The sequence below is a fragment of the Polynucleobacter wuianus genome (assembly GCF_001659725.1).
Taxonomy (GTDB): domain Bacteria; phylum Pseudomonadota; class Gammaproteobacteria; order Burkholderiales; family Burkholderiaceae; genus Polynucleobacter; species Polynucleobacter wuianus.
Map to the genome: position 1 here is coordinate 169,743 of NZ_CP015922.1, position 56,702 is coordinate 226,444.

Annotated in this window: 55 protein-coding genes and 2 pseudogenes (2 of these 57 cut by a window edge); 33 read left to right on the plus strand and 24 right to left on the minus strand. The window is 45.8% G+C overall.

Features of this window, described 5'->3' with window-relative positions:
- From A8O14_RS00930 to lpxC, 5 genes are all read left to right on the plus strand, one after another.
- On the plus strand, positions 1 to 204 hold the 3' end of the coding sequence (locus A8O14_RS00930; protein WP_228385087.1) for a cell division protein FtsQ/DivIB. 642 nt of this gene lie to the left of the window's left edge; 204 of the gene's 846 nt are visible here — the last part of the coding sequence; its start codon lies off the left edge, out of view; the stop codon is at positions 202 to 204.
- 10 nt (positions 205 to 214) lie between these two features.
- Positions 215 to 1,444, plus strand: a complete 1,230-nt coding sequence (ftsA, locus tag A8O14_RS00935) for a cell division protein FtsA (protein ID WP_068947792.1) — start codon at positions 215 to 217, stop codon at positions 1,442 to 1,444.
- 49 nt (positions 1,445 to 1,493) lie between these two features.
- Complete coding sequence (gene ftsZ / locus A8O14_RS00940) at positions 1,494 to 2,834, plus strand: cell division protein FtsZ (RefSeq protein ID WP_068947793.1); 1,341 nt, start codon at positions 1,494 to 1,496, stop codon at positions 2,832 to 2,834.
- 112 nt (positions 2,835 to 2,946) lie between these two features.
- Positions 2,947 to 3,447 (plus strand): peroxiredoxin, encoded by a 501-nt coding sequence (locus A8O14_RS00945; RefSeq protein ID WP_068947794.1) that lies wholly within the window; start codon positions 2,947 to 2,949, stop codon positions 3,445 to 3,447.
- A 43-nt stretch (positions 3,448 to 3,490) separates the two neighbouring features.
- Complete coding sequence (lpxC, locus tag A8O14_RS00950; RefSeq protein ID WP_068947795.1) at positions 3,491 to 4,396, plus strand: UDP-3-O-acyl-N-acetylglucosamine deacetylase; 906 nt, start codon at positions 3,491 to 3,493, stop codon at positions 4,394 to 4,396.
- A 25-nt stretch (positions 4,397 to 4,421) separates the two neighbouring features.
- Here lpxC and A8O14_RS00955 read toward each other — a convergent pair whose 3' ends face one another.
- The gene (locus tag A8O14_RS00955; RefSeq protein WP_068947796.1) at positions 4,422 to 4,925 is read right to left on the minus strand and encodes a hypothetical protein; all 504 of its coding nucleotides are present in this window, start codon (positions 4,923 to 4,925) and stop codon (positions 4,422 to 4,424) included.
- A gap of 54 nt (positions 4,926 to 4,979) precedes the next feature.
- Here A8O14_RS00955 and secA point away from each other — a divergent pair, with 54 nt between their 5' ends.
- The 6 genes from secA to A8O14_RS00985 all read left to right on the plus strand — a co-directional run bounded on the left by secA (position 4,980) and on the right by A8O14_RS00985 (position 13,128).
- Entirely contained in the window at positions 4,980 to 7,745 is a 2,766-nt protein-coding gene (secA, locus tag A8O14_RS00960) for a preprotein translocase subunit SecA (protein ID WP_068947797.1), read from the plus strand.
- Positions 7,746 to 7,913: 168 nt separating this feature from the next.
- Positions 7,914 to 8,372, plus strand: a complete 459-nt coding sequence (locus A8O14_RS00965; RefSeq protein WP_068947798.1) for a (2Fe-2S)-binding protein — start codon at positions 7,914 to 7,916, stop codon at positions 8,370 to 8,372.
- Between the two features lie 13 nt (positions 8,373 to 8,385).
- On the plus strand, positions 8,386 to 10,509 hold the full coding sequence (locus A8O14_RS00970) for a xanthine dehydrogenase family protein molybdopterin-binding subunit (protein ID WP_068947799.1): 2,124 nt from the start codon (positions 8,386 to 8,388) through the stop codon (positions 10,507 to 10,509).
- A 79-nt stretch (positions 10,510 to 10,588) separates the two neighbouring features.
- Positions 10,589 to 11,824 carry a bifunctional glutamate N-acetyltransferase/amino-acid acetyltransferase ArgJ gene (argJ, locus tag A8O14_RS00975; RefSeq protein WP_068947800.1) on the plus strand — a complete coding sequence of 412 codons (1,236 nt, stop codon included), beginning with the start codon at positions 10,589 to 10,591 and terminating at the stop codon, positions 11,822 to 11,824.
- 14 nt (positions 11,825 to 11,838) lie between these two features.
- Positions 11,839 to 12,696, plus strand: coding sequence for an ATP-binding protein (locus tag A8O14_RS00980; protein WP_068947801.1), 858 nt, complete (start codon positions 11,839 to 11,841; stop codon positions 12,694 to 12,696).
- A 15-nt stretch (positions 12,697 to 12,711) separates the two neighbouring features.
- A complete protein-coding gene (locus A8O14_RS00985) occupies positions 12,712 to 13,128 on the plus strand; it encodes an NUDIX domain-containing protein (RefSeq protein WP_068947802.1) in 417 nt (138 codons plus the stop codon).
- Here A8O14_RS00985 and zapD read toward each other — a convergent pair.
- Genes zapD through A8O14_RS01015 form a run of 6 tightly spaced genes read right to left on the minus strand, consistent with a single transcriptional unit; the run spans position 13,125 to position 18,429 of the window.
- Positions 13,125 to 13,877 carry a cell division protein ZapD gene (gene zapD, locus A8O14_RS00990; RefSeq protein WP_068947803.1) on the minus strand — a complete coding sequence of 251 codons (753 nt, stop codon included), beginning with the start codon at positions 13,875 to 13,877 and terminating at the stop codon, positions 13,125 to 13,127. The two genes, A8O14_RS00985 and zapD, sit on opposite strands and share 4 nt — an antisense overlap.
- Positions 13,878 to 13,888: 11 nt before the next feature.
- A complete protein-coding gene (coaE, locus tag A8O14_RS00995; RefSeq protein WP_068947804.1) occupies positions 13,889 to 14,554 on the minus strand; it encodes a dephospho-CoA kinase in 666 nt (221 codons plus the stop codon).
- Positions 14,530 to 15,030, minus strand: coding sequence for a prepilin peptidase (locus A8O14_RS01000; RefSeq protein WP_068947805.1), 501 nt, complete (start codon positions 15,028 to 15,030; stop codon positions 14,530 to 14,532). The genes coaE and A8O14_RS01000 overlap by 25 nt, the downstream gene beginning before the upstream one ends.
- The gene (locus A8O14_RS01005) at positions 15,030 to 16,076 is read right to left on the minus strand and encodes a type II secretion system F family protein (RefSeq protein ID WP_068947806.1); all 1,047 of its coding nucleotides are present in this window, start codon (positions 16,074 to 16,076) and stop codon (positions 15,030 to 15,032) included. The genes A8O14_RS01000 and A8O14_RS01005 overlap by 1 nt, the downstream gene beginning before the upstream one ends.
- Positions 16,067 to 17,149, minus strand: coding sequence for a GspE/PulE family protein (locus tag A8O14_RS01010; protein ID WP_068947807.1), 1,083 nt, complete (start codon positions 17,147 to 17,149; stop codon positions 16,067 to 16,069). The genes A8O14_RS01005 and A8O14_RS01010 overlap by 10 nt, the downstream gene beginning before the upstream one ends.
- Positions 17,146 to 18,429 carry an HlyC/CorC family transporter gene (locus tag A8O14_RS01015; protein WP_068947808.1) on the minus strand — a complete coding sequence of 428 codons (1,284 nt, stop codon included), beginning with the start codon at positions 18,427 to 18,429 and terminating at the stop codon, positions 17,146 to 17,148. The genes A8O14_RS01010 and A8O14_RS01015 overlap by 4 nt, the downstream gene beginning before the upstream one ends.
- A gap of 118 nt (positions 18,430 to 18,547) precedes the next feature.
- Here A8O14_RS01015 and A8O14_RS01020 point away from each other — a divergent pair, with 118 nt between their 5' ends.
- Positions 18,548 to 19,060: a methylated-DNA--[protein]-cysteine S-methyltransferase gene (locus A8O14_RS01020; protein WP_068947809.1), complete on the plus strand. Its 513-nt coding sequence runs from the start codon at positions 18,548 to 18,550 to the stop codon at positions 19,058 to 19,060.
- Here A8O14_RS01020 and A8O14_RS01025 read toward each other — a convergent pair.
- Complete coding sequence (locus A8O14_RS01025) at positions 19,057 to 20,031, minus strand: phytoene/squalene synthase family protein (RefSeq protein WP_068947810.1); 975 nt, start codon at positions 20,029 to 20,031, stop codon at positions 19,057 to 19,059. The two genes, A8O14_RS01020 and A8O14_RS01025, sit on opposite strands and share 4 nt — an antisense overlap.
- Positions 20,032 to 20,150: 119 nt before the next feature.
- Between A8O14_RS01025 and A8O14_RS01030 the strand changes: the two genes are divergently transcribed.
- Entirely contained in the window at positions 20,151 to 21,566 is a 1,416-nt protein-coding gene (locus A8O14_RS01030) for a sodium:solute symporter family protein (protein ID WP_068949648.1), read from the plus strand.
- A 103-nt stretch (positions 21,567 to 21,669) separates the two neighbouring features.
- Positions 21,670 to 22,689: a 2-dehydropantoate 2-reductase gene (locus tag A8O14_RS01035; RefSeq protein WP_068947811.1), complete on the plus strand. Its 1,020-nt coding sequence runs from the start codon at positions 21,670 to 21,672 to the stop codon at positions 22,687 to 22,689.
- Positions 22,690 to 22,776: 87 nt separating this feature from the next.
- Here A8O14_RS01035 and A8O14_RS01040 read toward each other — a convergent pair whose 3' ends face one another.
- Entirely contained in the window at positions 22,777 to 23,544 is a 768-nt protein-coding gene (locus tag A8O14_RS01040; RefSeq protein WP_068947812.1) for a fumarylacetoacetate hydrolase family protein, read from the minus strand.
- Positions 23,545 to 23,599: 55 nt separating this feature from the next.
- On the opposite strand from A8O14_RS01040, the gene A8O14_RS01045 reads away from it, so the two are divergent.
- Entirely contained in the window at positions 23,600 to 24,535 is a 936-nt protein-coding gene (locus A8O14_RS01045) for a glycine reductase (protein WP_068947813.1), read from the plus strand.
- A gap of 4 nt (positions 24,536 to 24,539) precedes the next feature.
- Here A8O14_RS01045 and A8O14_RS01050 read toward each other — a convergent pair whose 3' ends face one another.
- Positions 24,540 to 25,544, minus strand: a complete 1,005-nt coding sequence (locus A8O14_RS01050; protein WP_068947814.1) for a polyprenyl synthetase family protein — start codon at positions 25,542 to 25,544, stop codon at positions 24,540 to 24,542.
- 75 nt (positions 25,545 to 25,619) lie between these two features.
- Between A8O14_RS01050 and rplU the strand changes: the two genes are divergently transcribed.
- The 4 genes and pseudogenes from rplU to proB all read left to right on the plus strand — a co-directional run.
- Positions 25,620 to 25,931, plus strand: coding sequence for a 50S ribosomal protein L21 (gene rplU, locus A8O14_RS01055; RefSeq protein ID WP_011902040.1), 312 nt, complete (start codon positions 25,620 to 25,622; stop codon positions 25,929 to 25,931).
- 19 nt (positions 25,932 to 25,950) lie between these two features.
- On the plus strand, positions 25,951 to 26,211 hold the full coding sequence (gene rpmA, locus A8O14_RS01060) for a 50S ribosomal protein L27 (protein ID WP_068947815.1): 261 nt from the start codon (positions 25,951 to 25,953) through the stop codon (positions 26,209 to 26,211).
- Between the two features lie 87 nt (positions 26,212 to 26,298).
- The gene (cgtA, locus tag A8O14_RS01065) at positions 26,299 to 27,393 is read left to right on the plus strand and encodes an Obg family GTPase CgtA (protein WP_068947816.1); all 1,095 of its coding nucleotides are present in this window, start codon (positions 26,299 to 26,301) and stop codon (positions 27,391 to 27,393) included.
- A 25-nt stretch (positions 27,394 to 27,418) separates the two neighbouring features.
- Positions 27,419 to 28,204 (plus strand): annotated as a pseudogene (gene proB / locus A8O14_RS01070) (glutamate 5-kinase); the annotation flags it as partial.
- A gap of 27 nt (positions 28,205 to 28,231) precedes the next feature.
- Here the strand turns inward: proB and A8O14_RS01075 are convergent.
- Together A8O14_RS01075 and A8O14_RS01080 are read right to left on the minus strand one after the other, a co-directional pair.
- A complete protein-coding gene (locus tag A8O14_RS01075; protein ID WP_068947818.1) occupies positions 28,232 to 28,795 on the minus strand; it encodes a CNP1-like family protein in 564 nt (187 codons plus the stop codon).
- Complete coding sequence (locus tag A8O14_RS01080) at positions 28,795 to 29,394, minus strand: RNA pyrophosphohydrolase (RefSeq protein WP_068947819.1); 600 nt, start codon at positions 29,392 to 29,394, stop codon at positions 28,795 to 28,797. The genes A8O14_RS01075 and A8O14_RS01080 overlap by 1 nt, the downstream gene beginning before the upstream one ends.
- Before the next feature lie 48 nt (positions 29,395 to 29,442).
- Between A8O14_RS01080 and A8O14_RS01085 the strand changes: the two genes are divergently transcribed.
- Entirely contained in the window at positions 29,443 to 31,185 is a 1,743-nt protein-coding gene (locus A8O14_RS01085; protein WP_068947820.1) for a proline--tRNA ligase, read from the plus strand.
- Positions 31,186 to 31,206: 21 nt separating this feature from the next.
- Here A8O14_RS01085 and ffh read toward each other — a convergent pair whose 3' ends face one another.
- Positions 31,207 to 32,589, minus strand: coding sequence for a signal recognition particle protein (gene ffh, locus A8O14_RS01090; protein ID WP_068947821.1), 1,383 nt, complete (start codon positions 32,587 to 32,589; stop codon positions 31,207 to 31,209).
- 20 nt (positions 32,590 to 32,609) lie between these two features.
- Here ffh and A8O14_RS01095 point away from each other — a divergent pair, with 20 nt between their 5' ends.
- The 5 genes from A8O14_RS01095 to A8O14_RS01120 all read left to right on the plus strand — a co-directional run bounded on the left by A8O14_RS01095 (position 32,610) and on the right by A8O14_RS01120 (position 39,365).
- Positions 32,610 to 33,458 carry a cytochrome C assembly family protein gene (locus A8O14_RS01095; RefSeq protein WP_068947822.1) on the plus strand — a complete coding sequence of 283 codons (849 nt, stop codon included), beginning with the start codon at positions 32,610 to 32,612 and terminating at the stop codon, positions 33,456 to 33,458.
- Between the two features lie 3 nt (positions 33,459 to 33,461).
- Positions 33,462 to 34,274: a 1,6-anhydro-N-acetylmuramyl-L-alanine amidase AmpD gene (ampD, locus tag A8O14_RS01100; protein WP_255531443.1), complete on the plus strand. Its 813-nt coding sequence runs from the start codon at positions 33,462 to 33,464 to the stop codon at positions 34,272 to 34,274.
- Between the two features lie 331 nt (positions 34,275 to 34,605).
- Entirely contained in the window at positions 34,606 to 37,533 is a 2,928-nt protein-coding gene (locus tag A8O14_RS01105; protein WP_082913186.1) for a ribonucleoside-diphosphate reductase subunit alpha, read from the plus strand.
- A gap of 45 nt (positions 37,534 to 37,578) precedes the next feature.
- On the plus strand, positions 37,579 to 38,763 hold the full coding sequence (locus tag A8O14_RS01110) for a ribonucleotide-diphosphate reductase subunit beta (RefSeq protein WP_068947824.1): 1,185 nt from the start codon (positions 37,579 to 37,581) through the stop codon (positions 38,761 to 38,763).
- Positions 38,764 to 39,095: 332 nt separating this feature from the next.
- On the plus strand, positions 39,096 to 39,365 hold the full coding sequence (locus tag A8O14_RS01120) for a histone-like protein 2 (protein ID WP_068947826.1): 270 nt from the start codon (positions 39,096 to 39,098) through the stop codon (positions 39,363 to 39,365).
- A 194-nt stretch (positions 39,366 to 39,559) separates the two neighbouring features.
- Here the strand turns inward: A8O14_RS01120 and A8O14_RS01125 are convergent, their stop codons facing one another.
- The 7 genes and pseudogenes from A8O14_RS01125 to A8O14_RS01150 all read right to left on the minus strand — a co-directional run bounded on the left by A8O14_RS01125 (position 39,560) and on the right by A8O14_RS01150 (position 45,257).
- Positions 39,560 to 40,519 carry a carbohydrate kinase family protein gene (locus tag A8O14_RS01125; protein WP_068947827.1) on the minus strand — a complete coding sequence of 320 codons (960 nt, stop codon included), beginning with the start codon at positions 40,517 to 40,519 and terminating at the stop codon, positions 39,560 to 39,562.
- 50 nt (positions 40,520 to 40,569) lie between these two features.
- On the minus strand, positions 40,570 to 41,076 hold the full coding sequence (locus tag A8O14_RS11895; protein ID WP_228385120.1) for a DUF3426 domain-containing protein: 507 nt from the start codon (positions 41,074 to 41,076) through the stop codon (positions 40,570 to 40,572).
- A 93-nt stretch (positions 41,077 to 41,169) separates the two neighbouring features.
- Positions 41,170 to 42,090: pseudogene (prmA, locus tag A8O14_RS11900) on the minus strand (50S ribosomal protein L11 methyltransferase); the annotation flags it as partial.
- Positions 42,091 to 42,117: 27 nt separating this feature from the next.
- On the minus strand, positions 42,118 to 43,482 hold the full coding sequence (gene accC / locus A8O14_RS01135; protein ID WP_068947829.1) for an acetyl-CoA carboxylase biotin carboxylase subunit: 1,365 nt from the start codon (positions 43,480 to 43,482) through the stop codon (positions 42,118 to 42,120).
- A 47-nt stretch (positions 43,483 to 43,529) separates the two neighbouring features.
- Entirely contained in the window at positions 43,530 to 43,994 is a 465-nt protein-coding gene (accB, locus tag A8O14_RS01140; protein ID WP_068947830.1) for an acetyl-CoA carboxylase biotin carboxyl carrier protein, read from the minus strand.
- A 35-nt stretch (positions 43,995 to 44,029) separates the two neighbouring features.
- Positions 44,030 to 44,479 carry a type II 3-dehydroquinate dehydratase gene (gene aroQ, locus A8O14_RS01145; RefSeq protein WP_068947831.1) on the minus strand — a complete coding sequence of 150 codons (450 nt, stop codon included), beginning with the start codon at positions 44,477 to 44,479 and terminating at the stop codon, positions 44,030 to 44,032.
- Between the two features lie 250 nt (positions 44,480 to 44,729).
- Entirely contained in the window at positions 44,730 to 45,257 is a 528-nt protein-coding gene (locus A8O14_RS01150) for a TlpA family protein disulfide reductase (RefSeq protein WP_068947832.1), read from the minus strand.
- A 26-nt stretch (positions 45,258 to 45,283) separates the two neighbouring features.
- On the opposite strand from A8O14_RS01150, the gene mpl reads away from it, so the two are divergent.
- From mpl to mtgA, 6 genes are read left to right on the plus strand one after another with little or no spacing between them, the layout of a single operon-like run.
- On the plus strand, positions 45,284 to 46,681 hold the full coding sequence (gene mpl, locus A8O14_RS01155; RefSeq protein ID WP_068947833.1) for a UDP-N-acetylmuramate:L-alanyl-gamma-D-glutamyl-meso-diaminopimelate ligase: 1,398 nt from the start codon (positions 45,284 to 45,286) through the stop codon (positions 46,679 to 46,681).
- 33 nt (positions 46,682 to 46,714) lie between these two features.
- Positions 46,715 to 47,449, plus strand: a complete 735-nt coding sequence (gene fabG / locus A8O14_RS01160; protein ID WP_068947834.1) for a 3-oxoacyl-ACP reductase FabG — start codon at positions 46,715 to 46,717, stop codon at positions 47,447 to 47,449.
- 2 nt (positions 47,450 to 47,451) lie between these two features.
- Positions 47,452 to 49,464 (plus strand): ribonuclease catalytic domain-containing protein, encoded by a 2,013-nt coding sequence (locus tag A8O14_RS01165; RefSeq protein WP_068947835.1) that lies wholly within the window; start codon positions 47,452 to 47,454, stop codon positions 49,462 to 49,464.
- Positions 49,448 to 50,335, plus strand: coding sequence for an energy transducer TonB family protein (locus tag A8O14_RS01170; RefSeq protein ID WP_082913062.1), 888 nt, complete (start codon positions 49,448 to 49,450; stop codon positions 50,333 to 50,335). Before A8O14_RS01165 ends, A8O14_RS01170 begins: the two co-directional genes overlap by 17 nt.
- Positions 50,336 to 50,377: 42 nt before the next feature.
- Positions 50,378 to 51,283 (plus strand): shikimate dehydrogenase, encoded by a 906-nt coding sequence (gene aroE / locus A8O14_RS01175; RefSeq protein WP_082913063.1) that lies wholly within the window; start codon positions 50,378 to 50,380, stop codon positions 51,281 to 51,283.
- Between the two features lie 14 nt (positions 51,284 to 51,297).
- Positions 51,298 to 52,053, plus strand: a complete 756-nt coding sequence (gene mtgA / locus A8O14_RS01180) for a monofunctional biosynthetic peptidoglycan transglycosylase (RefSeq protein ID WP_068947836.1) — start codon at positions 51,298 to 51,300, stop codon at positions 52,051 to 52,053.
- Between the two features lie 13 nt (positions 52,054 to 52,066).
- Here mtgA and pyrF read toward each other — a convergent pair whose 3' ends face one another.
- Positions 52,067 to 52,906 carry an orotidine-5'-phosphate decarboxylase gene (gene pyrF, locus A8O14_RS01185; RefSeq protein ID WP_068947837.1) on the minus strand — a complete coding sequence of 280 codons (840 nt, stop codon included), beginning with the start codon at positions 52,904 to 52,906 and terminating at the stop codon, positions 52,067 to 52,069.
- A gap of 73 nt (positions 52,907 to 52,979) precedes the next feature.
- Between pyrF and corA the strand changes: the two genes are divergently transcribed.
- Entirely contained in the window at positions 52,980 to 53,945 is a 966-nt protein-coding gene (gene corA, locus A8O14_RS01190; RefSeq protein WP_068947838.1) for a magnesium/cobalt transporter CorA, read from the plus strand.
- Position 53,946: 1 nt separating this feature from the next.
- Here the strand turns inward: corA and A8O14_RS01195 are convergent, their stop codons facing one another.
- From A8O14_RS01195 to thiL, 3 genes are read right to left on the minus strand one after another with little or no spacing between them, the layout of a single operon-like run.
- Entirely contained in the window at positions 53,947 to 54,441 is a 495-nt protein-coding gene (locus A8O14_RS01195) for a CinA family protein (RefSeq protein WP_068947839.1), read from the minus strand.
- A gap of 2 nt (positions 54,442 to 54,443) precedes the next feature.
- Positions 54,444 to 55,013, minus strand: coding sequence for a phosphatidylglycerophosphatase A family protein (locus A8O14_RS01200; protein WP_068947840.1), 570 nt, complete (start codon positions 55,011 to 55,013; stop codon positions 54,444 to 54,446).
- Positions 55,010 to 56,020 (minus strand): thiamine-phosphate kinase, encoded by a 1,011-nt coding sequence (gene thiL, locus A8O14_RS01205; RefSeq protein WP_068947841.1) that lies wholly within the window; start codon positions 56,018 to 56,020, stop codon positions 55,010 to 55,012. Before thiL ends, A8O14_RS01200 begins: the two co-directional genes overlap by 4 nt.
- A gap of 106 nt (positions 56,021 to 56,126) precedes the next feature.
- Here thiL and A8O14_RS01210 point away from each other — a divergent pair, with 106 nt between their 5' ends.
- On the plus strand, positions 56,127 to 56,702 hold the 5' end (the start) of the coding sequence (locus A8O14_RS01210) for an NADP-dependent malic enzyme (RefSeq protein ID WP_068947842.1). Its footprint extends 1,746 nt past the window's final position; the window shows 576 of its 2,322 coding nt (coding positions 1-576); it begins with the start codon at positions 56,127 to 56,129; its stop codon lies off the right edge, out of view.

Consider the following 56,702-nt stretch of genomic DNA (forward strand, 5'->3'; position numbering starts at 1 on the left):
CGCGATGAAGAGAGCTCGGATAAAACATTAACCGAAGAGCGTGTTGCTCGGCTCTTTAAGTATTGGCCGCAAGTTCAAGAAAAGTGGTCCAACCGAATTGATGCAGTGGATTTGCGTTATGCAAATGGTTTTGCAGTTCATCTTGCTTCTGCAAGCGTGAAAAAGAATGATGTTGATGGCAAGAAAAGTGAGCTGAAGCAATGAAGGAATGGGAATGAGTAAAGACAATCGCGATTTATTGGTTGGTTTAGATATTGGAACCTCTAAGGTGGTGGCCTTGGTTGCAGAATTAGCGCCTGATGGTCAATTCAATGTGGTTGGCGTTGGCCAAACTGCTTCTAAAGGTTTGAAAAAAGGCGTGGTCGTCAACATTGAGGCAACTGTTCAGTCGATTCAGAAGGCTTTGGAAGAAGCCGAGATCATGGCTGATCGTCAAATCGTTCAAGTATTCACTGGTATAGCTGGTAATCACATCGTAAGTTTTAACTCTAGTGGCATGGTTGCTATACGTGATAAAGAAGTGAGCTCAGGAGATGTTGAGCGCGTGCTAGAGACTGCAAAAGCAATCAATATTCCAACTGACCAACAAATTTTGCACATCCTTGTTCAAGAATTCATCATCGACGGTCAAGAAGATGTACGTGAGCCAATCGGTATGAGCGGTTTGCGCTTAGAGGTGAAGGTTCATATCGTTACAGGTGCGGTTAGTGCTGCACAAAACATTGTGAAATGTGTGCGTCGCTGTGGACTTGAAGTAAACGACCTTATTTTGCAGCCCTTGGCATCTAGTCTTGCGGTTTTAACTGAAGATGAGAAAGAGCTTGGCGTTGTATTGGTCGATATTGGCGGTGGCACAACCGATATTGCGATTTATTGCCAAGGATCCATTCGTCATACTGCAGTGATTCCAATTGCTGGTGATCAGATTACCAATGACATTGCAATGGCATTGCGCACCCCAACGATTGATGCGGAAGATCTTAAGATTGCGCATGGTATTGCCCGTCAAGAGATGGCTGATCCAGCCGCAATGATTGACGTACCCGGTGTCGGTGATCGTGAGCCACGCCCAATGTCTAAGCAGGCACTAGCTGCTGTGATCGAGCCTCGGGTTGAGGAGTTATTTACTTTAGTCAGAGGGGTTGTACGCGACTCTGGCTATGAAGACATGGTTTCTTCAGGAATCGTTCTAACTGGTGGTACCTCTTTGATGCCAGGCATGGTTGAGCTAGCAGAGCAAGTGTTCTTGAGACCAGCTCGTATTGGTACTCCTGAGTATCGCGGGCATTTACATGAAGTTTTACGTAGCCCCAGATTTGCTACCAGCATTGGTTTGTTAATGGAAGGTCAGGCGCAGTTGTTGCGTGGCCGTCGAGTTTCTCAATCAGGCGCATTACAAGGTGTTATCTCGCGCATGAAGGAATGGTTTGCAGGAAATTTTTAAGTTTTTTTCGTCGTCGTCAATGTAGTACGTTTTTTACCTAGGAGGGTATATGGAATTTGAAATGTTAGATCAAGAAACAGCTGGCAAAACCATTATTAAAGTGGTTGGAGTTGGTGGGGCTGGTGGTAATGCGGTCCAACACATGATCCGTCGCGGTGTCAATGGCGTAGAGTTCATTTGCATGAACACCGATGCTGGCGCATTACAGCGCTCTGAGGCATCTGTGAATTTGCAACTGGGCTCTAGTGGATTAGGTGCTGGCGCGAAACCAGAAATCGGTGCAGCTTCCGCCGAAGAGGCTCGTGCTCGTATTGCCGATACATTGCAAGGTGCTCATATGGTATTCATCACTGCTGGTATGGGTGGTGGTACAGGCACTGGCGCTGCTCCAATCGTCGCTCAAGTCGCAAAAGAAATGGGTATTTTGACCGTTGGCGTTATTAGCAAGCCATTTGATTTTGAGGGCGTCAAGCGCTTAAAGGTTGCAGAGAATGGTGCTGCTGAACTCGAGTCTTATGTAGATTCATTGATTGTTGTTCTCAATGAAAAGCTCTTTGAAGTTATGGGTGAGGATGCCGAGTTTGACAAGGCATTTGCTTGTGCTGATGACGTATTGCATAACGCTGTTTCAGGTATTGCAGAAATCATCAATGTTCAAGGCTTGATTAACGTTGACTTTGAAGACGTGAAGACCGTGATGGGTGAGCAAGGTAAAGCGATGATGGGAACTGCAACAGTTTCTGGTATGGATCGAGCACGCTTGGCTGCTGAAGCTGCGGTAGCTTCACCATTACTTGAAGGTGTAGATTTATCTGGTGCACGTGGTGTATTAGTAAACATTACTGCTAGCCGTTCATTGAAGTTGTCTGAAACACGTGAAGTAATGGCTGCGATTCGTGGCTATGCCGCTGATGATGCAACTGTGATCTTCGGTACCGTGTATGACGAGAGCTTAGGTGATGCATTGCGTGTAACTGTGGTCGCTACAGGCTTGAATAATCCACAAGCTCGCAAAGCAAATCAACCAGAAGTAGTTTGGAGACAAGCTACTGGTACACATGATGCAATGCCAACCATGGCAGATCTCAATACCTTTGCTCCTGCTAGCGCATCTGCGGCAATCAGCAAAGTCAGTTTAGATTCTGCTTTGAGTACTAGTGCAGGGATGGCCTTGACTGGCTCTGGTAGTGCACCTGCGGCAGTAGCGCAACCAGCGAGCAGTGGTGTCGATTACAGTCAGTATGATTTGCCACGGGTGTTTCGTAGCTCTCGTGAGGCAACTCCTGCACCGACTTTAGGTGCGGATAGCTCACCTCAGGCAAAGACCTTGCTTGATAAAGGGGCTGATTACTATGAAATCCCTGCTTTTTTACGTAAACAAGCAGATTAATTAACTGCTTAATACAATAGGTAATTGCAAAATGCCAGCGCGGCGCCCCTCCGGACGACGAATCCCGCGCTTGCGTTGGCATACTTACTAACGATTACTTATTGGAGACACCATGATTGCTGTTGGACAAAAACTACCAAATGCGACTCTTTATGAATTTATGAATGAAGAGACTGAAGGCTGTGCATTAGGCCCTAACGCCTTTGAAGTTGAAAAGCTTGTGGCTGGCAAAAAGATTGTGATCTTTGCATTGCCTGGTGCTTTTACGCCAACTTGCTCTGCAAAGCATGTTCCTGGATATGTAGAACACTACGATGCAATTAAAGCTAAGGGCGTAGATGAAATTTGGTGCATCTCTGTGAATGATCCCTTTGTGATGGGTGCATGGGGACGTGATCAAAAAGTTGGTAAGAAAATTCGGATGTTGGCTGATGGTAGTGGCGAGTTCACCAAGAAAGTGGGCTTGGAATTGGATTTGACTGCCCGCGGCTTTGGCGTTCGTTCAGATCGTTATGCCATGATTGTTGAAGATGGTGTCGTAAAAAGTTTAGATCGTGAAGCTCCAGGGAAATTTGAAGTGAGCGATGCTGCTTCTATTCTGAAAAAACTGTAATTCGTACTGATTAATAATTTCCCCTGAATTTAGAGATGTCATTATGATTAAGCAAAGAACCATTGCTAACCCGGTGAAAACCGTGGGTATTGGTTTGCACTCTGGTCGTAAGGTGACGATCTCAATTAAGCCTGCACCAGTAAATTCAGGGGTTCAGTTTGTGCGTGTTGATACTCCAGAGCAGTCAATAGTTCCCGCAACGGCTTTGGCTGTATGCGATACACGGCTTGCATCCGTCATTCAAAAAGATGGTGTGCGCGTTTCTACTGTGGAGCATTTGCTATCAGCCTGCGCTGGTTTAGGTTTAGATAATCTATTAATTGAGCTAGATGGTGAAGAAGTGCCCATCATGGATGGAAGCGCTGCTTCCTTCTTATTTTTGATCGAGTCTGCTGGGATTGTGGAGCAAGATGCGCCACGTCAATTTGTCGTCATTAAAAAACCAGTAGAAGTACGTGACGGTGACAAGCTTGCTCGCCTCGAACCGTTCTTTGGCTTCAAGTTAGACTTCACAATCGACTTTAAACATCCTGCCGTGGATAAAACGGGTCAGCGTTTTGTTGTCGATTTTGCAGAGCATGCTTACCGCAGTGAGATTGGGCGTGCTCGTACCTTTGGATTTGCGCATGAAGTAGAAGCCCTGAGAGAAATGGGTCTTGCTCGTGGCGGTAGCTTAGACAATGCAATTGTTCTTGATGAGCACCGTATTTTGAATAACGAAGAACTGCGTTATGAAGATGAGTTTGTAAGACACAAAATTTTGGACGCTATAGGTGACCTATATTTAGTTGGTCATCCCATTGTTGGGGCTTACGTGGCTGAAAAATCAGGCCATGCTCTCAATAACGCTTTATTACTAAAGCTCTTGGAAGATCCAAGTTCTTATGAAATTAGTAGCTTTCCAGAAAATAAGGCTCCTGAAGCCTACTCTCAAGAAAATCAACTCTAGTTCTTTTAGGGGTGAAGTTGTTTTCTTATTTAGTTTTGTGCCGAAGCAAGCGCTCTACTGTCTTTCGCAGTTCTGAGTCTGGGGCAAGCTTCCCCAGTAAATCTTCCCAAGACTTTTTAGCAACGGCATTAAAACCTCGAGGTTTTTCACGCAAAGTCTCGTTTGTGCGAGGCTTCACTTCCCATGTGGCAGGCGCTGGTTTAATTTTGACTTTAATAGCACTACATTTCAGCCCTAATTTGGCTAACTCATTGATTAAGCTAGGTAAAGTTTGCTGAAGGCGACTGGCAATACTAGCGCTACTGACGAGTAAAAAGAGTTCATCTTGGCCGCCAGAGCGCCAACCAGCTTCAATTTTGGGATTGAGATGCTCTAAACCAAGCTTTTCTAGCGCCAGTCCTAGGGTGGATTTGAGTCTGACAAGATCTTCAGTCTTGGCCAGAATCCCCCCAAGACCACTAGATTCACGCAGGTAATCCAGCCATTCATGGGCTGTGTGCTTGCGGGATGGTTTAGGGGCAAAGTTCATAAAAAATGGGGTTACGGGTGATAAACTCAAGGACTTAATTTTCTTCAATATCCCATGGTAATCGGTCTTCTTAAAACCCTGGTCGGCAGTCGTAACGACCGCCTCTTAAAACAGTATCGCAAAGTCGTTGCCAAGGTTGGTGCTTTCGAGCCAATTCTGCAATCTTTGGATGATGCTGCGCTTGCCGCCAAAACGGCTGAATTTAAATCCCGTCTTGCAGCTGGTGAGTCTTTGGATGACATTACACCTGAAGCATTTGCGGTTGTGCGCGAAGCTAGCGTACGCGTCATGAAAATGCGTCACTTCGATGCACAGCTCATGGGTGGTCTTGCGCTTCATCAAGGCAAGATTGCTGAAATGGGTACTGGTGAAGGTAAAACATTAACTGCAACACTTCCGGTTTATCTAAATGCATTAACGGGTAAGGGCGTTCATGTCGTTACCGTGAATGACTATTTGGCGCAACGTGATGCCGAATGGATGTCTACCCTCTATAACTTCTTGGGAATGAAGGTTGGCGTGAATCTGTCGCAGATGGATCACAAGACCAAGCAAGAAGCATATGCAGCAGATATTACTTATGGCACCAATAACGAATTTGGTTTTGATTATCTGCGCGACAACATGGTTCAAGATTTGGATCAACGCGTGCAACGTGGCTTAGCTTATGCCATTGTTGACGAAGTTGACTCTATCTTGATTGATGAAGCTCGTACGCCATTAATTATTTCTGGTCAGGCAGATGATCATACTGATCTTTATATCAAGATCAACGCATTACCGGCGCATTTAGAGCGTCAAATTGGCGAAGAAAAAGCCGATGGCACTGGTGTTGAAAAGCCGGGTGATTACTGGGTTGATGAAAAGTCTCAACAGGTTTATTTAACTGAGCAAGGTCACGATAAAGCTGAGCAGATTTTGGTTCAGATTGGGGCATTGAATGATGGCGACTCCCTCTACTCTCCCCAAAATATTACTTTGATGCATCACGTGTATGCAGCATTGCGTGCACATACTTTATACAACCGTGACCAGCAGTATGTAGTTCAGAATAATGAAGTCATCATTGTTGATGAATTTACTGGCCGCTTAATGCAGGGTCGTCGCTGGTCTGATGGTTTGCATCAAGCGGTAGAAGCTAAAGAAGGTGTGCCGATTCAGAATGAGAATCAGACCTTAGCAACAATCACGTTCCAAAATTATTTCCGGATGTATGGCAAGTTGGCCGGTATGACAGGTACTGCTGATACTGAGGCGTATGAGTTTAAGGAAATTTATAACCTTGAAACTGTAGTGATTCCGCCGAATCGGATTAGTCAAAGAAAAGATAAGCAAGATCAGATCTACAAATCCTCTCGCGAGCGTTATGACGCTGTTATCAAAGACATTGAAGATTGCTATGAACGCGGTCAACCAGTATTGGTTGGTACAACTTCAATTGAAAACTCAGAATTAATTGCGGACTTGTTAAATAAGCGCAAGTTACCGCATCAAGTATTGAATGCGAAACAGCATGCGCGCGAAGCGGAAATCATTGCGCAAGCAGGTCGCCCCAAGATGATTACGATCGCCACGAATATGGCTGGTCGTGGTACTGACATTGTTCTCGGCGGTAATGTAGGTAAACAATCCTCCTTAATTGAGGCTGATACAGTCCTTTCTGATTCAGAAAAAGCAGCCAAGATTAAGCAACTGCAAGATGAATGGCAAAGTATTCATGATCAAGTGTTGGCTGCGGGTGGTTTACACATTATTGGTACGGAGCGTCATGAAAGCCGTCGTATCGACAATCAGCTAAGAGGCCGCTCGGGCCGTCAAGGCGATCCAGGATCCTCACGTTTCTACCTCTCTTTAGATGATCCCTTGTTGCGTATCTTTGCTGGTGACCGCTTACGGGCTGTCATGGAGCGCTTAAAGATGCCCGATGGCGAGCCTATTGAGGCGGGTATGGTTACTCGATCTATTGAATCAGCTCAGCGTAAGGTCGAAGGTCGTAACTTTGATATTCGTAAGCAATTGCTTGAGTACGATGACGTAGCCAATGATCAGCGTAAAGAAACTTATCGCCTCAGAAATGAGGTGCTTGAGAGCAAAGACATTGGTGAGTTGATTGCTAACTTGCGCGAAGATGTATTGCGTTCAGTTTGCTCTTTCTATGTACCGCTTGAGTCTATGGAAGAGCAGTGGGATTTACCAGGCATTGAGAATGTTCTCGCAAACGAGTGGGGCCTAACGGTCGATTTGCAGAAATGGGTTGAGGGCGCAGCAAGTATTGATGACTCTGAGATCGTTGAGCGCGTATTAGCTGCTGCCAAAGAGGCTTATGACGCTAAGGTTGACCTATCTGGTCGTGAATCCTTTGCAGGTTTTGAGCGCTCCGTTCTTCTCTATAGCGTAGATACTCATTGGCGTGAGCACTTGGCTGCTTTAGACCATTTGCGTCAAGGTATTCATTTGCGTGGTTATGCTCAAAAAGATCCAAAACAAGAATATCGCCGTGAAGCATTTGAACTTTATGGTGAACTCTTGAATGTTATTAAGAATGATGTTGTAAAGAGCATCATGACGGTACAGATTCGTAGCGCAAGTGAGCTAGACCAAGCATCTGAATCTATGAATGAAGATTTAGCCAAATTGAAAGATCTGCAGTATCAGCATGCAGATGCTGACATGGAAGTTGCCGGCTCCACTGGAGATCGCGGCGCGCTAATTGACATTCAGCCTGCACCAGTTCGTACCGGACCTAAGATCGGCCGTAACGATCCTTGCTCTTGCGGTAGTGGTAAAAAATATAAAAATTGCTGCGGTGCTTTGACTTAACACTTCAACTTTCAATAGTCTTAAATAGATGGCTCAGATTTCTCTGGGCCATTTTTCTTGGTGGAATCCCTAGTCGTTTGAGATGGCGAATAACCCTCACATCTGTCATGATTTGTAAGTGCTAATTCGGCAATATTTTTGATCATTCAATTCCACTAAGGGGGCGTTATGGCGGTATCTTTTACTCTCAACGGTAAGACCGTGAATTTTGATGGGGATCCAGAAACCCCAATCCTGTGGGTCTTACGTGATCATTTAGATGTTACTAGCCCAAAGTATGGCTGTGGCGCCGCTCTTTGTGGAGCCTGCACTGTGCATCTTGAGGGCGCGGCTATTCGTTCTTGCTCTACACCAGTTTCTGCAGCTGCTGGTAAAAAAGTAACTACGCTTGAAGGCTTGTCTGCCAAAGTAGGTAAGGCATTGCAAGATGCTTGGATTGAGTTTGATGTCCCTCAGTGTGGCTACTGTCAAACAGGACAGATGATGTCGGCAGCCGATTTGTTATCCAAGAATAAAAAGCCCAATAGCGATGATATTAAAAATGCAATGAGCGGCAATATTTGTCGTTGCGGAACCTATTCCCGTATTGAAAAAGCAGTTAAACGTGCTGCTGATAAATTGGCTTAAGGGGCTCAATCAAATGAAAAATAATTCTTTAAAGAACCAAAGCCGCCGTCAATTTATTCAACAAAGTGCTACTCTTGGTGGGGCTTTTGTGTTGGGTATGTATTTACCAATTACTAGTGAAGCTGTAACCAGTGGAGGTGAAAAGCCAGCCTTAGCAAATGCCTGGATTCAAATTACGCCTAGTAATCAAATTACTTTAATTTGCGCTCGCTCAGAAATGGGTCAGGACGTTTATACCTCTTTGCCAGCGCTGCTCGCCGAGGAACTCAATTTACCCCTCTCAATGATCAAGGTTGAGATTGCCGGTGTCGCCCCTGTTTATATCAATGCAATGCTGGGCGGACAAATTACTGGCGGCTCAACTTCAGTTCGTGAAGCCTTCGATAAGCTCAGAACCGCTGGAGCGGCTACGCGATCAGTCTTGGTGCAAGCTGCAGCCCAGAAATGGAATGTAGCGGCATCTGACTGCAAGGCCATGAATGGCAAAGTCACTCACTCTAGCGGCAAGTTAGCCACTTATGGTGAATTGGCTGCTGAAGCTGCCAAGTTGCCATTGCCAGAAAAGCCAGCATTAAAGTCGCCGGCCAATTTCATGGTGATTGGCAAAGAGACAATGCGTCGTTTAGATACGCCCGCCAAAGTTTCTGCAAAAGCGGTGTATGGAATAGATGTCAAGATTCCTGGAATGGCAATTGCTTCTTTAGCACAGTGCCCAGTAATCGGCGGAACACCAATTTCTTATGATGCCTCTGCCGCTCTTAAAGTATCTGGTGTTATTAAAGTGGTTCAGATATCTGATGGTGTTGCAGTCTTAGCTAAAGATTTTTATGCAGCACGTAAAGGTAGAGACGCTCTTAAGATCACATGGAATGAAGGACCTAACGCAAACTTAAATAATGCCGTCGTTCGGAAGTCCTTAGAAGAGGGTTTGTCTAAGAAGGGCGCAATCATTAAGACGGTGGGTGATGCATACGCTAGTGTTTCTAATGGAAAATCCCTGAGTGCGCAGTACTTTTTGCCGTATCTAGCCCATTCCACGATGGAGCCGGTCAACTGCTCAGCCGATGTTTCGAATGGTAAGTGCAGAATTGTTGGCCCAATTCAATTCCAGCAGGGTGGCCAGGCGGTTGCAGCTGCTGCAGCTGGTGTTAAGCCAGAAGATGTCAGCATTGAAACCACATTTTTAGGTGGTGGCTTTGGACGTAAATTGGAGCTTGATTTCATTCGCCAGGCAGCTGAAATTTCTAAAGCAGCGGGTATGCCCGTCAAGATGCTTTGGACTAAAGAAGATGACATCACCCATGACTTCTATCGCCCTATGAGTATTCATAAAGTAGATGGTGTTTTAAGTGCTAATGGACAACTGGCAACCATGAAGGCAAAAATGGTTTCTCAATCGGTCACAGCCCGTGCATTCCCTGGGTTTGTGAAGGATGGTTTTGATCCTTTTATGGTCGAGGGTTCAAATAACATTACCTATGACATTCCTAATATGGAGATCACTAACGTTATTACAGACATCGGATTGCGGGTAGGTTATTGGCGTTCCGTAAGTAATGCATTGAATGCATTTGCAATTGAGAGCTTTGTGGATGAAGCGGCAAGCGCTGCTGGAAAAGACCCGGTTGCTTTCCGCTTGGCATCTTTAAGCAAGCACCCAAGAGCAAAACACGTTCTTGAAACTGCTGTGAAGAAGTCAGGCTATAGTGCTGGAAGTAAGCGATTTGGTGTGGCCCAGATGGAATGCTATGACACTTATTCAGCTTGCGTTGTCGAACTAGAGACTGCGACGCCTGATGCCAAAGTAAAAAAGATTACTTTTGTTTCTGACTGCGGAATAACGGTTCACCCTGATCAGGCAAGAGCTCAGCTCACAGGCGGTGTAATTTATGGTTTAAGTGCAGCATTGGGTAATGCCATCACTATCGAAAATGGTCGGGTACAGCAAAGCAACTTTAATAACTACCCTAGCTTGCGTCAAAACCAAGTTCCAGCTATCGAGGTTCACTTAATTCCCAGTCAAGAAAAGCCAGGTGGCTTGGGTGAGGTTGGGGTGCCATTAGTAGCCCCTGCCTTGGCTAATGCGATTGCTGCAGCCACTGGCAAGCGAATTCGAGAATTACCAGTTAAAACCTGATTAAAGCCCTCTGTAAACGATAAAGCGCGCCATTTATTGGCGCGCTTTGTTTTTGAGCCTCATCTACAATTATCAAACTATGACAGTCAACCTACCTCTCCCCCTAAAAGCTGACCTCAAGCCTGTTAAAGGCTTTGAAATGGGCATCGCTGAAGCTGGAATCAAGAAAGCGAATCGCAAAGATTTATTGGTGATGACTCTTGCTCCTGGTTCTCAGGTAGCCGGCGTTTTTACTTTAAATCGTTTTTGTGCTGCCCCCGTACAGGTGTGCCGTGAGCATTTGGCGCAAGAAGGGCGCAAAGGCGAAATCCGAGCCTTGGTGGTTAATACTGGAAACGCAAATGCAGGTACAGGAGAACAGGGTATGAAGCATGCCTTGGAAACATGCGCTGCTTTGGCCAAGGATCTAAACATTAATCCAGAGCAGATCTTGCCATTTTCGACTGGGGTGATTCTAGAGCCTTTGCCGATTCAGAAAATCATTAGCGCCTTGCCAAAAGCAGTAGCCAATTTAGGTGAGGACAATTGGTTCGATGCTGCTGAGGCGATCATGACAACGGATACTCAGCCAAAGGCGAGCTCTGTGACAATTCAAACCCCAACGGGTCAGGTTGTTTTAACGGGTATTTGCAAAGGCGCTGGAATGATCCATCCCAATATGGCAACCATGTTGGGCTTTATTGCAACCGATGCTGGATTTGCTCCTGGTTTATTGGGTGATCTCACCCGGGAGGTTGCCGACCTTTCGTTTAATGCAATCACGATTGATGGCGATACATCCACCAATGATTCTTTCATCATCATGGCTACTGGCCAATCTGAAGTGCAAATTAAATCCGTAAGCGATCCATCTTACGCAGTTGTTCGCAAGGCATTGATTGACCTTTCCAGAAAGTTAGCGCAAATGATTGTGCGTGATGGCGAAGGCGCTACCAAGTTTATGACCATTGAAGTAGTCGGCGGAAAGACTATTGAAGAATGCCGCTTGGTGGCAAAAGCAGTCGCTCACTCGCCGTTAGTAAAGACGGCATTCTTTGCTAGCGATCCTAATCTGGGCCGTATCCTTGCAGCTATTGGCTATGCAGGCATCAAAGACTTAGACGTCAATCACGTTCAAATGTGGCTGGGCGATGTTTGGGTTGCTAAAGACGGTGGTCGTAATCCAAGCTATCAGGAGGCTGATGGCCAACGGGTTATGCAAGAGGCAGAAATCACAGTGAAGATTGATCTAGGCCGTGGCACTGCCACACAAACGATGTGGACTTGTGATTTGTCGCATGACTATGTTTCGATCAATGCAGACTATCGCTCTTAAAAGATATCCATCCTATGAATGAAAAACTAGACCGTCTTTTAGACCATCTCGAAACTTTTTTACCGAAGCCATTAACTGACGAGCAGTGGAAGTCTTCAACAGCATTTAGATGGCGTCGCAGAGACAGTATCTTCGGAAGTATTGGCTTTTTGCAGCCCGTAAAGTATGTATCCGACATTACCTTTGAGGATCTGCAAAACATCGATCGTCAACGTGATGCGATTCGGGACAATACGAAAAACTTTATCCAGAAAAAACCAGCCAATAATATTCTGCTAACTGGTGCCAGGGGAACGGGCAAGTCTTCCCTAATTAAGGCTAGTTTGCATGAGTTTGCTAGTCAGGGACTGCGTTTAGTTGAGGTAGAAAAGGAGCATCTGGCCGATTTAGCGGATATCACTGAATTATTGGCTGATCGTCCCGAGCGCTTCATTGTTTTTTGCGATGACCTGTCTTTTGAGGATGGTGAGTCAGGCTACAAAGCAATGAAGTCTGCCTTAGATGGCTCCGTCTCCGCCCAAGTTGACAATGTTTTAATTTATGCAACATCCAATCGCCGTCATTTATTACCTGAGTACATGAAAGATAACGAAGGTTATATGCATAGTGATGATGGTGAAATTCATCCTGGCGAAGTGGTTGAGGAAAAGATCTCGTTATCTGAGCGCTTTGGTTTGTGGCTATCTTTTTATCCACCCAAACAAGATGAATACTTAGCTATCGTCGCGCATTGGTTGCAACACTTTGGGTTAACTCCCACACAAATTGAAGCAGCTCGTTCAGAGGCGCTCGTTTGGGCTTTAGAGCGCGGCTCTCGCTCAGGTCGTGTCGCATGGCAGTTCGCAAAACACTGGGCGGGATCACATGCTTAGGATGAATGAATTCTTGTGAGTGAAATTCATCGACCCGTTACTGAAGTAGCGGCTGGAATATTGATAGACCAATCCGGCCGCTATCTTTTGGGGCAAAGACCTGCAGGTAAACCGTATGCAGGTTATTGGGAAGTGCCGGGTGGAAAGATTGAAAAAGGCGAAACTGTTTTTGACGCGCTTAAACGTGAATTACAAGAAGAGCTTGGAATCAATATTCAATCAAGTGAAGAGTTAACCGTTCTTGAACATGACTACCCCCACGCCTATGTTCGTTTGTACGTCAGCATTATTCGAGACTGGACTGGTACCCCAAAAGGGTGCGAAGGGCAGGCCTTATCTTGGGAGTTATTAGGCACAGAAAAACCTACTGTGGAACCGCTATTGCCGGCCGCTTGGCCAATGCTAGAAAGGCTGAAAGCCTTTTTGGCTTAGAACTGACAGAGGGTCAGTTTGAATGGCACATCCTTGTTAGCGGGCTGTGCTTTTTTATCGCGATCAGATTGCATAAAGCGTACCGATAGTAAGTATTTATTGGCGCTAATTTCAGAGAAGAGTGTGTCATCTTCGACTGCAATACGCATGAGCTGATAAATTTTTCCTGAGGGCGCCTGTTGGAATGATCCGTTGTGTGCTACAACATCTTTTGCTTCGCCTGACTGGCGTAATAAGCGTAAAAATAATTGGCAAGCATCTTGCCATGGCAGCAATGGACAAACAAAATTTTCTAAAAGTTTCCGACGCTCAGTCGAGGGACTATTTTTCCAGGCATGGTAGCTAGGTAAATCTATTGGACTTGTGCCGCCAGGAATATTTAGGCGGGTACGAATTCCGTTGAGCCATTCACTCTCAGAAATTACTAGATTTGGCCTGCCTGCAGATTGATTAATCTTACTTGCAACCGAATCAATTTCAGCGAGTGTTTGAGAAAGGGCTTCTTGATCAACCTTTTGCGATGACTTTAGGCCATTGAGCGCGTATTTTTGTCGCTCAAATTCCTTTAAGAGTAGTGACTTGATATCGCCGCGTGCGCCAATATCACCAAGATCAAACAACATCGAAATTGCATTGTGATGAAGTTCGGGGTCATCTGATCGAACGAAATGGTTGAAGCGGGCGAACAAATACTCCAGTCGAAGCATGCTTCGAACTAATTCATTGAAGGGGTATTCGTAGACAATCACAAGCCCATATTCTATGACGAACTGAGCTGATCTTTCTGAATCTGTAGAATTTTTTGGTGCAACTGGTTTACTTCGACATTCAATGTCGCGAGACTGCCTTGGTTCTCGATGACTATATCGGCACGAGCAAGGCGATCTCTTCTAGATGTCTGGGCCTGCAGAATTCTTTCAACCTCGGCTCTAGGTAAATTGCTGCGCTGCATCACTCTAGTAATTTGGATCTCTTCGGGGCAATCCACGACCACTAAACGGTCGATCAGTCCTTCCCAAGAGCCTGATTCAATCAGGAGGGGTACGACAAATACCAAGTAGGGTATGCCCTTGGCGACTAGTAACTCAGCTTGCTTGATCGTCTCCTGCCGAATGAGGGGATGAGTGATTGCCTCCAATGCTTTTCTTGCCTCAACTTTTGCAAATACTAAGGCGCGCATCTTGCTTCTATCTAAAGCTCCATTGATATCCAGATATTCGGTGCCAAACTGCTTCTGTATGGCTGAGATTGCAATGCCGTTTGGGGCTGTGATTTGATGAGCGATAAGATCGGTGTCGACAATACCGGCCCCAAGCTTTGCTAGCAAATCACTCACCGCAGTTTTGCCTGAGCCAATACCTCCAGTTAAGCCGATGAGGGGAATGCGCCCCTTCAGCGTGCTTAAAGCGGATTGCTTTGCATCCATGTTTGAAGAATCTGTGGCCATAACAGCTCAATGATGCCAGCAATAGCAAGAAATGGTCCAAAAGGAAATGCCGTCTGAAGAGATTTTTTTTGGATTCGCAACCATATCAGCCCTCCAAATAAGCCACCAATCGAGGCCACTAAGAGGATGCCTGGCAGGGCGCTTAAACCAAGCCACGCCCCCAGAGCGGATAACAATTTTGCGTCACCCATGCCAATTCCATTTTGTTTCTTTGCCGCTCGATAGATGAAATTGAGGCCCCACAAAAATAAATAGCCAATAACAGCACCAGTAAGGGCATCTTGAAAGCCAGTAAATTTCCAAGGGCTTAAGCAATTAAAAATTAACCCAATTGCGATCATGGGAAGAGTAATGAAATCAGGAAGCCTAAAGCTTCGAAAATCAACATAGGCCAAGTAAACCAATGCTAAGACTAACAAGGTGCGAACTATTTCGATAGCCGTGAAAGTGTTCATTAAACAATTTGACCTAAGTTAAATATGGGTAGATATAAGATGATGACTAGACTACCAATAATGACGCCAACCACAATAATAAGCAAAGGCTCTAAAGTGTGACTGAGGTTATTAAGGCGATTGCTAAGTTGAGAGCCCAGACTATTTGCGCGTTTACCAAGCATTTGCGCAAGAAAGCCACTTTCGGCTGCAATATGAAGTAATTGCAAGGTTTCAGAATCGAAAAAACAATGGTTTGGATCTGCTTTTTTCAGGGCTTCTCCTAGCGGCCAGCCTCTGGCAAGATGTTTAAAAACCTCCGCACTTAAGTTATGACTGAACCAATGATTTGAAGATTGTGCGGTAACTCGCAGCGCATCGGGCAGCGCTAGCCCAGAGTCTAAAAGGTGACCAAGGGTGCGGCACCAATAGGTTAGGGTTGCTAGGCGAAATAATGTTCCTAGCAATGGAATACGAAAGCTTAGTCGATCGCATTGCTTTTGCAGCCAGCTTGATTTAATCCAAGCCAAAAATAATACGAGACCGCCACCGAGTAGACAGGCGGAGATTTCAAAAAAGAAGTGGTTAATGCTCGAAGATATTTGAATGAGCGCCTTTGTGGGGGCTGGTAGCTCCGCTTGAAAGTGACCAAAGACATCCTTGAATACGGGCACCACCCAAACCATCATGACGATGACCAGCAGAAGCGAGCTGCTCAAGGTAATAATGGGATAGCTCAACGCTTGTTGAATTTTGCGTGTTAATTCAATTTGAGCCTCTAGCTGCTGAGAAATTGTTTTTAGTGCTAGCTCAATATTGCCCGTGCGTTCGCTTACCCGTATGAGATTAATAAATTCCATAGAAAACAGATCATCTTGCGCAATGAGGCTTTGAGAAAAGCTATTACCTTTTCTGAGGTAAATTTGTACCTCTGGGAGCCAACCTTGCCAATTCTTGGGTGCGGAAGACTGAATGAGCTCTATGGCGTTTAAGAGTGCCAGTCCAGCATTTAATAGGGTGAGTAATTGCTGTGCAAAATCTAGCTGAGCTTGTTTGCTTAGTGCCATATGGATACCTCAGCATCTAAAGAGGCGTTGTCAATCAGACCCTCTATGACTTTGCACAATCCAGCATCTCGCATGCTTATATGCGGTAAAGATGGATCCAGTAGATGCTGAGCGCTGAGAACTTCATGAACTCCTAGGCGACCAAAATAACGAGAGCCTTTGCAGGTCTTACAGAGCTCTGAGGATCTGGCATTCATTGCGGGTTTGCAATCACCACAGAGTTTTCGAATCAGTCGTTGAGAGCTTACGCTATGTAAACAAGACTCGATTGACTCTTGATCAACCCCTAGGCTTTTCAATCTAGCCAGTGCTCCTCTAGCATTACGGGTATGAAGAGTGCTTAAGACAAGATGACCTGTTTGCGCAGCCTGTATTGCTAGGTTTGCAGTAGCACTATCCCGAATTTCTCCAATCATGATGACATCGGGGTCTTGCCTGAGTAGTGCTTTGATAATGACTGGAAAGTCGAGTCCTGCCCGCGGGTGATATGCCACCTGATTGACACCAGGTAGGCGAATTTCAATGGGATCTTCGATAGAGCAAAGATTGCGATGGGTCTGGTTGAGTTTTCGCAGGCAGCTATACAGCGTTCTAGTTTTACCGCTACCCGTGGGACCCGTTACCAAAATAAGACCATTGGGCTGAGAAAGGGCTTTATGCAAAATGGCCATCTGCTCTGGTAATAAACCAATGTGCTCTAGTGAAAGCTCCTCTAGCCGATTGGGCAAGATGCGAATAACTGCTTTCTCACCATATAGTGTTGGCAGAATAGAGACCCGGCAATCAATATCGGGACTAGAAAAATCTAAACCGATGCATAAACGACCATCTTGCGGAATTCGTTTTTCTGCAATATCTAAGCGAGCTAATATTTTGATGCGAGTGATGAGGCGTTCGTGTAGTTCAGCAGAATGTTGTGATTGAACATTTAGTAAACCATCAACCCGAATGCGAACTAGAGTACCTAAATTACTGGGCTCAATATGAATGTCGCTAGCTCTGGCGGTGAGAGCATTGGCTGCGATCTCATACCAGGTGCGAATAATGAGTGAGTCATCATGAGAAATACTCAATCTTGATCTTGATTGGGGCGATACAGCTTGACAGTCTTAACACCTTGGTCATCAAACTGCACAATTTCCATGACAATGCCTGCAATTCTGATACTCACATCGTGATCAGGAATGGCTTCTAATTTTTCTAAAATCAGGCCATTGAGGGTTCGTGGCCCTTCTAATGGAAGTTCAAGATTCAACAAGCGATTGAGGTCACGAAGAGATGCTGTGCCGCTAGCAAGATAAGTCCCATCTGTAAGCCAGTGTGGCTCGGTAGAGAGATTCGAAAAAGAGGTTGTGAATTCACCAATGAGTTCTTCAACAATATCTTCAAACGTCACAAGACCTAAAACCTCACCATACTCATTCACCACTAGACTTAAGCGTTGTTGGTTATCCTGGAAGAATTGCATTTGTTGCAATACTGGTGTGCCACTAGGAATAAAGTAAGGTTCATTGATAAGCGATCTAAAGTCTTCATGTTTTAAATCGGAGTCACCCAGCAAAGACAGGGCTTTTTTAACGGAAAGAATGCCCACAATACGCTCTGAGTCTCCATCACAAACAGGTAATTTGTTGTGATAGCAGGTCTCTAGCTGTTGCACCACCTCATCAATAGGCCTTGAAAGATCCAAGACTTCAATTTTGGAACGGGGTGTCATTACATCATCCACCCTAATGTTCTCTAAGTTAAATAGGTTAAGCAAAATATTGCGATGGTGATTGGAGACGAAGCGATTAGATTCTAAAACTAAGCTACGTAACTCTTCTTTGCTCATCGCCCGACTATCAGATGATGACTGCAGACCGGACAATCTCATCAAGCCCGATACAAAGTTATTGATCAGCCAAAGTAGGGGTTTGAGTAAAAAAGTCAGTGGCAGGATGAACCAGCCCACATTGGATGCAATCTTTTCTGGGAAGGCTGCACCGATGACTTTGGGTGTGATTTCACTAAAGATGATGATGAGTAAAGCTACTACTAGTGTGGCAATAGAAAGAACAAGGCCACTTTCTCCAAAGAGATGCAGGGCAATGCCTGTCACTAAGATTGGAAGAATGGTATTAATGAGGTTATTGGAGATCAGCAGCACAGACAAAAGCGAGTCGATTCGCTTCAGGAGTCTTTCTGCAAGTGCGGCACCGGAATTGCCACTATTGGCCATTGCACGCAAGCGATGACGGTTGGATGAGAGCATGCTCGTTTCGGCCATCGAAAAGAAGCCAGAAAGCGCGAGTAAAAACAGGACTAAAGCAGCTTGGCTATACAGAGGCCAATCATCAAAAAAGTTGTCCATGGACTAAGCCTGAAAAAATGAAGGATGATTCAATATAGCAAAGTAGGATTTCACAAGCTATAGCTGGGGTAGAAAAGCTCGTCAGCACCTTTTTCGATTTGTGTGAGAATTATTCCCCATGGCTTTATCTAAAAATGCACCCCTTTTGGAAAGTGCGCGTTACTGCGTGATAGATGCCCCTTTTGGAAGATTAGGGATTTTGACTGAATTAGTTGATGGCAGTCTCATGCTATCAAAGATCGACTATCTCTCAGCTAAAACCCCTTTATCTAAACCTCAAAATGAATTGGCTAAGGAAGTAGCAAAACAATGCAAAGCCTACTTTAACGACCCCCATTTCGAGTTTGACTTACCGATGAAGATTTTGGGAACTGCCCACCAGCAAAAAGTATGGAGTCGTATTCGAGAAATTCCGTCAGGTCAGGCGAAAACGTATGGTGAGATTGCAAGTGCCATCAAGAGTGGACCCCGTGCAGTAGGAGCGGCTTGTGGCGCCAATCCCTTCCCTTTAGTTACTCCATGCCATCGCGTAGTGTCTGCGCAAGGTATCGGTGGCTTCATGAAAGAAAATTCGCCGGGTTTATATCGTCAAATTAAGACATGGCTTTTAAAACATGAGGGAGTGCTTTAAGTTCGACTGCAGTTCTTAAGCGAACTCGATGCAGTATTAAAGAAGATCTTCATTAGCGTATCACTACCAACGGCAATTTTTGTGAAGGCATAAAACGCCATGACGGTTTTTCTGGAAAGCTTTACTTCATCTTTGTGATCGAAATTTTTACAGTTGGCAATTTTAGACAGTGTCATCACAGCTAGGCCAAAAGCTAGGAAACAAAAGCGTCTGATTCCAATATCTTCTTTGGGGATGAGGAGAATATATCGCATGGAATCTTGAAGCTTTTCGTATGAAATCTTGAGGAGCGTAGCTTGATCTATATTGGCTGGCTTCCAGGAGACGCCACGGGCCTGATCCTCTGGAGAGTCTTTGAGGATATTAGTCATTTGCAGTGCTTGACCAAAGGCAATTGCCAAGATTTCCTGCCCCTGAATACTTTTTGCAAAAGTAGGGGAGTTATTGCTAAATACAGTTGTCAAAAGCTCTCCAACAACACCGGCTACTACATAGCAATATTTCTCAAACTCTTGAAGATCCTTCAGCCCAGCTTGAGTTTGCTTTCCATGAAAGTGAGACATGCCTTCTGACATGATCGAGACACATCGACTGATTGCAGCCTGGTCTTTGCTGGAGCATGTGTGCAAAATTCTGAGTACAGTTGGAGTGTGTGCAATTAAATCCAGCTCATCTTGGTTGCCATAACCCTGAAGTGCTGAAAGACAAGGGTCAACAAATGATTGAACCGATGATTTTTCTAAAACAGCATCAAGAAATAATCTTGATAATATTTGCTTAGTTTCCGGATTCAGATCTGCGGCATCTTCAATAGTGTCGACAATGCGACAGAGAAGATAGGTATTGCCAACTACCTTCTCAATTTCTGGTGGTAGCAAGGGGATGGTAAGCGCAAAGGTTCGCGACACTGAGCCCAAAATAGCTTTTTGGTATGCCAGATCGACATCTAGGCTCGCAATGGGGGTGGACATGGGTGAATGCACCTCTCAATTATGTCAGACCAGCATGCTCCAAATCGGCACTTATTTCCTTACTAACAAAAGTGACATAGCCATATAATTTCACCAAATTCTGTAAGGAGAAATTGGGCGTGCTGATCTGGTTCGTCATCATTTACTGGGTGGTATCTGTTGGCATTGGCCTGTGGGCTGCTCTGCGTGTAAAAAATACTGCCGACTTTGCTGCTGCAGGACATAGCCTTCCAATGCCCATCGTGACGGCAACCGTTTTTGCTACCTGGTTTGGATCTGAGACAGTTTTAGGTATTCCAGCTACTTTCCTCAAGGAAGGTTTGGGTGGTGTAGTAAGCGATCCCTTTGGCTCCTCACTTTGCTTAATTTTGGTTGGCCTCTTTTTTGCAAGGCATCTCTATAACCGCCGCATGTTGACCATTGGCGATTTCTTTCGAGAAAAGTATGGTCGTACGGTAGAAGTTTTAGTAACGCTTTGTATTGTGGTTTCCTATTTGGGATGGGTAGCTGCGCAAATTAAGGCTCTAGGCCTAGTCTTTAATGTGGTATCAGAGGGAAGCATCTCTCAAACCGGCGGCATGTTGATTGGCGCCGCTAGTGTGTTGATTTATACCTTGTTTGGAGGTATGTGGTCAGTTGCAATTACTGACTTTATTCAAATGATCATTATTGTGATTGGCATGCTCTACATCGGGGGCGAGATGACTACTCAAACCGGTGGTATTGGTGTCGTGATTGAGCATGCGGCGGCGGCTGGGCAATTTAGTAACTTCTGGCCCGATATGAATCTGACATCGATTTTAGGCTTCGTTGCGGCGCTATGCACCATGATGCTGGGATCTATTCCTCAGCAGGATGTTTTCCAGCGCATAACCTCTAGTAAGAATGTCAATATTGCGGTCAATGCTGCAATATTGGGCGGCGTTCTTTATTTCATTTTTGCCTTTGTGCCAATGTATTTGGCTTATTCAGCAACGCTCATTAATCCTGGCTTGGTGAAAGAGTATTTAGACACCGATCCACAAATGATTTTGCCAAAGCTGATTTTGAACCATGCGCCGATCATTGCTCAGGTCATGTTCTTTGGTGCATTGCTATCTGCAATCAAGAGTTGCGCTAGTGCAACTTTGTTGGCACCCTCGGTCACTTTTGCAGAAAATATTGTGAGGGGCTTTTTTAAACATCTCTCAGATCACGACTTACTCAAAATCATGCGGATCACGGTTCTCTGTTTTGCAGTTGTAGTCACATTCTTTGCAGTCAATTCTGAATTGTCCATTTTTAAGATGGTGGAGAGCGCCTACAAGGTCACTCTAGTTGCTGCATTTGTGCCACTCGCTTTTGGAGTTTATTGGCCTAGAGCGAATTCTTTGGGTGGATTGTTGGCAGTTGTAGGGGGTTTGACTATTTGGATTAGTTGCGAAACTTTAGCCCCTAATGCCATCATGCCGCCTCAATTGGCTGGTCTATTGGCCAGCATCGCAGGCATGCTTTTGGGAAGTTTAGTGCCAAAAGACCTATTAAAAGCAGTTTAAAGCAAGATTTGCTTAAAAATTAGGCAATCAAAATTGTAGCACCGCAAAATGTTCTCATCTAATATGACGTTAATACAAAAATTTTTATTCTTATGGAGTTCCTATGAAAATCTGTGTGATCGGTGGAGGTGGCGCCATTGGTGGCTACCTAGCTGTCATGTTGGCGCGAGCGGGCAATGAGGTAACAGTTGTTGCGCGCGGTGCAACTTTAGCTGCTATTAAAGAGCGCGGTTTGGCATTGATCATGGATGATCAGCCGGAACCTTTGGTTGCAGAAGTCAAGGCAGTAGAAAAAATTAGAGATGCTGAAACTCCGGATGTAGTGATTCTGGCAGTAAAGGCACATCAAGTGGAGCCGATTATTGATGACTTAGCAGCCATCATGGGCCCAGAAACGATTTTGATTCCAATGCAAAACGGAATTCCTTGGTGGTATTTCCAGAAGTTGGGTGGCGAGTATCAAGATCATTCTGTAGAAACGGTGGATGCTGGTGGCGTTGCTAAGAAAGCCATCAATCCAAACAACATTATTGGTTGCGTTGTTTATCCGGCAACATTCACCCAGGCTCCTGGTGTGATTCGTCACGTGGAAGGCAATCGCTTCCCATTGGGTGAGTTAGACGGTAAGACTACTGAGCGCATTCAGAAGATTTCCGAAATGATGGGTGCGGCTGGCTTCAAGTCCCCCATCTTGGATGACATTCGTTCTGAGATTTGGCTCAAGCTCTGGGGCAATATGACCTTTAATCCTATTAGCTCATTGACCCACGGCACCTTAGAAGGTATTTGCCAATATCCACTCACGAAAGAGCTAGCGCGCAACATGATGGCTGAGGCACAAACTATCGCTGAAAAGTTAGGCGTTACTTTCCGGGTGGATATCGAGCGTCGAATTGCTGGGGCAGAGAAGGTTGGCAAACACAAGACTTCAATGCTGCAGGACTTAGAGGCTGGCCGTAGCTTAGAGATTGATGCGCTCTTAGGGTCAGTCATTGAACTTGGCAAGATTACTGAAACACCTACACCATGCTTAAATACCGTATTTGCTTTGACTAAGTACTTAGATGAAAACGTACAAGCTTCTAAGGGTAGCTTAGCTCTGCCATCGGTATCTGGTTACTAAGTGTAAAAAAGACTAGCAGTTAATCTGCGGCATTAAAAAACCCTTGTTACTCACATAGCAAGGGTTTTTTGTTTTGGGGCGGTCGTTTTATTCGAAGCGATTATCCAACTGGCCAACGCCCTCAATAATGATGCTGACATTGCTGCCAGGCTTCATTGAGCCGACGCCTACTGAGGTGCCACAGGCAATGATGTCGCCAGGCTCCAACGGCACGTCTTGAGAAATGAGGCTGACGAGTTTTGCTGGAGGGAAGATCATGTCTGCCACTGGATAATTCTGACGTTCTTGATCATTGAGAATTGTTTTAATGGTCAATTTGCTTGGATCTACATCGGTAGTGATGTAGGGACCGAAAACACCAAAGGTATTGAAGCTTTTTGAACGAGTCCACTGTGCGTATCCAGGGTCACGATTGAGAATCTCAATCGCAGTCACATCGTTAATGCAGGTGTAACCAAAAATTGATTTGGCTGCTTCGGCTTCATCAGCCTCGTATAGATGTTTGCCGATCACGATCCCAAGTTCACCTTCGTAGACTACTTTTCCAGAGTAAGACTTAGGAGTGCGAATGACTTGATTAGCTGCAAGGAAAGAGTTATTACCTTTGAGAAAGTAAAGCGGTTCTGCTGGAACTGCATGCTCTAGCTTGGTTACTAGGGCATGAAAGTTATCTACCATGGCGACCATTTTAGAGGGTGTGCATGGGATATCGATCGTGACATCAGCCAATTTGAGGCTTTCACCGGTAGGCTTTGGGCCCTGAAATAAGTCGCCTGAATAGACTGCGATTTGATCGCCCTGCACTTGTCCTAAAGCACTTTTCCCCTGATGTTGAAATCTAAGCCATTGAGCCATAATGAGTTCCTAATAATGTAAATTTTGATAGTCAATATCTTACAGGGGTGGGTAGATGTCTCAGACTTCTGAACTTGTTTTTGCACCAGAATTGGATCAACCTGTTCGTTATATTGAGCGTACGCGGAGCTATTACTTGGGTTTGGGGTATGACAACCCCTATGTGTGGGCGCATTACACTGATGTGCCATTTACGCCGCTCAAGAAGCCACTTAGTCAATCGGTCTTAGGGTTGATTACTACCGCAGTTCCGTATGACGCTGATAAAGGGAATCAAGGGCCTGGAGCCCCTTATAACGCCGCAGCAAAGTTTTATCAGCCGTATCAAATGTCAATCGATGGTGAGCTTGATTTGAGAATCGCGCATGTCGGCATTGACCGTAAAAATGCCAATATGGAAGATAGCAATTGCTGGTTTCCGTTGGCCGCTGCCCGTCAAGCTGCAAAGGCAGCAAGAATTCAAGCGCTTTCACCGAATTTTTATGGCTTACCCACCAATCGCAGTCAACGCCATACTTTAGAAATCGATGCCCCCCTCATTTTGGAAATGTTGCGTGCAGACCAGGTTGATGTTGCCGTCTTGATCCCGAACTGCCCTATCTGTCATCAGAGTCAAAGTTTATTGGCTCGTTACCTAGAGGCAAATGGGATTTCTACCGTGGTAATGGGCGCAGCAAAAGATATCGTTGAGTACTGCGGCGTTCCCAGATTGCTGTTCAGCGACTTTCCATTAGGAAATGCAGCAGCAAGGCCGAATGACCCAGAATCACAAAAACTAAATTTTGAATTAGCTTTGCGCTTGCTGGAATTTGGGCCAGCACCACGAACTACAGTGCAATCACCTTTAATTTGGTCTGTTGATCCGAGTTGGAAAACCGATTATTCAAATATAGAAAAGCTATCCAAGTCGGAACTGGAAAGATTGCGTGATGAGGCTGAGCAGGCGCGCATTACCGCGCGTGAACTTAGAATGCAAAGCGTTGGAAATTAATTCCTTAGGTCTGGCGAGAAAGAGAGTATTCGCAAAGAGCCTGTAGTGCAGAAGTTGCTTCGTTTGTTGGGAAACCTTGAATACATTCCAAAGCTAAGTCTGCTTCACGCTTTGCAGCAGCTTGCGTGTAATCAAGCGCCCCGGAGCTTTGTACGGCACCTAGAATTTGTGCGAATACATCGTCTGGTAAATCTTGGTTTTGTTCAATCGCTGCACGAACTAATAAACGTTCTTCATTGCTGCCTTTCTCAAGCAAATAGATTAGCGGTAAAGTAGGTTTTCCTTCACGTAAATCATCACCAGCATTCTTGCCCATTTGCGCAGCGTTGGCTGTGTAATCTAAAAGATCATCCATTAATTGAAATGCAGTTCCAATGTGACGACCAAAAGCAGCAGCTTGCTCACGTTGAACATCGGTGGCGTTTGCCAAGATGGCACCAAGCTCAGTGGAGGCCTCAAATAACTTAGCAGTTTTGTAGCGAATGACTTGTAGGTAGCTAGCTTCATCTACTTCTGGGTCATTCATATTGAGAAGTTGTAAAACTTCACCTTCAGCAATCGTATTGGTGGCATCTGACAGGATTTGCATCACCCGTAGGTCATTAGGTCCAACCATCATCTGAAAGGCTCTGGAATACAGAAAGTCGCCCACTAAAACGCTAGCAGCATTACCAAAAGCGGCATTCGCGGTCTCGCGACCCCTTCTAAGGGTCGATTCGTCGACCACGTCGTCATGCAATAGGGTGGCTGTATGGATAAATTCCACTACAGCGGCCATTTCAAGGATGTGGGGTGTCGCTTTGCCGTTAGCTAGAGCCTTGGCAATTAACATTAATAAGGCGGGTCTTACCCGCTTGCCGCCAGCTTGGATGATGTAGCTCGAGATTTGGTCAATTAAGGCAACTTTTGAGGCCAAACGCTCGCGAATCACCCCATCTAAGCCCTTGAATTCTAAGGAAATAGGGGCCAGGATTTGGCTTAACTCATTGATTTTGACAGTGCTCGTCATGCAAGATATAATAATGGGCTTAGCTTATCCAGGGTGGATTAGCTTAAATGTAGATATTAATTGAGGTTTCAAACCATGTACGCGGTCATAAAAACCGGTGGCAAACAGTATAAAGTTGCTGCAGGCGAAAAATTGAAAATAGAACAGATACCAGCGGAAATCGGCAGCGAAATCACTCTTGACCAAGTCCTCGCCGTTGGCGAAGGCGCTTCACTGAAATTAGGTGATCCATTGGTTAATGGTGCAGCTGTGATGGCCACTGTCGTCTCCCAAGGACGTCACGATAAAGTGACAATCTTTAAGATGCGCCGTCGCAAGCATTATCAAAAGCACCAAGGCCATCGTCAGAATTTCACTGAAATTTTGATCAACACGATTAAAGCCTAATTCAGGGTAGGAGAAAGATATGGCACAGAAAAAAGGTGGCGGCTCAACACGAAATGGCCGTGACTCAGAATCGAAACGCTTAGGCGTTAAGGTATTTGGTGGCGAGCACATTAATGCTGGCGGCATCATCATTCGTCAACGTGGCACACGCGTGCATCCAGGCGCTAACGTTGGTATTGGTAAGGATCACACTTTGTTCGCTTTAATTGACGGTCAAGTGGAATTCGGCGTTAAGGGTGCTTTGAAGAAGGCCCAAGTTTCAGTCTTGCCTCGTTCATAAGGCGCCTGACTGAGACACGTTTGATTCAGATTTATTCCGAATTTAACTCTTAGGAACAGGCCTCGCTAAGCGAGGCCTTTTTTATTCATGAAATTTATAGACGAAGCACGTATTGAAGTTATAGCCGGCCAGGGTGGTGCCGGGAGTGCCTCTATGCGCCGTGAAAAGTTTATTGAATTTGGTGGCCCTGACGGCGGCGACGGCGGTAAAGGCGGAAGCGTATGGGCAACTGCTGACCGAAACATCAACACCCTAATTGATTACCGATACGCTAAAACGCACACTGCAAAAAATGGTGAGCCCGGGCGCGGTGCCGATTGTTATGGTCGTGCTGGTGACGATATTGAATTGCGTATGCCAGTTGGTACCATCATTTCTGATTATGAAACTGGTGAGCCTATTGCTGACTTAACTACTCATGGTGAACGTTTGTGTTTGGCACAAGGCGGCGTTGGCGGTTGGGGCAATATTCACTTTAAGAGTTCGACTAATAGAGCGCCACGCCAAAAAACCAATGGCAAACCTGGCGAACGTCGCAAGTTGAAGCTTGAATTAAAAGTATTGGCTGACGTAGGTTTGTTGGGTATGCCAAATGCTGGAAAATCCACCTTGATTACCGCAGTTTCGAATGCTCGACCAAAGATTGCAGACTACCCATTTACAACCTTGCATCCAAATTTAGGTGTAGTGCGTGTTGGTAATGAACGTAGTTTTGTGATTGCGGATATTCCTGGGTTAATCGAGGGTGCGGCTGAAGGTGCAGGCTTAGGCCATCGCTTCTTGCGTCACTTACAACGCACCGGGGTGCTCTTGCATTTGGTGGATATTGCGCCATTTGATGAGAATGTCGATCCAGTAGCTGATGCTAATGCCATCGTAAATGAACTACGTAAATACGACGAAGCTTTGGTTGAAAAACCACGCTGGCTGGTTTTAAACAAGGTCGACATGATCTCGGAAGAGGATCGCAAGAAGGTTGTTGCTGACTTTGTGAAAAAGTTTAAGTGGAAAGGTCCTGTATTTGAGATCTCCGCTTTGACTGGTTTAGGGTGCGACAAGCTTTGCTATTCCTTACAAGATTATTTAGATTCCGTGCGGCGTGATCGGGATGATGCTGAGGAGCGTGCAGCGGATCCGCGCTATCAAGATCAAGCGCAAGATAAAGATAAAACACCGGATTAAAGTTAATTGAGCATCTTCACTTGCTATGAACCTTAAACAAACTAAACGCATCGTTGTCAAAGTAGGCTCTAGCCTTGTTACCAATAATGGCGAGGGCTTGGATCATGCCGCCATTGCGAAGTGGGCAGAGCAAATTGCAGGCCTTCTCAAAGCTGGGCATGAGGTTTTGATGGTAAGTTCAGGCGCTATTGCCGAAGGCATGCAGCGTTTGGGTTGGCCAAAGCGTCCACAAGAAATTCATCAGCTTCAGGCTGCCGCCGCTGTTGGTCAGATGGGCTTAGTCCAGGTATATGAGAGTTGTTTTGCGCGTTTCAATTTGCGTAGTGCACAGGTTTTGCTAACGAATGCTGACTTAGCTCACGCTGAGCGTAATGCGAATGCAAAAGGCACACTAGATACTTTATTAAAGTTAGGTGTAGTACCGATCATTAATGAGAATGATACGGTAGTTACCGATGAAATTAAATTTGGTGACAACGATAGTCTGGCTGCTTTGGTAACCAATCTAGTACATGCAGATCTATTGATCATTCTTACTGATCAGGGTGGCTTGTATACCGCTGACCCACGTCAGAATCTAGCTGCAACCCTACTAACTGATGCCATTGCTGGCGATCCTGCTTTAGAAAAAATGGCGGGCGGTGCTGCAAGTGAGCTTAGCAAAGGTGGGATGCTAACTAAAGTTTTGGCAGCAAAAATTGCCGTGCAAACCGGCGCATCTACCGTGATTGCTTCTGGGCGCGAACCAGATGTATTAACTCGACTTCTATCGGGTGAGAAGATTGGGACTTGCTTAAGTTCTAAAGCTGCTCACTAAATACCAGAAACGTCACCCATTTTATTGAATACCAAAGGAGTTGGTTGGCTTTGTGCCACCTGTAAATCCATTGGGATTAAGTGACTGAAGAATAGTTTTGATGTTTTTCTCTTGAGAATTGAAATTACAAAACGCACCCTGTGCTAAGGCAGCTTGATAGCGATTAGGCACATTGCTCTGGATTCCTCTCCAGCTTGAAAGTGGATTTTCTTTCCAAACGTTATTTTCTAGAGTGCCATAAAGGCGCCACTGAAATGAGTCACATCGAATACCCTCATATTGCGCTTGTTGTCCACCACTAGGATTCGTCATCACAACGATATAACGAGTGACACCATCAGCGCCAATCAAAATAGAGTCTGTATCAACTGCAAATTTAAATACGGTATGTTGCGATACGTAAAAAGGCAAAAGGGTTGACGGATTAGGCGGGTTAAGAGGCATCTTCGTAGTGCCCTCCTTAAATTCCATTGGCGCAAAAGGGTCCAGACCACTTTCCATGGGATCACCAGCACAAGCCGCTAAGGTTGTGGCTGCAAGGGCACAGGTGAGATATTGGCTAAGAGTGCGAAAGAGTGGGTTCATTATTTTTGCTTATCCGATTTGGTGGGCTCTTTAGGACTATCGTCTCCTCTGGAGTAAAAAGATTGCAGGAGTTCTAAAGGAGTTCCCCAAGCGAGTTGTTGCATACGCACTCCTTTTGCGAGATAGCGCGCAAGCTCCGATAAGGCGAGTTGATAGACCTCACGTTTAAAGCCGATAACAGCATCAAGCTGAATCCAAAATGGAACCCAGCGCCAGGCATCAAACTCAGGATGTTCTGTAGCGCGTAACTGAATATCGCTATCTAAGCCAACAAAGCGCAACAAAAACCAGATTTGTTTTTGGCCACGATAAGCAGCACGGTGAACTCGGGTAGCGTGTTGGCGGCGCAAGTATTCCTCAGGGACGTCATAACGGAGCCAGTCCCTGGTTCGTCCAATAATCTGGACATGTTCCGGCAGCAAGCCCACCTCTTCGTGCAATTCGCGGTACATCGCTTGTTCAGGGCTTTCGCCATGAGCTATCCCACCCTGTGGGAACTGCCACGAATGCTGCCCAACGCGTTTTCCCCAGAAAACCTCGTTACGGCTGTTAAGGAGGACAATGCCGACATTGGGTCGATACCCTTCACGGTCAAGCATGATCGTGCCCCAAATCCTTTAAAATCAATGATTTGATTATATCCATACATGAAAGCTTCACAATCATTTCTCGCCACGCTAAAAGAAGCTCCCTCTGATGCTGAGGTGGTTTCGCACAAGCTTATGGTGCGTGCAGGTTTAATCCGCAAGCTGAGCGCTGGCATATATAACTATTTGCCTCTGGGATTGAAGATAATCCGTAAAGTAGAAAATATCATTCGCGAAGAAATGAGTCATGCTGGCGCAATTGAATTACTTATGCCAATGATTCAGCCTGCAGAGTTGTGGCAAGAGACCGGTCGTTGGGAAAAAATGGGCCCAGAGTTACTTCGAATTAAAGACCGCCATGATCGTGATTTTTTAATTCAGCCGACCTCTGAGGAGGTGATTACTGATTTAGCTCGTAATGAGATTAAGAGTTACAAACAGTTGCCGGTGAATTTCTATCAAATTCAAACGAAGTTCCGTGATGAGCGCCGCCCACGTTTTGGAATCATGCGTGGTCGTGAATTCAGTATGAAAGATGCTTACTCGTTCGATCGCGATACTGAAGGTTTAAAGAAGTCCTATCAGATCATGTTTGATGCCTACACCCGCATCTTTAAGCGCATGGGCCTGAAGTTCCGGGCTGTGACTGCAGATAACGGTGCGATTGGAGGGTCTGGCAGCCAGGAGTTTCATGTGATTGCAGACACGGGCGAAGATGCAATTGTGTATTGCCCTAGCTCTGATTACGCCGCTAATTTAGAGGCTGCAGAATCATTAGCTTTAATTGCTACTCGCTCTGCTGCTACTCAGGCAATGACTAAGGTGCCAACGCCTGACATGACCAATTGTGGAGATGTTGCTAAGTTCTTGAATATCCCACTCGAGAAGACAGTGAAATCCTTATTGTTTGCTGCAGATCAAGAAAAAGAGCCAGCAAAACTCTTCATGTTGTTGGTGCGTGGCGATCATGAACTCAACGAAGTTAAGGCTAGCAAGATTCCTGGAATGGCTGAATCCCGCTTTGCTACTGAAGCGGAAATTAAACAAGCATGTAGAGCACCTGCGGGTTATCTGGGCCCAGTTGGTGTGAGCTCGGACGTGACCGTAGTTGCTGATCGTACGGTTGCTAACATGTCTGACTTTGTATGCGGCGCTAATGATGCTGGACATCACTTAACTGGGGTGAACTGGGGTCGTGATTTACCAGAGCCTCTCGTTCTGGATATTCGTAATGCGGTAGTTGGCGATCCCTCGCCTGACGGTAAGGGTGTTGTAGATATTTGTCGTGGTATCGAAGTGGGTCACGTTTTTCAATTGGGTACTCGCTATTCCGAAGCAATGGGCTGTACTTATTTAGATCAGCAAGGTAAAGCGCAGCCGATGGTGATGGGTTGCTATGGTATTGGTGTAACCCGTTTACTTGGGGCTGCGATTGAGCAGGGTCATGACGAGAAGGGCATTATTTGGCCGATCTCCATGGCACCATTTGAGGTAGTTATCTGCCCAATGGGTTACGAAAAGTCAGAACCGGTTAAAGCAGCATGCGATCAATTGCATGATGAATTACTTGCAGCGGGCATCGATGTCATTTTGGATGATCGCAATGAGCGCCCGGGTGCGATGTTTGCTGACTGGGAGTTGATTGGCGTACCATTCCGCGTGGTGATTGGTGACCGCGGCTTGGCAGATTCTCAAGTGGAATTTAAGGGGCGCACAGATGCTGAGTCAGAAAATATCCCGCTAGCGCAAATTAAAGAAAAAGTAATCGCAGCAGTTCAAGCAGCTAAAAATACAATCGCTTAGTTGAATTAGTAGTGCAGTGAATTATTTTTTGAAGAGTCCGCCAATGCCCTTGGCGGCTCCTTTAGCAGCCATCGCTGCCATAGTGCGAGCCATTTTTCCACCCTTAAATTGTTTCATCATGGTTTGCATTTGCTCGAATTGAGCAAGCAAGCGATTGACTTCCTGAACTTCTACGCCGGCACCCGCAGCAATGCGACGCTTACGGCTCGCTTTGAGTAGTTCAGGTTTGCTGCGTTCGCGCGGTGTCATGCTATCGATGATTCCCCGCATGCGTTTGGTTTGTTTATCTGCATTGCTAAGATTTGTTTTGGAAGCAGCTTGAGCAACTTGGCTTGGAAGTTTGTCCATCAAACTGGCCATACCTCCCATCTTTTGCATCTGTAAAAGTTGATCCCGAAAATCTTCTAAATCAAATCCGCCCTTAGAAATCTTGCTGGCTAATTTTTCTGCCTTAGCAACATCAACGTGTTGTTGGGCTTGCTCAACCAGCGCAAGAATATCGCCCATGCCCAAAATGCGGTTAGCCATGCGCTCCGCATCAAAGGCCTCAAGGCCATCCATCTTCTCGGCTACACCAATAAATTTCAGTGGCACACCAGTCACTTGGCGAACGGAGAGGGCTGCACCTCCACGCGAGTCACCATCGAGCTTAGTCAGAATGACGCCAGTGAGCGGTAGTGCCTCGTGGAAGGCTTTGGCAGTATTGACAGCATCTTGACCTAGCATGGCGTCAACTACAAATAAAGTTTCAATCGGATTCAAGTTCGCATGCAAAGTTTTGATTTCTTGCATCAGTGCTTCATCAATACCTAGGCGGCCAGCCGTGTCCACAATCACGACATCAAAGTAATGACGTCTTGCCCAATCTAGGGCAGCTGCCGCAATATCCTTGGGTTTTTGATTAATGTTGCTGGAAAAAAACTCGGCTCCAACTTGTTTGGTTACGGTTTCTAATTGCTCGATAGCGGCCGGACGATAGACGTCACAAGAAACTGTCAGCACCTTCTTTTTCTTTTTCTCTTGCAACCACTTAGCTAACTTACCAACGGAGGTCGTTTTACCCGCACCCTGCAGGCCAGCCATCAGAATTACGGCTGGCGGTTGTGTTGCTAAATTGAGTTCACCGCTTTGATTGGTGTCGCCCGTCATTACTTGGGCAAGTTCCCGTTGCACAACACCCACTAGCGCTTGGCCAGGGCTGAGGCTACCTACAACCTCTTCCCCCAGGGCCTTGAATTTGATTTGCTCTAGTAAAGATTTAACTACCGGCAGGGCTACGTCCGCCTCTAGTAAGGCTAAGCGGATCTCCCGCAGCATTTCTGCGGTATTGGCTTCGGTAAGGCGGGCTTGCCCCCGCATTGTTTTCACAACGCGAGATAGACGATCGGTGAGGTTTTCTAGCATTTATCGATTAGACTTTCCAGATGGATATTTTAGGTCACCCAGCTTCCGGAATGCTGCCTTCTGCGCTTTACTTATTTCTTTTGCTCTTTTTAAGTTTTAGATCAAAGGAGGGTGATGAGCCTTCAGCCTCCGCGGGCTTGATTCAAACCTTTATCTTGCTGGTTTTGGTGGTCCATGGAGTCCAATTGCATGATTCTGTGTTTACCGCTCAAGGCTTCGTCTTTGGCTTCGCCCAAGATTTATCGCTGATCGCCTGGGTCGGACTAGCTTTTTATTGGTTTCAGTCTTGGTTCTTGCCAATTTCTAGCTTGCGCTGGTTGGCAGTCCTATTTGCTCTAGTTTGCTCATTACTTCCCAGCCTTTTCCCAGGAACTTTGATTTCACCAAAGGCAGTTTCTGATCCTTGGTTTAAAGGGCATTTCATCGTCGCTACTATTTCAGTAGGCTTGCTCAGTTTGGCGGCTATGCATGCCATGCTCATGAGTGTTCAGGATCGAGCCTTGCACCGTCAATTGGCTATCGTTCCCAATAGCCGTGTAGCGCATTGGCTTGAAGATTTGCCGCCTTTGATGACGATGGAAAGTCTTTTATTTAATTTACTCTACGTTGGATTTGCCCTGCTGAGCCTGACGGTATTTTCTGGTTTGCTGTTTTCGCAAACCTTGTTTGGTAAACCCTTGGTTTTTGATCACAAAACGATTTTTGCATTGCTATCGTGGTTCTTATTTGCGGGTTTATTGTTGGCGCGTTGGCGGGTGGGTCTGCGCGGACGAGCTGCTATTCGTTGGGTATTGAGTGCATACAGCACTTTGCTCTTGGCGTATGTCGGTAGCCGTTTCGTTTTGGAAGTCATTCTTCAGAGAGTCTGATCCTTGTTTAAATGGCTTCTCTTATTTGCGGGTGCATATCTTTTTTATCTCTGGATAAAGGGTCAGAAGCAAGTCAATTCAAGTAAAGCAAGAACCCAAAATCCCAAGCCAGATAAGGCTCAGAGGGCTATTGAACCAGAGGCAATGGTGCCTTGCCAGCATTGCAAGGTGCATCTTCCAAAATCAGAAGCAATCGGTTTTGAGGAGCGCTTTTATTGCACTCAAGAGCATCTCAATATGCTGGATCCTGAAGGATGGATTGGCTCTGCCAAATGGCGTCTTTCACCAAACCAAGATGTGAGGCCAGAAAATATTTCCCCAGATCTTGTAGTGATTCATCACATTAGTCTGCCACCAAGCAATTTTAAAAATAATGGGCGCTTCATTATTGATTTTTTCCAAAATAAGCTTGACCCAAATGCGCATCCTTATTTCGCAGAAATATTGGGCCAAAAAGTGTCTAGCCATTTTCTGATTACTCGATCCGGTGAGTTGCTTCAGTTTGTATCAACCCAAAATAAAGCCTGGCATGCTGGCGTTTCTTCATTTATGAGTAGAGAAAAGTGCAATGATTTTTCGATTGGTATTGAGCTTGAGGGCGATGGAGAGTCTGCTTTTGAGGGTGCCCAATATACAACTTTGACTTCTTTGGTTAAAAAATTAGAGGTAAGTTATCCCAATCTCCAATTTGCAGGACACAGTGATATCGCACCTGACAGAAAAACGGATCCTGGAATATTTTTTGACTGGCAAAAGTTCCAAAAAGAGACAGCTATTTCTCCAAAAAATCTCCCTTATGGAGTCTCTTCGCGCTAGTTGGGTTTTTGTATGTGAGCGTACGCTTACTTTTTTAGCCTTTGGCTAAAACGGGCTAAAAATCATGCACCAAAACACCCCCAAAAATAGTGGATTACCTAGTAAAAATACTTATGAATTTTTGTCAGAAAAAGCTTATCAATAGTTAAATATTTCCCTATACTTAGTGCCTAATGCGCTTCGAGACACTAGATGTAGTGTTTGAATCTAGCAATACACCATTGTTTTTTAACGATATTTTGTCCAAATAACTATATATATACGCAGGAGTAACATGACATACGCCAATCCACAGTCAGCAGGCCAAACACCTGGAGCAAATAACCCGGGAATGAGTCCTGCAGGGGCAATGAATCAGACCCCTTCTGCCAGCTTTGTAGCTGGTGGTGTTGGTGGCGCTCAGGCAACCCAGTTGTCTGACTACAAAATTATTCGCCGTAATGGCTCAGTTGTGGCTTTTGAGCCTTCCAAAATTGCGATCGCAGTAACTAAAGCATTTTTGGCAGTAAATGGTGGTCAAGGTGCAGCATCCGCACGCGTGCGTGAGCAAGTTGAGCAATTGACCCATTCAGTAGTGCGCGCTTTATTGCGTAGCCGTCCTAATGGCGGTACTTTCCACATTGAAGATATCCAAGACCAAGTGGAATTGGCTTTGATGCGTAGTGGCGAGCACAACGTTGCACGCGCATATGTTCTTTACCGCGAGAAGCGCAACCAAGAGCGCGCTGCGCAACAAGAAGTAAGTCAAGAAACACAAGCAGCTAATCAGGCGGGTGAATCCGGCATCAAAGTGACTGATAACGGTGTTGAGAAGTATCTCGACATGGCTGCTTTACGTACCGTGATTGAAGCTGCATGCGAAGGCTTGGGCAATCATATTGACGCAACCCCAATCATTACTGAAACCATCAAGAACTTGTACGACGGTGTACCAATGGCACAAGTGTATGACTCCGCTATCTTGGCATCACGTACTTTGATTGAAAAAGATCCTGCATATAGCCAAGTTACTGCACGTATCTTGATGCACGTGATTCGTAAAGAAATTTTCGGTAAGGAAGTATTACAAGGCGATACTCAAGCTGAATACACCACTTACTTTGCTAAGTACATCAATGAAGGGATCTCTGCAGAATTATTAGACCCGCGTATGCGTGAGTTTGATTTGCCAAGATTGGCTGCTGCATTAAATGCTAGCCGTGACTTGCAGTTCAATTACCTTGGATTGCAAACTTTGTATGACCGCTATTTCTTGCACATTGAGGATCGTCGTATTGAAATGCCACAGGCATTCTTCATGCGTGTCGCAATGGGCTTGGCTATGAATGAGTTGGATCGCGAGCGTCGCGCAATTGAGTTCTATGAAATCCTCTCTACATTTGATTTCATGTCCAGCACGCCAACTTTGTTTAACTCCGCAACAACACGCCCACAGCTCTCTAGCTGCTACTTGACGACTGTTGAAGATGACCTCGATGGTATCTACGAAGCCTTGAAAGAAAATGCTTTGTTGTCTAAGTTTGCTGGTGGCTTGGGTAACGACTGGACTAACGTGCGCGCTTTGGGTAGCCATATTAAAGGTACCAACGGCAAATCACAGGGCGTTGTGCCATTCCTTAAAGTGGTAAACGACACTGCAGTTGCTGTGAACCAGGGCGGTAAACGTAAGGGTGCGGTTTGCGCCTACTTAGAAACATGGCACTTAGATATTGAAGAATTCTTGGAGTTGCGTAAGAACACTGGTGACGACCGTCGCCGTACGCATGACATGAATACTTCTAACTGGATTCCTGATTTGTTCATGAAGCGCGTGATGGAAAACGGTGATTGGACTCTGTTCTCACCTTCTAACACTCCTGATTTGCATGACAAGTTCGGCAAGGATTTCGAAGCTGCTTACGTTGCTTACGAGCAAAAAGCAGATCGCGGTGAATTGAAGCCATTCCGCAGAATTCCAGCGCAGCAATTGTGGCGCAAGATGCTCGGTATGTTGTTTGAAACTGGCCACCCATGGATTACTTTCAAAGATCCTTGCAATATCCGTAGCCCACAGCAGCACATTGGCGTAGTTCATTCTTCAAACCTTTGTACTGAGATCACTCTCAATACAAACGAGGACGAAATCGCTGTTTGTAACCTTGGCTCTGTGAACTTAACTGCTCACATGACTACCGATGCAAACGGTAAATTGGTCTTGGATCACGAGAAACTCCAAAAAACCGTACGTACTGCAATGCGTATGTTGGATAACGTAATTGACATCAACTACTACGCTGTTGCAAAAGCACGTAATTCCAATCTCAAACATCGTCCAGTTGGTATGGGCATCATGGGCTTCCAGGATTGCTTGCACATGCAACGTATTCCTTACGCAAGCGACGCAGCAGTGAAGTTTGCCGATTCTTCTATGGAAGCGGTTTGCTATTACGCTTATCAAGCTTCTTGCGAGTTGGCTGAAGAGCGTGGTGTTTACAGTACCTATAAAGGTTCTTTGTGGGATCGCGGCATTCTCCCGCAAGATTCAGTATCTCTCTTGGCCCAAGAGCGTGGCGGATATGTAGAAGTAGATAACTCATCCACAATGGATTGGAGTGGTTTGCGTGCCCGTATTAAGCAACACGGTATGCGTAACTCCAATTGCGTAGCGATTGCACCGACTGCAACGATTTCTAACATCATTGGTGTTTCTGCTTGTATCGAACCTACCTTCCAGAACTTATTCGTGAAATCTAACCTTTCAGGTGAGTTCACAGTGGTAAACGAGTACTTGGTGCGTGATCTGAAAGATCGCGGTCTTTGGGATGAAGTCATGATTGCTGACTTGAAGTACTTTGACGGTACCTTGTCTAAGATCGATCGTATTCCTCAGGATTTGCGTGATTTGTACGCTACAGCCTTTGAAGTTGAGCCAAGCTGGTTGGTTGAAGCGGCTTCCCGTCGTCAAAAATGGATTGACCAAGCTCAGTCATTGAATATCTACATGGCGGGCGCTTCAGGCAAGAAATTGGATGACACCTACAAGTTGGCATGGTTGCGTGGCCTCAAAACCACTTATTACCTCCGCACGATGGCTGCAACCCACGTCGAGAAATCAACGGTTGCCAGCGGTCAATTGAACTCAGTATCCAGCGGTGGTGGCGTGAACGGAACGGATGCGGCAGCTGCAGCAAATGCAGGTGGCGCAGTAGAAGCCGATGGTCCAGTTTGCACAATGCGCCCAGGTGATGCTGGCTTTGAAGAATGTGAAGCATGCCAATAAGCAATTTGTTTATTGGATAGAAATAGAAGAATTTAGGAGAAAGTTATGTTGAATTGGGAAGAAGAAGTTGCTCCAGCGCTAGCGAAAGCTGGCCTTGCACCGCAGCCGGTTGTAGCGGAGCCACAACGCCCACAGCCAGATCAAGTAGCAATGGCACCGCAAGAAGTTGCGCCTACACCAGTACAGGCCGCTAACCTAGCTGGTGGCGCAGCCTTGCGTGTAAATGCCGCTGATAAGCGCGTGATTAATGCTAAGACCGACGTAAATCAGTTGGTTCCGTTTAAATATAAATGGGCTTGGGAGAAGTATTTGGCGGGTTGTGCAAATCATTGGATGCCACAAGAGATCAATATGAATCGCGATATCGCGCTTTGGAAAGATCCCAACGGCCTCACTGAAGATGAGCGTCGCATTATTAAACGCAATCTGGGTTTCTTCACAACTGCAGATTCTTTAGCAGCAAACAATATTGTTTTGGGTACTTATCGCCACATTACCGCTCCAGAATGCCGCCAATACCTATTACGTCAGGCTTTTGAAGAGGCAATTCATACCCACGCATACCAATATATTGTGGAATCTTTGGGCTTAGATCAGTCCGAAATCTTCAATGCGTATCACGAGATTGACTCGATTCGCGCTAAAGATGAGTTCTTGATTCCCTATATTGATGTCTTGACCAACCCAAATTTCAAGACTGGCACATTAGAAGCTGACCAAACATTACTCCGTTCACTCATCGTTTTTGCTTGCGTGATGGAAGGTTTGTTCTTTTATGTTGGTTTTACGCAAATACTTGCGATGGGTCGTCAAAACAAAATGACGGGTGCTGCCGAGCAGTATCAATACATCCTTCGTGACGAGTCAATGCACTGTAATTTTGGTATCGATTTGATTAACCAAATCAAGCTGGAGAACCCGCAGTTATGGACTTCCGCGTTCAAAGACGAGATTAAATCCATCTTCGAAAAAGCAGTCGAATTAGAGTACCGTTATGCCGAAGATACGATGCCTCGTGGAGTGCTTGGATTGAACGCTCCGATGTTCAAAGGGTACCTAAGATACATCTGTAATCGCAGATGTTTGCAAATAGGACTTGACGCGATGTTCCCAAATGAAGAGAATCCATTTCCATGGATGTCAGAAATGATTGATCTGAAAAAAGAACGAAACTTTTTTGAGACACGCGTTATTGAGTATCAAACTGGCGGTGCGCTAAGTTGGGAGTAGTAAGCAGTAAGTAAGCGCATAGCCGGCTAAATTGGAGATTAGACGGTTGGATAGTTTAAGAAGTCAGCAAAAACAGACTCAAATCCGAAAACCCTTGCTCAAGGGTGCCTGGGCTATTCTCTCCATTTTTTCCAGCACATTTAAGAAGCCGTTGTCCTTCGGGGCCACGGCTTTTTTTCCAGGATTCATTAGCGTGCAGCACCTAGCATCAAGCCGCGCGCCGATGAATGGCTCGCTCGTCAGATCCAAAAGGTTGCAAAACCAGGCGGAATTGGATGGTCGGGTCTTCTTAATGTAGTTTGTACTAATCCTCACGTGAAGGAGTAACACACATGGCAACAAAGAAAAAACCTGCTGCAAAGAAACCAGCTGCTAAGAAAAAAGTAGCCGCTAAGAAACCAGCTGCTAAAAAAGTAGCTAAAAAGAAGCCAGCTGCTAAGAAGCGCGTAGCCGCTAAGAAGCCAGCTGCTAAAAAAGCTGCTAAAAAGCGTCCAGCTGCTAAAAAAGTAGCTAAAAAGAAGCCAGCTGCTAAGAAGCGCGTAGCCGCTAAGAAGCCAGCTGCTAAAAAAGCTGCTAAAAAGCGCGTAGCAAAAAAAAAGTAAGTAAGCCTGCTGCGAAGAAAGCGGGCTCTGCTGTAAAAAAGCCCGCGGCTAAGAAAGCTGCATCAGCGACTAGTGCGTTGAATCCTGCCGCTGCTTGGCCCTTCCCAACTGGCACACGTCCTTAATCGGACGGGTGTTATCAGAAGGGGTCTCTCACGAGACCCCTTTTTTATTGCCTAAATTTATGGGAAAGCTCAGAAGCTAAAGCCAAAAGCCGTTTTGAATTGCTCAGCGATCTGCGCTTTACTCAATTGATGATTTTGTGGGCCCTGATGGGTAATTTTGATAGAGCCCATCAAACTGGCAAGTCGACCAGTGGTTTCCCAGTCCATGCCGTTTTCGAGTCCAAATAACAATCCGCCACGGAATGCGTCTCCACATCCAGTTGGATCAACCACTTTTGCTGCTGGTACTGGTGGGATTGAGATACATTTACCTTCGCTGTAAATGTCTGCGCCCTCAGCACCCTTGGTCACAATCAGTGCTTTAACGCGTTCAGCAACTTTTGCCAAGCTCAAGCCAGTTCTTTGCGAGAGCATTTCGCCTTCGTAGTCGTTGACAGCTAGGTAGCTCGCAATATCAACCAATTCCAAAAGCTCAGGACCATTAAACATTGGCAGGCCTTGGCCTGGATCAAAGATAAAAGGAATATTTGCTTCGGCCAGCTGATGGCAGTGTTCCCACATGCCTTGACGACCATCTGGTGCAACGATGCCAAACTTTGCAGCCCCTTTAGTGTTTTTGCTTCTTTCGGCAACCACTGTAGAAACTTGATTTAGGTGCGACTCACCCATCGCGCCAGGGTGAAATGCTGTGATTTGATTATTTGCTTGATCCGTTGTAATCATGGCTTGAGCTGTAAAGGCATTTTCAATTTGACGAATATGGCTTGCGTCAATATTGAGTTGCTTTAAGCGACTCATATAGGGTGTGGCGTCTCCACCAACCGTTGCCATGATGATCGGGTCACCACCCAAAAGGCTGAGGTTGTAGGCAATATTGCCAGCGCATCCGCCAAATTCACGGCGCATAGTGGGTACCAAGAAGGCCACATTGAGGATGTGAATTTGCTCAGGCAGAATTTGATCGGCAAATTTGCCTTCAAAGTTCATGATGGTGTCGTAGGCGATAGAGCCGCAGATTAAGCTAGCCATAAATTACTTTCTGTAGGTATGAGGTAGTGAAAAATAGAATCTAAACGAGTTTATTGAAGATAAAGTACTCGCACACGATATCCTGCAGCGTTTGCCGGCAGCACGATTGGCAATTCCGCTTGAATGATTTCGCCAGCAGGAGCGCCCATCTTAGAAAAATCAGGATGTGATTCCTGCCAAGATGCAGGCAACCATTCTTTTGGAGTTAATTGAATCAATTTCAATTCAGTTTCTTCAGCGTCCGTCAGAGAAACTTCTAAATTTGGTAACAAAATTGGAATTGCGAGACGATTTTGTATTTCAACTTGTAACATCGATTGATTTGCGGGGTTTTTAAGGCCCTCTCGCGCGTTTTCAGGCGATAGTGTGGCTGAAGTTATTTTCCACGCTGCAAAATCGCTCACGGGGCGATTAAAGCATCCTAGTGCGCTACATAATTTTTCATCAATACGTTGCAATACAGAAAATGCGCCAACTGAAAACGAATTTGATGACCCATCAACGCGTGGTGCTAACAATGGAAGTAAAGAATTTCTGGATAAATGCTCTCCAAACATGAGAAGCAAGATAAAAAAACAAGCTAAGAGAACTGCTTTAAGACTTTTTTTTTGAGCAGGTGCAGCAAAAGCGCTCTTTTTATCTTTCCCCAAAGTGCCATGTAAGCAAACCCAGCCTTCACTTTCTTTCCAAACAGAAAGTTTGAGCCATTGGCTGTAGGTGGCAATCACCTCTTCGGCTTGTCTCGCAAGGACACCAGATAAAACAATTTGGCCACCTGGGCGCATTTTATTGACTAGGGCTGGGGCCAGTACTTGCAAAGGATTAGCCAAAATATTAGCCATCACGATGTCGTACTTGGTTTCTGCAGCAAGTTCTGGGGCGCCTTCGGTTGGCAGAACAAAGCGAATAGTGGTGTTGTTGATTTCTGCATTGCTGCGTGCCGCAACCATTGCTTGTGGATCTATGTCAGTTCCTATCACTGGGTTGCATCCGAGTTTTGCTGCAGCAATGGCCAAAATACCTGATCCACAACCGTAATCGAGCAAGCTTTGATTCTGAAGATTGGAATGCTCTTCGAGCCAAAGCAAGCAGAGGTGTGTCGTAGGGTGACTACCGGTACCAAATGCAAGACCTGGATCTACTGCTAAGCAAATTGCGTTTGGATCTGTCGGAGCATCATGCCAAGAAGGAACAACCCAGATTCGTTTTCCAATCTGAATGGGGGCGAATTGACTTTGTGTCAGTCTGACCCAATCTTGCTCTTCAACCACTTTTTCTTGGGGTGGCGCTAAATGAAATCCAGCCTCCAAGAGATCAGAGAGAAGTTGTCCAACAAAGTCTGGGCTATCTGAGTTATCAAGATCTGGATTAAGAAGGGCAGTAACAGCAGATCGATCCCATGCCTGCACTTCAGGCGAAAGCCCAGGCTCTCCATACAGTGGGTTCTCATCATAACCGCCCGCAGCAGCATCTTCTACGGTGACAGAGAGTGCGCCCAGCTCGAGCAAGGCATCGCCTAAAGACTCGGCAGTTTCAGCAGCTACCGTGAATACCAGTTCACGATAATACATAAGGCGCTCGCATCAGCTAGGTAGAAATTAAGATTTACCGCGACTTGCAGCTTGCTCTTCCAAGCGGTGCTCCAAGTAGTGAATGCTGGTGCCACCTTCCATGAAGTTGGGATCAAGCATGAGTTCGCGATGCAGGGGCACATTAGTCGTAATCCCATCAATCACCATTTCAGAGAGAGCAATTTGCATGCGACGGATCGCTTGTTCGCGAGTGTTGCCGTATGAAATCAGCTTGCCGATCATGGAATCGTAGTTTGAAGGAACCACATAACCACTGTAAGCATGTGAATCAACCCGAATACCAGGACCGCCAGGCATGTGGAAAGAACCAATTTTTCCTGGGCTTGGTGTGAATTTAAATGGATCTTCAGCATTGAGGCGACATTCAATCGCATGGCCGCGGAAAATAATATCTTTTTGACGATAAGATAATTTCAGACCAGCAGCAATCCGAATTTGCTCTTGAACAATATCTACTCCGGTAATCATTTCAGTTACAGGGTGCTCAACCTGAACACGGGTATTCATCTCAATGAAGAAAAATTCGCCGTTTTCGTAGAGAAATTCGAATGTACCAGCACCACGATAACCAATTTTTCGACAGGCTTCGGCGCAACGCTCGCCAATTTTGGCAATCAAGCGACGATCGATACCAGGAGCTGGTGCTTCTTCTATCACTTTTTGGTGACGACGCTGCATAGAGCAATCCCGTTCACCCAACCAAATAGCATTGCCATGGGTATCAGCCAAAATTTGGATTTCTACGTGGCGAGGTTTCTCTAAAAACTTCTCCATATAGACTTCTGGATTACCAAATGCACGGCCCGCTTCCTCTCTTGTCATATTGACAGCATTGATGAGTGCCGCTTCGGTATGAACCACTCGCATTCCGCGTCCGCCACCACCACCAGCCGCTTTAATGATGACTGGGTAACCCACTTTTTTAGCAGTAGCAATAATTTCTTTTGGATTGTCTGGTAATGCACCTTCAGATCCAGGAACGCAAGGAACGCCTGCTTTGATCATGGCGCGTTTGGCAGAAACTTTGTCACCCATTAAGCGAATGGATGCAGCAGTAGGACCAATAAAAGCAAAACCTGATTTCTCTACACGCTCTGCAAAGTCTGCATTTTCAGAGAGGAAGCCATAACCAGGATGAATTGCTTCTGCATCAGTCACCTCAGCCGCAGAAATAATTGCTGGCATATTGAGATAACTTAGTGGGGAAGGTGCTGGGCCAATACAGACGGCCTCATCAGCAAGTTTCACGTACTTAGCTTCTTTATCTGCAGTGGAATAAACCACGACAGTTTTAATTCCCAACTCGCGGCATGCGCGTTGGATACGGAGAGCAATTTCTCCCCGATTGGCAATCAGAATCTTATCGAACATGTCGGCTCTGAGTTAGGTAAAAAGGATTGGAATTAAAGGCAAGGAAATTAAGCAATAACAAACAGAGGCTGATCAAACTCAACGCCTTGGCCGTTTTCACATAGTATTTCTTTGATGACGCCTGCTTGCTCAGATTCGATTTCATTGAGCAACTTCATAGCTTCAATGATGCAAAGTGTTTGGCCGACTTTTACGGTATCGCCTACATTCACGAAGTTTGGAGATTCTGGATTCGGTGCGCGATAGAAAGTACCAACCATGGGTGAACGTGCAATAAAGCCGGTTTCAGCTGCAGGTGCCTCAGTAGCTGGGGCAGCACTTGGTGCTGGTGCAGCAGGCACTGCTTGAATGGCTTGTACTGGAGCAGGATTTGCGTAAACTACTTGGCCTGCAGGAGTTGGAGAGCCTGCATTCACAATACGAACACGATCTTCACCTTCATTTACCTCTAATTCAGAAATGCCTGATTCAGAAACTAGGTCGATTAAGGTTTTGAGTTTTCTTAGATCCATATGAGTGCGTCCTCTCTTGAAATTCTTGAATTAACTTATTTTTGTAAACGGGTGATAGCTGCTTGCAGCGCTAGCTCGTAACCAATTGCGCCAAGACCACAAATCACGCCGGTAGCGATGTCAGACAGATAAGAGTGCTTTCGGAACTCTTCTCTTTGGTGAATATTAGATAAATGCACTTCTGTGAATGGAATGGCTACCCCAGCCAAAACATCACGCAGCGCAACACTAGTGTGGGTAAATGCGCCCGGATTAATGATGATGAAATCCACTTCATCCTGTTTAGCCTGCTGAATACGGTCAATTAACTCGCCCTCATGGTTGCTTTGATAAGTGCTTAATTCAACCGACTGGGATTTTGCTATCTCACCGAGCTTTTGATGGATATCTTCTAGGGTAGTTTTCCCATAAACCTCGGGTTCACGAGTGCCCAATAGATTGAGATTTGGACCTTGTATGACGAGAATTGAAGCTTTTTTAGACATAGATCCCTATTTTTAGAGGCAGTTAGGTGTCAATTGTTTAATTTGGCTTTTAGCCACCCGTGTAACTTTATGCTTCACCTGCTATGGCTGGAAGTATACCTTTACAAGGGACAAAAAAGACTAAAAATGGGCTTGTTAAAACGAAATTTTCACAACATTTAGCGGTAAATAATGAAACTTAATGGCCTAAATGCCCAATTATTAAGCGGTATTAAACTTAGAAAGAGCGTATAACGGTTGATATAAATACTCAAAGTGCCGAATTTATTGCTTTTTTGAGCTCTTCTTCGCTTATCTTTCCTAATTTTGTATAAATAGACTTCCCTTTAGAGTTAATCACAACGGTATAGGGTAGGGCGCCTTGGGAGTTACCCATTTGTTTGGAAAGACTGCTTCCCTCTAAACCACCAATCACAATAGGGTAAGAAACTGGTGTCTTTTCAAGAAATTCACGTATGTTCGATGGTGAATCGATACCGATGCCGACAATTAATACATTTTTAGAAGCATATTCTTGAGCAATTTTGTCTAAAGCAGGCATTTCTTCAACACAAGGAGGGCACCAAGAGGCCCAAAAGTTGACTACGAGAACTTTTCCATGCCAATTTTCTGAATTTGCAGGTTTGCCGTCTGGGTTTTGCCAAGGATTGGCAAAAAAGGCCTTAATCGAGGGATCGCTAGCCAAGCCTGTTTGAGAAATCCATTGCGAAGAAAAGACTCCTGCGAGGAGCGCCAAAAGACCAATTCCGCCAATCATGATCCACTGTCTTCGGTTCACTGCAACTCCTTCGCTAAAATTCGCTAATGCATATACATATCTTGGGCATTTGCGGTACTTTCATGGGCGGCATTGCCGCAATCGCTCGGCAAGCCGGACATCGTGTAACAGGTTGTGATGCTAATGTGTATCCACCAATGAGCACCCAGCTTGAAGCGCAGGGCATCGAACTCATTGAGGGATTCTCACCAGATCAATTATTGCAGTTTGAGACCATGCCTGATTTATTTGTGATTGGCAATGTGGTTTCTCGAGGCAATCCTTTAATGGAAGCCATTTTGAATCAAGGCTTGCCCTACATTTCTGGTCCTCAATGGCTAGGGGAGCAAGTTTTATATAGTCGGCATGTTTTGGCGGTTGCCGGTACTCATGGCAAAACCACTACCTCAGCCATGCTCACTTGGATTTTGGAATTTAACGGTTACAAGCCGGGATATCTGATTGGTGGAGTGCCACTGAATTTCACTGTCTCAGCACGCTTGGGTGAAAGTAAATATTTTGTGATCGAGGCTGATGAGTACGACACTGCCTTTTTTGATAAGCGCAGCAAGTTTGTTCACTACAGACCGCGTACAGCCTTATTAAATAATTTGGAATTTGATCACGCAGATATTTTTGCCGATCTTGCAGCGATCGAAACCCAGTTCCATCATTTGGTTCGTACTGTTCCTGGTAATGGATTATTGGTGGTCAATGGCGAGGAGCCTGCGCTTGAGCGGGTTGTCACCCGCGGTGTATGGGCTCCGGTAGAGCGGTTTGGGCAAGAGGCGGCTAACGAATGGTCTTTGATCTCGCAAGAGGGCGATGGATTTATCGTACGCAAGTCAGGCAAAGAGGTAGCCACTGTGAAATGGGCGCCTGATTCTGGAGTGATGGGTAGGCACAATCAACTCAACGCGCTAGCTGCGATTGCCTCTGCAAATCATATTGGTATTTCACCCGCAGATTCTGCACGTGCTTTAGCTGAATTTAAAAACGTGAAGCGTCGCCTCGAAACCATTGGTGTCGCAAATGACATCACGGTATATGACGATTTTGCGCATCATCCAACCGCAATCACCACCACAGTTGATGGCTTGCGTCGACGTGTTGGTCAGGCCCGCATCTTGGCAGTATTGGAGCCGCGCTCCAATACGATGAAGCTGGGAGTGATGAAGGCTCAGTTACCTGATAGCTTGAAGCAAGCAGATAAGGTTTTTGCCTACGGCGCTAATAGTGGCAAGGAATCTTTAGGTTGGGATTTAAAGGAAGTGCTATCCCCTCTTAATACAAAAGAGGCTGGTAAAGCCCATGCTTTTGACGATCTTGCTGCTCTAGTTTTTGCAGTGACTAAAGAAGCAAAGCCAGGGGATCATATTTTGGTGATGAGTAATGGCGGATTTGGTGGAGTTCATCAAAAAATACTTAAGGCCATATCGGCCTAAAGCAGTCCAACGAATAAATACTGAAAGCAAAGCATGGGTAATCGATTAAAAGACAAAGTAGCAGTCATTACTGGCGCAGCAAAAGGGATCGGTTTTGCAACAGCGCAGCGTTTTGCACAAGAAGGTGCGATTGTCATCGTTGCAGACATGAGCCTTGAGGCCGTTGAAGGTGCTGCTGCGCAGATCCCGAATGCAGAGGGCTATGCAATAAATGTGACTGATCGCGCTAGTATTCAAGCCGTAGTTGATCAGGTAATGCAAAAACACGGGCGGATTGATATCTTGATTAATAACGCGGGTATTACGCAAGATGCACGCTTAATCAAAATGACTGAGGCGCAATTTGATAGCGTGATCGATGTCAATCTCAAGGGCGTATTTAATTGCACTCAATTAGTTGCCCCACATATGCTTGAAGCTGGATCTGGCGCCATTGTGAATGCCTCTAGCGTCGTCGGTTTGTATGGCAACTTTGGTCAAACCAACTATTCAGCGACTAAGTTTGGTGTGATTGGCTTTACCAAGACTTGGGCGCGTGAGCTTGGCCCTAAAGGTATTCGAGTCAATGCGGTATGCCCTGGCTTTATTGCGACCGAGATGGTTAAAGCAATGCCAGAAAATATTTTGCAAGACATTGAGCGTCGCAGCTGGTTAGGTCGCTTAGGTACCCCAGAAGAAATGGCTAATGCGTATTTATTTTTGGCTAGTGATGAAGCGAGCTACGTTAATGGAGTGGCATTAGAAGCTAGCGGCGGGATTTCTCTCTAAGTATGAATCTTTTATACGAAGAGGGTGGCGACATCAAAATCGCTACCGTACAGTCTGCAACGGGATCTGGCGATTCTGAATCCTGGCAGGCGACAAGTCTTTCTGGCAAAAAGATAAAACTCAAAGCGAAAGAAGTTTGGTTGCGTTTTGAAAAGCCAGAAGCGCAGGCTGTGATGGATGAGGCGCTCGTTTTATCCAAAGATATTGATTTGCAATTGTTATGGGACTGCGCTCCCGAAGAAGAGTTTGGTTTGGTAGAAGTTTCTTTGGAGTACTTTGGTGCTCAAGCTACGATTGCTCAGCAAGCGGCATTAGCTATTGCTTTGCAAGGCGCCCCAGTGTTTTTTCGTCGCAAAGGAAGAGGGCGTTTTCAAAGAGCTCCGCTCGAGCAGTTGCAGGCAGGCTTAGCTGCGCTCGAGCGTAAGCAAAAAGAATTAGAACAACAATCAGTCTGGCAACAGGAATTAGTCGCCGGTATATTCCCGGAGGCCTTGAAATCCTCCGCTAAACAATTACTTTTCTCGCCTGAAAAAAATACTTCCGCCTATAAGGCTTTAATTGCTGCCTGCACAGAAACAGGCGAGTCGCCTGCGCAGTTGATGATTCGCTGTGGTGCGATTGAATCTCCATTGGCGTATCACCAAGGAATGTTTTTGAAGGCGCACTTCCCAAATGGCGCCGCTCATCATGCCAATATCGGCGTTGATCAATCCGTCTATGATGCGGCGATCGCAGAGTTGCCTTTGGCTGAAGTACAGGCCTTCTCAATTGATGATGCGGGAACTACCGAGATTGACGATGCTCTATCTGTGACTGAGTTGCCAGGGGGCGGTCATCGAATGGGTATCCATATTGCCGCTCCTGGCTTGGCAATATCAAAAGATGATCCTCTAGACCAGGTGGCGCGTAATCGAATGTCAACCGTCTATTTTCCGGGCGACAAAATCACGATGTTGCCTGATTCAGTGATTGAGCAATTTTCTTTGGATGAAGGTGCTCCTAGACCCGCCCTATCGATCTATGTGGACATTGATCCCGATGGGGTTGCAAACCGAGACACTTTACAAATGCGCGCAGAGATGGTGCCGATGGTTGCCAATCTTCGTCTGGAGAATATTGAGCATTTAGTCAGCGAAGAGAGTTTGGTGGATGAAGCTGCCAGCTATCCTTATCGCAAAGAGCTAGCCATTCTGTGGCGCGCGGCAAAACTCTTGCATGCTGGCCGACAAGAAAAACGGATTGCCAATGGTCTTCGTGCAGAGCAGTTGGGGGTGATTGATCCTAATGCCTTGGCAAGAGACTTTCACTTTCAGATTCAAGATAGAGATGGAGTGCAACGCATAGAAATTATTCCACGTCAGCGTGGCTCGATCCTCGATACGATCGTTGCCGAGTGGATGATCTTTTGTAATAGCGCATCAGGCCAATTACTAGCTGATCATGGATTGCCGGGTTTATTTAGAACTCAGAAGGGCTGGGGGCCGTTACGAACTCGTATGCAAACGACCCCTGGACCCCACGAAGGCTTGGGTTTGGATTACTACGCTTGGTGCACATCTCCTTTGCGTCGCTACTCTGACCTTGTTAATCAGTGGCAGTTAATTGCGCTAGCAAAGCATGGCGTGACAGCAAAAATGGTCGCACCATTTCCCCCGCGAGATGCGGCCCTCATGGGCATCGCAGCGGATTTTGAGTCTTGTTATCAAGCTTATGGTGAGTTTCAGGATCGCTTGGAAAAGTATTGGTGCTTGCGTTGGATCGCGCAAGAGGGGGATGCAAAAACCGTCTATGTTCGTCACTTAAAAGAGGGCATGTCGAGGGTCGAACCTGTACCGTTGCATTTACCTATTCCCGAAATAGCAAATCATCCCCGCATGACTCGTGCAGAAGTGATCGTGTCAGATGTGGATCTATTGCAATTAAGCGCAGCCGTAAGAGTGCTCGAAATTGAAGCTAAGCCAGAGTCAGGGGCAAAAGCAGCTGAAGAAACAGAAGAAGATGCTAACCCAGATTAAGTCCTTGCAGTTGCCTCGCTCTGAGAGCTTCAATCGAGCATTGATCTATCTTCAGGATGCTTGGAAATGCCACCCATTTCGTCTAGCGCTTTGTGCATCGCTCTTAATTCATATCCTGTTTTTGTCGTTTCGCTGGGGGATTGGTGAAATTCAAAATCGCCGTTTGAATACACCCTTAAGTGTTGTCTTGGTAAACGCCAGCAATAAGACGCCTCCTAAACAGGCCAGTAAATTAGCACAAGCAGATCTTCAGGGTGGTGGAAAATCAGAGACCCAGGATGCCACAGCCCTACACCGTGCAAGGCTTGGCGCAGAGGCGCGCCTCGAGGTTTTAGAAAAGCAGCAAAAGCAAATGTTGGCTAAATTGGATGAGCAGCGCGCTAAATCTGGCGGTCGTAAAAGTGGTGACGATCAAAGGATTGCCCCGCAACTGAATTCTTTAGAGGCAGAGTTAGCTAAGCGTTTGCAAATTGATGGGCGAGAGCCTCGTCGCAAGGTGCTCACTGGTGCCAATACTAAGTCAGTAAGCTTTGCCCATTATTTCGATGCGATGCGTCAAAAGATTGAGGCCTACGGCAGCACCTTTTTCCCACGTGCCAATGGTCGTCCGCTCTATGGTAGTTTGGTGATTGTAGTGAGTGTTGATTCCCAGGGTCGTATTACCAGTAATGCCCAAGGAAAGGATGGTGTCTCTATTGGGCGTAGCTCAGGCAATCCCGAATTAGATCGCCAAGCTTTAGCAATTGTCCGCGCATCCGCTCCATTTGGGCCATTCCCTTCAGAGATGCGCAATCAAATCGATGTGCTCGATTGGATCTCTACCTTTGACTTCACTAGGGAAGGTAATGATCATTTGGAATTGAAGCATTAATGCGAGCTTATTTTTCAGAAATTCGCTTATTCTGTAGGCATCATGAATTCAAATACAGCCACTGATATGCATACTGACCCAAGCCATCATTTGGGTCTGGACGTTTATGTAGTTGCGGGCAACCCAATCAGTCATAGTAAGTCACCACTGATTCATCAGCACTTTGCTCAGCAAGCTAAACAAGCGATTCACTATGGTCGTTTACAGCCGGAGTTAGATGGGTTTGCTAAAGCCGCCAAGACATTCTTTGCTGCTGGCGGTAAGGGGATGAATGTGACTGTGCCATTTAAGTTGGATGCGCAGGCGCTTGCTGATCATTTGACTGCTCGAGCTCAATTGGCTGGCGCAGTTAATACCTTATTGATTAAAGATGGAAAAATATACGGTGACAACACAGATGGCGCTGGCTTGGTGCGCGATCTCTTGGCACAAGGTATCGTCCTTCATGAATCCCGCATTCTGCTCTTGGGCGCAGGTGGTGCTGCACGTGGTGTGATTGGGCCATTGCTAGAGCAATCTCCCAAATGCTTAGTGATTGCCAATCGTTCAAATGCCAAGGCGGATGAGCTAGTCAAACTCTTTGCAAATTTAGCTGCCACCAAAGAGGTTGCGCTGGAATCTAGAACCTTGGCAGATCTAGAGAATTCTGAAAAAACTCCTTATGTATTCGATTTGGTAATTAATGCCACTGCCGCAGGTCTATCAGATGAATCTCCATTGAGCGCTGCCGCAGTAGCAAATATCTTTACCCCAAGTTCATTTGCCTATGACATGGTCTACGGCAAAACTACGGCATTTATGCAGCAGGCATTACAACGTGGTGCACGCATCAGCGATGGTCTGGGTATGTTGGTCGAACAGGCTGCAGATGCTTTTCTAGTTTGGCGCGGAGCTGATCTTGCAAAACAGATTGATCCGCGAGCTGTACTAGTAAAATTGCGTAGTTAATTTTATTTCCATCTATGCGCTGGATAGCTTACATAGTCAAATGCTTGTTGGCAGGTTTTGTGGCGATGCAGGTGTACTTTGCTGTTCAGATTGCTTTGTGGATAAGCTTGGATCCCAGCACTACAGCGTTTCAGAGGGCTGAGCGTTGGCGTTTATGTACTTGGCATTGGTCCTGCCCGGTGTATTCCATGTGGACCCCTTATGACAAGATTTCGAATAATCTCAAGCGAGCAGTTTTAGTAAGTGAAGACGATATCTTTTTCCAGCACAAAGGTGTTCGTGTTGAAGATATGCAAAAAGCTTGGGAAAAAAATCAGCAAAAATCACAACTCGGTGGCAAAGCTAAAATGCCTCTTCGTGGTGGATCGACTATTACTCAACAGCTTGCAAAGAATTTGTTCTTGTCATCAGAGCAAAATTATTTCCGTAAGGGACAAGAGCTCATCATTACTGGACTCTTAGAGCTGACTCTCCCAAAACAAAGATTGTTTGAAATCTATCTCAATTCGGTAGAGTGGGGCGAAGGTATTTTCGGTATTGGGGCAGCTTCTGCCCACTATTACGCCACGGTTCCCGCGGCATTAGATCTTGACCAGTCAGCGGCTCTAGCCTCTGCACTGCCAGCGCCAAAGTGTTTTGATAAAGAACAGTATTGCCGTAGAGGAAGTATTAACTATCCTGCTCGCCAAGAATTTATTCTAGAAAATATGGGTCGAGTTGCTTTGGCGCCCGTACCGCAATCCAAGACCACAACTAAAAATACGAAGTAGGTTTTAGGTATTTTTAGGTAGCAGCCCTTAAGGCATCCCGTGTGCTCTGTGCAGCTTGCCGAGCAGCTTGTGCAAAATCATTTCCCGAACTCGCATACAAAATGGCTCTTGAAGAGTTGATGATCATGCCAGTCCCAGGTTTGCCAGAAATGCTCCCAGCTTTAACAGTGGCTTCGATATCGCCACCCTGAGCACCAATGCCAGGAATGAGTAAAGGCATCTCGCCGACAGTTGCACGAACCTTAGCGATCTCCTCTGGGAAGGTTGCACCAACGACTAGGCCAATTTGTCCTGAGCCATTCCATTGGTTTGCTGCCAATCTGGCAACATGTAAATACAAAGGTTCACCGTTGGGTGAAACATTTAAAAACTGTAAATCTGATCCACCAGGGTTGGAGGTGCGGCACAAAACAATGACCCCTTTGCCATGATGTTTGAGATAGGGCTCAATCGTGTCAAAGCCCATATATGGGTTTACGGTGATCGCATCCGCGCCATACCGCTCAAAAGCTTCAAGAGCATAGTGGTCAGCTGTGCTGCCAATGTCCCCACGCTTAGAATCCAGAATTACCGGAATATGGGGGTATTGATCTTTGAGGTGACGAATCAGCTTTTCAAGTTGGGCTTCAGCTCGTTGAGAGGCGAAGTAGGCAAATTGGGGCTTAAAGGCACACACCAAATCCGCAGTGGCATCTGAGATATCGCGACAGAACTCAAAGATCCCCTCAGGTTTCCCTTGAAGGGCTGGGGGTAAGCGCTTGGGATCTGGGTCAAAACCAACACACAGCATGCTGCCTTGGGAAGCCCATGCAGACTGGAGTTGCTGGTTAAAGGTATTTGAGCGAGAGTTCATTGGATTTAGCTTATTTTAGTGAAACTGTCATGTTCTATAGGATAAACTAGCGCACATTCCTTAGGAGTTCACCATGATCAACTTGTTCGTCCTGCAAAATGGCCGCCTCTCTCAAGAGCAAGTAGAAGATCGCAATGAATTATTGCAATATGCTAATCCTATCTGGATTGACGTAGTTGATCCAGAGGAAGAAGAGCTCGTTTGGATTAAAGAGGCTTTTGGAGTACTTTTGCCCGAGTTAGATGACTTGGGTGACTTGGAAGCGTCCGCTCGTTACTTTGAAGCCGATGATGGCCACCTCCATATTCGTACTGATTTCCTGTTGGATGAAGAAGAAACTTCGCGCAACGTACGCGTGGCCTTTGTTCTCACCAAGCAAGTACTGTTCTCGATTCATGATGAGGATTTACCCGTATTCCGCTTAGTACGTTTGCGTGCGCGTTTACGCCCTGGATCAGTGAGTAATGCAAAAGACGTATTGCTCGATTTGTATTCGACTGATGCCGAATACTCTGCGGATGCGTTGGAAGAGGTTTATGAAAACCTCGAGCAAGCTGGTAAGCGAGTGTTACAAGATGACATCAATGATGCGGATGCAGAGCAAGTTCTCGAAACGATTGCAAAAGAAGAGGATACCAACGGACGTATTCGTCGCAATGTCATGGATACCCGCAGAGCCTTATCATTCTTGATGCGCAGTAAGTTGTTATCTGATGAGCAACAAGAGGAAGCGCGTCAAATTTTGCGTGATATTGACTCTCTTGAAAACCATACTGCTTTTTTATTCGATAAGATTAACTTCTTAATGGATGCTACAGTCGGTTTCATTAACTTGAACCAATCTAAGATCATCAAGATCTTCTCGGTGGTATCTGTCGCCTTAATGCCACCCACTTTACTGGCAAGTATCTGGGGTATGAACTACAAGCATATGCCTGAGTTAGATACTACTTGGGGTTATCCAATGGCTATTGTTGCCATGTTAATTTCTGCGATTATTCCTTTGTGGTATTTCCATCACAAAGGTTGGATGAAGTAATTTAATTCTCGAGCAGTTTTGCTAATTCGCTAATCACGTAATTACAAGCTTGCTTGCGGATCGCTTGACGATCTCCGGCAAAGTGCATCGTTTTTGTCAGTGCTCTATTTTCGCCAGCATCATTTTGGATAGCCCAACCAAAGCAAACGGTCCCAACCGGTTTGTCTGCTGAGCCACCACTCGGACCCGCAATGCCAGTAATGGAAATAGCAGCATTTGCCCCTGAATTCGCTTGCGCACCCTCTGCCATCGCTTTGGCGACTTGCTCGCTGACAGCTCCAAAAGATTGAATGAGTTCTGCTGGAACTCCCAGATTTTCTTCCTTAGCTGCGTTGCTATAAGTAATGTAGCCCCGCTCAAACCACTCGCTTGAGCCTGCCAATTCCGTGAGGGTGGCGCAGACTAGGCCCCCGGTACAAGACTCGGCGGCCGCCATCTTCCAACTTTTGGCCAGTAAGATTTCTGCCAAGGTTTTAATGGTATCAAGTGAGTGCATGTTTAGGCCCAACCCATATGAGTAATAGATACTAGCGTGACAGCTATGACTATGAGCGTGAAGATTGCTGCTGCAAGATCATCCACCATGATGCCAAACCCACGCCACAGTATTTGTAGTGAGTTTGATGGCGCTTCAGATCCCTCTGCATTTTTAAAGTGACGATCAATCATGCCAATTGGCCCCGGCTTAACAGCATCAAAAAATCGGAATAATGCGAATGCTAGGATTTGCATCCAGATGTTAGTCGGCATAATCAGTATCAGCACTAACCAAAAGGCAAGCATCTCATCCCAGACAATTCCACCAAAATCTTTCCTGCCTAATTCTTCGCTGACATTGCCGCAGATCCAGCAGCCCAATAAAATTCCACCGCCAATGATCCAAAAAAATGCTTCTAGGGATAAGAAATATTCTGCCACTAAAAAAGCTGCCCAGGCCCAAAGAGTGCCTGTAGTACCAGGTGCTATGGGGCTTAGCCCACTACCAAAACCAAAGGCTAGGGTCCGACTGGCGGTCTGAAACATCCACTTAAAGTTCGGCTGTACATCAGATGGATGTTGATTGGTCATTGTGCAAAGTGGTCAAAAGATTTGAGAAGTGCGGTAGCATCGGCATCGCCAATGAAGTTTCCATTTGTGCCCATGATGCGAATCGTCGATTTATCATTTTGCATGGCAGTAATATGGCCAATGCGTGTGAGAGGCAGATTTAAGGATTTACTAATTTCTAGAATTACATCACGTTGCTTACTAGGCGCCGTAAAACACAATTCGTAATCATCACCACCGCTAGCAGCAAACTGATTTTGGATTGCCAGGCTTTGCTTTTGCAATGTTGCTGATTTAGGAAGTTGATCTAAGTAAATTTCCGCATCAACTTGGGATTGTTTCAAGATGTGCTTGAGGTCGCCGAGCAAGCCATCGGATATATCCAAGGCTGCGCTAGCAATTCCTCCAAGCTTCATTCCAAGCTCAACTCTAGGAGTGGGTTGATGCATGCGGTGAGCGATGCTTTGAAGATCGCACTCAGGAAGGATAATTTCTTGACGCAGTGCAGCAAGAGCCAGTCTCGCATCTCCGACAGTTCCCGAAACCCAAATGTCGTCCCCAATCTTTGCCCCTGATCTGCGAATGGCCTTTTCGAAATAAACACTGCCAATGGCGGTAATTGATAGGGTCAACGGACCAGCGGTAGTGTCGCCACCAATCAGTGGGCAAGAAAATTGATTTGCGACTGCAAATAAGCCTTTAGAGAGGCTTTCTAGCCATTGTGTATCAACTGTTGGCAGGGCAATCGCCAAAGTAAATCCAAGGGGTTTGGCACCCATCGCCGCTAGGTCAGAAAGGTTTACGGCAAGCGCTTTGCGGCCTAAGGACTCAGGATCAGTACCTACAAAAAAATGCCGACCTTCGACCAGCATATCGCTGGTAATGGCAATTTCTTCACCAAGTAAGGGCTTTATCAGGGCGCAGTCGTCACCTATACCCAAACTCAGAGTCGAGTTTATGGCAGTGCCCGTTTTAAAAAAACGTTCAATGAGATCAAATTCGCCTATTGGGCCCGATTGAGAATGCATGCCTCATTTTATGGCTCTTGGGAGTGCAATGCGAGAGAGGAATAGAATTAAGCACTTACAAGTCTTAGATGAAACAAAGACAAGACAGAACTTAGCGAGTTAGTGAATGAGCAAAGAAAATAGTAAAGAACAGCAAATTGCAGCTTTAAGAGAGGCTGCCCTCCAATATCACGAGTTTCCAGTTCCAGGCAAAATCGAGATTGCCCCAACTAAGCAACTCACTAACCAACGCGATTTAGCGCTTGCTTATACGCCAGGTGTTGCAGCTCCTTGCGAGGAGATTGTTAAAGATCCAGCCAATGCATTTAAGTACACCGCTCGTGGCAATTTAGTTGGTGTGATCACTAACGGTACTGCCGTTTTAGGCTTAGGAAATATTGGTCCATTGGCTAGTAAGCCAGTGATGGAAGGTAAGGCGGTTTTATTTAAGAAGTTTGCTGGTATTGATGTTTTCGATATCGAAGTCAATGAAAACGACCCCGACAAACTCGTAGAAATCATTGCAGCGCTTGAGCCTACTTTTGGCGGCATCAATTTAGAAGATATCAAAGCGCCAGATTGCTTTGTAGTTGAGCGTAAGTTGCAAGCGCGCATGAAGATCCCAGTCTTTCATGATGATCAACACGGTACTGCGATTGTGGTTGCAGCCGCCATTCTCAATGGCTTGAAGGTGGTTGGTAAA

What these genes read in the sequence shown, in the direction of transcription:
- A8O14_RS01170 (WP_082913062.1), top strand. Translation starts at nt 49,448, where the DNA reads ATGCTAACCCAGATTAAGTCCTTGCAGTTGCCTCGCTCTGAGAGCTTC.
- A8O14_RS01075 (WP_068947818.1), bottom strand. Translation starts at nt 28,795, where the DNA reads ATGAACCCACTCTTTCGCACTCTTAGCCAATATCTCACCTGTGCCCTT.
- A8O14_RS00955 (WP_068947796.1), bottom strand. Translation starts at nt 4,925, where the DNA reads ATGAACTTTGCCCCTAAACCATCCCGCAAGCACACAGCCCATGAATGG.
- A8O14_RS01005 (WP_068947806.1), bottom strand. Translation starts at nt 16,076, where the DNA reads ATGGCACTAAGCAAACAAGCTCAGCTAGATTTTGCACAGCAATTACTC.
- A8O14_RS11895 (WP_228385120.1), bottom strand. Translation starts at nt 41,076, where the DNA reads ATGTTTGGAGAGCATTTATCCAGAAATTCTTTACTTCCATTGTTAGCA.
- A8O14_RS01195 (WP_068947839.1), bottom strand. Translation starts at nt 54,441, where the DNA reads ATGCACTCACTTGATACCATTAAAACCTTGGCAGAAATCTTACTGGCC.
- A8O14_RS01110 (WP_068947824.1), top strand. Translation starts at nt 37,579, where the DNA reads ATGTTGAATTGGGAAGAAGAAGTTGCTCCAGCGCTAGCGAAAGCTGGC.
- fabG (WP_068947834.1), top strand. Translation starts at nt 46,715, where the DNA reads ATGGGTAATCGATTAAAAGACAAAGTAGCAGTCATTACTGGCGCAGCA.
- mtgA (WP_068947836.1), top strand. Translation starts at nt 51,298, where the DNA reads ATGCGCTGGATAGCTTACATAGTCAAATGCTTGTTGGCAGGTTTTGTG.
- argJ (WP_068947800.1), top strand. Translation starts at nt 10,589, where the DNA reads ATGACAGTCAACCTACCTCTCCCCCTAAAAGCTGACCTCAAGCCTGTT.
- ftsZ (WP_068947793.1), top strand. Translation starts at nt 1,494, where the DNA reads ATGGAATTTGAAATGTTAGATCAAGAAACAGCTGGCAAAACCATTATT.
- rpmA (WP_068947815.1), top strand. Translation starts at nt 25,951, where the DNA reads ATGGCACAGAAAAAAGGTGGCGGCTCAACACGAAATGGCCGTGACTCA.
- A8O14_RS01095 (WP_068947822.1), top strand. Translation starts at nt 32,610, where the DNA reads ATGGATATTTTAGGTCACCCAGCTTCCGGAATGCTGCCTTCTGCGCTT.
- A8O14_RS01020 (WP_068947809.1), top strand. Translation starts at nt 18,548, where the DNA reads ATGGCTTTATCTAAAAATGCACCCCTTTTGGAAAGTGCGCGTTACTGC.
- A8O14_RS01000 (WP_068947805.1), bottom strand. Translation starts at nt 15,030, where the DNA reads ATGAACACTTTCACGGCTATCGAAATAGTTCGCACCTTGTTAGTCTTA.
- A8O14_RS01085 (WP_068947820.1), top strand. Translation starts at nt 29,443, where the DNA reads ATGAAAGCTTCACAATCATTTCTCGCCACGCTAAAAGAAGCTCCCTCT.
- corA (WP_068947838.1), top strand. Translation starts at nt 52,980, where the DNA reads ATGATCAACTTGTTCGTCCTGCAAAATGGCCGCCTCTCTCAAGAGCAA.
- A8O14_RS01080 (WP_068947819.1), bottom strand. Translation starts at nt 29,394, where the DNA reads ATGCTTGACCGTGAAGGGTATCGACCCAATGTCGGCATTGTCCTCCTT.
- A8O14_RS01165 (WP_068947835.1), top strand. Translation starts at nt 47,452, where the DNA reads ATGAATCTTTTATACGAAGAGGGTGGCGACATCAAAATCGCTACCGTA.
- A8O14_RS01025 (WP_068947810.1), bottom strand. Translation starts at nt 20,031, where the DNA reads ATGTCCACCCCCATTGCGAGCCTAGATGTCGATCTGGCATACCAAAAA.
- A8O14_RS00970 (WP_068947799.1), top strand. Translation starts at nt 8,386, where the DNA reads ATGAAAAATAATTCTTTAAAGAACCAAAGCCGCCGTCAATTTATTCAA.
- ffh (WP_068947821.1), bottom strand. Translation starts at nt 32,589, where the DNA reads ATGCTAGAAAACCTCACCGATCGTCTATCTCGCGTTGTGAAAACAATG.
- A8O14_RS01015 (WP_068947808.1), bottom strand. Translation starts at nt 18,429, where the DNA reads ATGGACAACTTTTTTGATGATTGGCCTCTGTATAGCCAAGCTGCTTTA.
- cgtA (WP_068947816.1), top strand. Translation starts at nt 26,299, where the DNA reads ATGAAATTTATAGACGAAGCACGTATTGAAGTTATAGCCGGCCAGGGT.
- thiL (WP_068947841.1), bottom strand. Translation starts at nt 56,020, where the DNA reads ATGCATTCTCAATCGGGCCCAATAGGCGAATTTGATCTCATTGAACGT.
- pyrF (WP_068947837.1), bottom strand. Translation starts at nt 52,906, where the DNA reads ATGAACTCTCGCTCAAATACCTTTAACCAGCAACTCCAGTCTGCATGG.
- A8O14_RS01035 (WP_068947811.1), top strand. Translation starts at nt 21,670, where the DNA reads ATGAAAATCTGTGTGATCGGTGGAGGTGGCGCCATTGGTGGCTACCTA.
- A8O14_RS01120 (WP_068947826.1), top strand. Translation starts at nt 39,096, where the DNA reads ATGGCAACAAAGAAAAAACCTGCTGCAAAGAAACCAGCTGCTAAGAAA.
- A8O14_RS01200 (WP_068947840.1), bottom strand. Translation starts at nt 55,013, where the DNA reads ATGACCAATCAACATCCATCTGATGTACAGCCGAACTTTAAGTGGATG.
- rplU (WP_011902040.1), top strand. Translation starts at nt 25,620, where the DNA reads ATGTACGCGGTCATAAAAACCGGTGGCAAACAGTATAAAGTTGCTGCA.
- A8O14_RS00945 (WP_068947794.1), top strand. Translation starts at nt 2,947, where the DNA reads ATGATTGCTGTTGGACAAAAACTACCAAATGCGACTCTTTATGAATTT.
- A8O14_RS00980 (WP_068947801.1), top strand. Translation starts at nt 11,839, where the DNA reads ATGAATGAAAAACTAGACCGTCTTTTAGACCATCTCGAAACTTTTTTA.
- coaE (WP_068947804.1), bottom strand. Translation starts at nt 14,554, where the DNA reads ATGGATGCAAAGCAATCCGCTTTAAGCACGCTGAAGGGGCGCATTCCC.
- secA (WP_068947797.1), top strand. Translation starts at nt 4,980, where the DNA reads ATGGTAATCGGTCTTCTTAAAACCCTGGTCGGCAGTCGTAACGACCGC.
- A8O14_RS01105 (WP_082913186.1), top strand. Translation starts at nt 34,606, where the DNA reads ATGAGTCCTGCAGGGGCAATGAATCAGACCCCTTCTGCCAGCTTTGTA.
- lpxC (WP_068947795.1), top strand. Translation starts at nt 3,491, where the DNA reads ATGATTAAGCAAAGAACCATTGCTAACCCGGTGAAAACCGTGGGTATT.
- A8O14_RS01125 (WP_068947827.1), bottom strand. Translation starts at nt 40,519, where the DNA reads ATGGCTAGCTTAATCTGCGGCTCTATCGCCTACGACACCATCATGAAC.
- ftsA (WP_068947792.1), top strand. Translation starts at nt 215, where the DNA reads ATGAGTAAAGACAATCGCGATTTATTGGTTGGTTTAGATATTGGAACC.
- A8O14_RS01040 (WP_068947812.1), bottom strand. Translation starts at nt 23,544, where the DNA reads ATGGCTCAATGGCTTAGATTTCAACATCAGGGGAAAAGTGCTTTAGGA.
- accC (WP_068947829.1), bottom strand. Translation starts at nt 43,482, where the DNA reads ATGTTCGATAAGATTCTGATTGCCAATCGGGGAGAAATTGCTCTCCGT.
- A8O14_RS01050 (WP_068947814.1), bottom strand. Translation starts at nt 25,544, where the DNA reads ATGACGAGCACTGTCAAAATCAATGAGTTAAGCCAAATCCTGGCCCCT.
- A8O14_RS01045 (WP_068947813.1), top strand. Translation starts at nt 23,600, where the DNA reads ATGTCTCAGACTTCTGAACTTGTTTTTGCACCAGAATTGGATCAACCT.
- aroE (WP_082913063.1), top strand. Translation starts at nt 50,378, where the DNA reads ATGAATTCAAATACAGCCACTGATATGCATACTGACCCAAGCCATCAT.
- A8O14_RS00965 (WP_068947798.1), top strand. Translation starts at nt 7,914, where the DNA reads ATGGCGGTATCTTTTACTCTCAACGGTAAGACCGTGAATTTTGATGGG.
- accB (WP_068947830.1), bottom strand. Translation starts at nt 43,994, where the DNA reads ATGGATCTAAGAAAACTCAAAACCTTAATCGACCTAGTTTCTGAATCA.
- mpl (WP_068947833.1), top strand. Translation starts at nt 45,284, where the DNA reads ATGCATATACATATCTTGGGCATTTGCGGTACTTTCATGGGCGGCATT.
- aroQ (WP_068947831.1), bottom strand. Translation starts at nt 44,479, where the DNA reads ATGTCTAAAAAAGCTTCAATTCTCGTCATACAAGGTCCAAATCTCAAT.